At 71.8% G+C, this 55,630-nt stretch carries 60 protein-coding genes and 2 pseudogenes (1 of these 62 only partly in view); 13 read left to right on the forward strand and 49 right to left on the reverse strand.

From position 1 onward, the window contains the following. Positions 1–168: 168 nt before the first annotated feature. Genes AB0F91_RS10540 through fmt form a run of 3 tightly spaced genes read right to left on the reverse strand, consistent with a single transcriptional unit; the run spans position 169 to position 3,016 of the window. The gene (locus tag AB0F91_RS10540; RefSeq protein ID WP_360596614.1) at positions 169–672 is read right to left on the reverse strand and encodes a flavoprotein; all 504 of its coding nucleotides are present in this window, start codon (positions 670–672) and stop codon (positions 169–171) included. Further along, the gene (locus tag AB0F91_RS10545; protein ID WP_360596616.1) at positions 669–2,093 is read right to left on the reverse strand and encodes a transcription antitermination factor NusB; all 1,425 of its coding nucleotides are present in this window, start codon (positions 2,091–2,093) and stop codon (positions 669–671) included. The genes AB0F91_RS10540 and AB0F91_RS10545 overlap by 4 nt, the downstream gene beginning before the upstream one ends. Further along, entirely contained in the window at positions 2,090–3,016 is a 927-nt protein-coding gene (fmt, locus tag AB0F91_RS10550; protein WP_360596618.1) for a methionyl-tRNA formyltransferase, read from the reverse strand. The genes AB0F91_RS10545 and fmt overlap by 4 nt, the downstream gene beginning before the upstream one ends. A gap of 95 nt (positions 3,017–3,111) precedes the next feature. Between fmt and AB0F91_RS10555 the strand changes: the two genes are divergently transcribed. Beyond that, positions 3,112–3,567, forward strand: a complete 456-nt coding sequence (locus tag AB0F91_RS10555; protein WP_360596620.1) for a GatB/YqeY domain-containing protein — start codon at positions 3,112–3,114, stop codon at positions 3,565–3,567. 149 nt (positions 3,568–3,716) lie between these two features. Here the strand turns inward: AB0F91_RS10555 and AB0F91_RS10560 are convergent, their stop codons facing one another. From AB0F91_RS10560 to AB0F91_RS10575, 4 genes are all read right to left on the reverse strand, one after another. Then, on the reverse strand, positions 3,717–3,938 hold the full coding sequence (locus tag AB0F91_RS10560) for a hypothetical protein (RefSeq protein ID WP_360596621.1): 222 nt from the start codon (positions 3,936–3,938) through the stop codon (positions 3,717–3,719). Beyond that, a complete protein-coding gene (locus tag AB0F91_RS10565; protein ID WP_360596622.1) occupies positions 3,935–4,264 on the reverse strand; it encodes a hypothetical protein in 330 nt (109 codons plus the stop codon). The genes AB0F91_RS10560 and AB0F91_RS10565 overlap by 4 nt, the downstream gene beginning before the upstream one ends. A gap of 83 nt (positions 4,265–4,347) precedes the next feature. Next, a complete protein-coding gene (locus tag AB0F91_RS10570) occupies positions 4,348–5,010 on the reverse strand; it encodes a Crp/Fnr family transcriptional regulator (RefSeq protein ID WP_360596623.1) in 663 nt (220 codons plus the stop codon). An 18-nt stretch (positions 5,011–5,028) separates the two neighbouring features. Further along, positions 5,029–5,658, reverse strand: a complete 630-nt coding sequence (locus tag AB0F91_RS10575) for a hypothetical protein (protein ID WP_360596625.1) — start codon at positions 5,656–5,658, stop codon at positions 5,029–5,031. A gap of 253 nt (positions 5,659–5,911) precedes the next feature. Between AB0F91_RS10575 and AB0F91_RS10580 the strand changes: the two genes are divergently transcribed. Beyond that, complete coding sequence (locus AB0F91_RS10580) at positions 5,912–6,976, forward strand: helix-turn-helix domain-containing protein (protein WP_360596627.1); 1,065 nt, start codon at positions 5,912–5,914, stop codon at positions 6,974–6,976. A gap of 1 nt (position 6,977) precedes the next feature. After that, the gene (locus AB0F91_RS10585) at positions 6,978–8,105 is read left to right on the forward strand and encodes a hypothetical protein (RefSeq protein ID WP_360596628.1); all 1,128 of its coding nucleotides are present in this window, start codon (positions 6,978–6,980) and stop codon (positions 8,103–8,105) included. A 1-nt stretch (position 8,106) separates the two neighbouring features. On the opposite strand, the gene AB0F91_RS10590 is transcribed toward AB0F91_RS10585, so the two are convergent. From AB0F91_RS10590 to pyrR, 14 genes are all read right to left on the reverse strand, one after another. Continuing rightward, complete coding sequence (locus tag AB0F91_RS10590) at positions 8,107–8,661, reverse strand: GNAT family N-acetyltransferase (RefSeq protein WP_360596630.1); 555 nt, start codon at positions 8,659–8,661, stop codon at positions 8,107–8,109. Positions 8,662–8,930: 269 nt separating this feature from the next. Further along, on the reverse strand, positions 8,931–11,069 hold the full coding sequence (locus AB0F91_RS10595) for a primosomal protein N' (protein WP_360596631.1): 2,139 nt from the start codon (positions 11,067–11,069) through the stop codon (positions 8,931–8,933). Between the two features lie 117 nt (positions 11,070–11,186). Then, positions 11,187–12,389 (reverse strand): methionine adenosyltransferase, encoded by a 1,203-nt coding sequence (gene metK / locus AB0F91_RS10600; protein ID WP_360596632.1) that lies wholly within the window; start codon positions 12,387–12,389, stop codon positions 11,187–11,189. A gap of 82 nt (positions 12,390–12,471) precedes the next feature. Then, entirely contained in the window at positions 12,472–13,710 is a 1,239-nt protein-coding gene (gene coaBC, locus AB0F91_RS10605; protein ID WP_360596634.1) for a bifunctional phosphopantothenoylcysteine decarboxylase/phosphopantothenate--cysteine ligase CoaBC, read from the reverse strand. Beyond that, positions 13,703–13,954, reverse strand: a complete 252-nt coding sequence (gene rpoZ, locus AB0F91_RS10610) for a DNA-directed RNA polymerase subunit omega (protein ID WP_220247522.1) — start codon at positions 13,952–13,954, stop codon at positions 13,703–13,705. The genes coaBC and rpoZ overlap by 8 nt, the downstream gene beginning before the upstream one ends. Before the next feature lie 23 nt (positions 13,955–13,977). Continuing rightward, on the reverse strand, positions 13,978–14,640 hold the full coding sequence (gmk, locus tag AB0F91_RS10615) for a guanylate kinase (RefSeq protein ID WP_360596636.1): 663 nt from the start codon (positions 14,638–14,640) through the stop codon (positions 13,978–13,980). Then, positions 14,637–14,954 (reverse strand): integration host factor, actinobacterial type, encoded by a 318-nt coding sequence (gene mihF / locus AB0F91_RS10620; protein ID WP_003096398.1) that lies wholly within the window; start codon positions 14,952–14,954, stop codon positions 14,637–14,639. Before mihF ends, gmk begins: the two co-directional genes overlap by 4 nt. A gap of 107 nt (positions 14,955–15,061) precedes the next feature. Further along, a complete protein-coding gene (gene pyrF / locus AB0F91_RS10625) occupies positions 15,062–15,907 on the reverse strand; it encodes an orotidine-5'-phosphate decarboxylase (RefSeq protein WP_360596638.1) in 846 nt (281 codons plus the stop codon). Beyond that, on the reverse strand, positions 15,904–19,218 hold the full coding sequence (carB, locus tag AB0F91_RS10630; RefSeq protein WP_360596640.1) for a carbamoyl-phosphate synthase large subunit: 3,315 nt from the start codon (positions 19,216–19,218) through the stop codon (positions 15,904–15,906). The genes pyrF and carB overlap by 4 nt, the downstream gene beginning before the upstream one ends. Beyond that, positions 19,218–20,351 carry a glutamine-hydrolyzing carbamoyl-phosphate synthase small subunit gene (gene carA / locus AB0F91_RS10635; RefSeq protein WP_360596641.1) on the reverse strand — a complete coding sequence of 378 codons (1,134 nt, stop codon included), beginning with the start codon at positions 20,349–20,351 and terminating at the stop codon, positions 19,218–19,220. Before carA ends, carB begins: the two co-directional genes overlap by 1 nt. Further along, entirely contained in the window at positions 20,348–20,863 is a 516-nt protein-coding gene (locus tag AB0F91_RS10640; RefSeq protein ID WP_360596643.1) for a transporter, read from the reverse strand. The genes carA and AB0F91_RS10640 overlap by 4 nt, the downstream gene beginning before the upstream one ends. After that, on the reverse strand, positions 20,863–22,149 hold the full coding sequence (locus tag AB0F91_RS10645; RefSeq protein ID WP_360596644.1) for a dihydroorotase: 1,287 nt from the start codon (positions 22,147–22,149) through the stop codon (positions 20,863–20,865). Before AB0F91_RS10645 ends, AB0F91_RS10640 begins: the two co-directional genes overlap by 1 nt. Continuing rightward, positions 22,146–23,078 (reverse strand): aspartate carbamoyltransferase catalytic subunit, encoded by a 933-nt coding sequence (locus AB0F91_RS10650; protein ID WP_360596645.1) that lies wholly within the window; start codon positions 23,076–23,078, stop codon positions 22,146–22,148. The genes AB0F91_RS10645 and AB0F91_RS10650 overlap by 4 nt, the downstream gene beginning before the upstream one ends. Beyond that, entirely contained in the window at positions 23,075–23,695 is a 621-nt protein-coding gene (gene pyrR / locus AB0F91_RS10655; RefSeq protein WP_360596646.1) for a bifunctional pyr operon transcriptional regulator/uracil phosphoribosyltransferase PyrR, read from the reverse strand. The genes AB0F91_RS10650 and pyrR overlap by 4 nt, the downstream gene beginning before the upstream one ends. Positions 23,696–23,955: 260 nt before the next feature. On the opposite strand from pyrR, the gene AB0F91_RS10660 reads away from it, so the two are divergent. Continuing rightward, positions 23,956–24,444 (forward strand): helix-turn-helix domain-containing protein, encoded by a 489-nt coding sequence (locus AB0F91_RS10660; RefSeq protein WP_003096372.1) that lies wholly within the window; start codon positions 23,956–23,958, stop codon positions 24,442–24,444. Between the two features lie 390 nt (positions 24,445–24,834). Here the strand turns inward: AB0F91_RS10660 and nusB are convergent, their stop codons facing one another. Genes nusB through AB0F91_RS10675 form a run of 3 tightly spaced genes read right to left on the reverse strand, consistent with a single transcriptional unit; the run spans position 24,835 to position 26,998 of the window. After that, entirely contained in the window at positions 24,835–25,293 is a 459-nt protein-coding gene (gene nusB, locus AB0F91_RS10665) for a transcription antitermination factor NusB (protein ID WP_360596648.1), read from the reverse strand. Continuing rightward, positions 25,293–25,856, reverse strand: a complete 564-nt coding sequence (efp, locus tag AB0F91_RS10670) for an elongation factor P (RefSeq protein ID WP_360596650.1) — start codon at positions 25,854–25,856, stop codon at positions 25,293–25,295. Before efp ends, nusB begins: the two co-directional genes overlap by 1 nt. Positions 25,857–25,900: 44 nt before the next feature. Continuing rightward, positions 25,901–26,998, reverse strand: coding sequence for a Xaa-Pro peptidase family protein (locus AB0F91_RS10675; RefSeq protein WP_360596652.1), 1,098 nt, complete (start codon positions 26,996–26,998; stop codon positions 25,901–25,903). Positions 26,999–27,143: 145 nt separating this feature from the next. Between AB0F91_RS10675 and AB0F91_RS10680 the strand changes: the two genes are divergently transcribed. Continuing rightward, complete coding sequence (locus tag AB0F91_RS10680; protein ID WP_360596654.1) at positions 27,144–27,746, forward strand: B-4DMT family transporter; 603 nt, start codon at positions 27,144–27,146, stop codon at positions 27,744–27,746. Here the strand turns inward: AB0F91_RS10680 and AB0F91_RS10685 are convergent. From AB0F91_RS10685 to AB0F91_RS10730, 10 genes and pseudogenes are all read right to left on the reverse strand, one after another. Then, positions 27,670–29,199 (reverse strand): beta-xylosidase, encoded by a 1,530-nt coding sequence (locus AB0F91_RS10685; protein WP_360596655.1) that lies wholly within the window; start codon positions 29,197–29,199, stop codon positions 27,670–27,672. The genes AB0F91_RS10680 and AB0F91_RS10685 overlap by 77 nt on opposite strands. A gap of 21 nt (positions 29,200–29,220) precedes the next feature. Then, complete coding sequence (locus AB0F91_RS10690; protein ID WP_360596657.1) at positions 29,221–30,000, reverse strand: GNAT family N-acetyltransferase; 780 nt, start codon at positions 29,998–30,000, stop codon at positions 29,221–29,223. Positions 30,001–30,139: 139 nt separating this feature from the next. Continuing rightward, a complete protein-coding gene (aroQ, locus tag AB0F91_RS10695) occupies positions 30,140–30,571 on the reverse strand; it encodes a type II 3-dehydroquinate dehydratase (protein ID WP_360596658.1) in 432 nt (143 codons plus the stop codon). After that, positions 30,568–31,677: a 3-dehydroquinate synthase gene (gene aroB, locus AB0F91_RS10700; protein ID WP_360596660.1), complete on the reverse strand. Its 1,110-nt coding sequence runs from the start codon at positions 31,675–31,677 to the stop codon at positions 30,568–30,570. The genes aroQ and aroB overlap by 4 nt, the downstream gene beginning before the upstream one ends. A gap of 31 nt (positions 31,678–31,708) precedes the next feature. Continuing rightward, positions 31,709–32,233, reverse strand: coding sequence for a shikimate kinase (locus AB0F91_RS10705; RefSeq protein WP_360596661.1), 525 nt, complete (start codon positions 32,231–32,233; stop codon positions 31,709–31,711). Then, a complete protein-coding gene (aroC, locus tag AB0F91_RS10710) occupies positions 32,230–33,417 on the reverse strand; it encodes a chorismate synthase (RefSeq protein ID WP_360596663.1) in 1,188 nt (395 codons plus the stop codon). Before aroC ends, AB0F91_RS10705 begins: the two co-directional genes overlap by 4 nt. Before the next feature lie 45 nt (positions 33,418–33,462). Continuing rightward, positions 33,463–34,239, reverse strand: a complete 777-nt coding sequence (locus AB0F91_RS10715) for an A24 family peptidase (protein ID WP_360596664.1) — start codon at positions 34,237–34,239, stop codon at positions 33,463–33,465. A gap of 1,442 nt (positions 34,240–35,681) precedes the next feature. Next, a pseudogene (locus AB0F91_RS10720) lies at positions 35,682–35,837 on the reverse strand (zf-HC2 domain-containing protein); the annotation flags it as partial. Beyond that, positions 35,834–36,319, reverse strand: coding sequence for a sigma-70 family RNA polymerase sigma factor (locus AB0F91_RS10725; RefSeq protein ID WP_220247519.1), 486 nt, complete (start codon positions 36,317–36,319; stop codon positions 35,834–35,836). The pseudogene AB0F91_RS10720 and the gene AB0F91_RS10725, both read right to left, overlap by 4 nt. 42 nt (positions 36,320–36,361) lie before the next feature. Next, positions 36,362–36,766 (reverse strand): hypothetical protein, encoded by a 405-nt coding sequence (locus tag AB0F91_RS10730; RefSeq protein ID WP_360596666.1) that lies wholly within the window; start codon positions 36,764–36,766, stop codon positions 36,362–36,364. A gap of 123 nt (positions 36,767–36,889) precedes the next feature. Between AB0F91_RS10730 and AB0F91_RS10735 the strand changes: the two genes are divergently transcribed. After that, positions 36,890–37,327, forward strand: coding sequence for a Rieske (2Fe-2S) protein (locus AB0F91_RS10735; RefSeq protein ID WP_360596668.1), 438 nt, complete (start codon positions 36,890–36,892; stop codon positions 37,325–37,327). 96 nt (positions 37,328–37,423) lie between these two features. Here AB0F91_RS10735 and AB0F91_RS10740 read toward each other — a convergent pair whose 3' ends face one another. Further along, complete coding sequence (locus AB0F91_RS10740) at positions 37,424–37,879, reverse strand: PTS glucose transporter subunit IIA (protein WP_360596669.1); 456 nt, start codon at positions 37,877–37,879, stop codon at positions 37,424–37,426. Then, positions 37,876–38,259: a PTS glucose/sucrose transporter subunit IIB gene (locus AB0F91_RS10745; protein ID WP_360596670.1), complete on the reverse strand. Its 384-nt coding sequence runs from the start codon at positions 38,257–38,259 to the stop codon at positions 37,876–37,878. The genes AB0F91_RS10740 and AB0F91_RS10745 overlap by 4 nt, the downstream gene beginning before the upstream one ends. A gap of 93 nt (positions 38,260–38,352) precedes the next feature. Here AB0F91_RS10745 and AB0F91_RS10750 point away from each other — a divergent pair, with 93 nt between their 5' ends. From AB0F91_RS10750 to AB0F91_RS10765, 4 genes are all read left to right on the forward strand, one after another. After that, positions 38,353–39,171, forward strand: a complete 819-nt coding sequence (locus tag AB0F91_RS10750; RefSeq protein WP_360596672.1) for a GntR family transcriptional regulator — start codon at positions 38,353–38,355, stop codon at positions 39,169–39,171. Further along, entirely contained in the window at positions 39,168–40,406 is a 1,239-nt protein-coding gene (locus AB0F91_RS10755; protein WP_360596674.1) for a PTS transporter subunit EIIC, read from the forward strand. The genes AB0F91_RS10750 and AB0F91_RS10755 overlap by 4 nt, the downstream gene beginning before the upstream one ends. A gap of 33 nt (positions 40,407–40,439) precedes the next feature. After that, positions 40,440–40,709: an HPr family phosphocarrier protein gene (locus AB0F91_RS10760; protein ID WP_360596676.1), complete on the forward strand. Its 270-nt coding sequence runs from the start codon at positions 40,440–40,442 to the stop codon at positions 40,707–40,709. A gap of 199 nt (positions 40,710–40,908) precedes the next feature. Then, entirely contained in the window at positions 40,909–41,724 is an 816-nt protein-coding gene (locus tag AB0F91_RS10765; protein ID WP_360596677.1) for a serine hydrolase domain-containing protein, read from the forward strand. A 313-nt stretch (positions 41,725–42,037) separates the two neighbouring features. Here the strand turns inward: AB0F91_RS10765 and AB0F91_RS10770 are convergent, their stop codons facing one another. From AB0F91_RS10770 to AB0F91_RS10820, 11 genes are all read right to left on the reverse strand, one after another. After that, on the reverse strand, positions 42,038–42,979 hold the full coding sequence (locus AB0F91_RS10770; RefSeq protein ID WP_360596678.1) for a D-2-hydroxyacid dehydrogenase family protein: 942 nt from the start codon (positions 42,977–42,979) through the stop codon (positions 42,038–42,040). Positions 42,980–42,998: 19 nt separating this feature from the next. Further along, positions 42,999–43,637, reverse strand: a complete 639-nt coding sequence (locus AB0F91_RS10775; protein WP_360596679.1) for an HAD-IA family hydrolase — start codon at positions 43,635–43,637, stop codon at positions 42,999–43,001. Then, the gene (locus AB0F91_RS10780; RefSeq protein ID WP_360596680.1) at positions 43,634–44,911 is read right to left on the reverse strand and encodes a GrpB family protein; all 1,278 of its coding nucleotides are present in this window, start codon (positions 44,909–44,911) and stop codon (positions 43,634–43,636) included. Before AB0F91_RS10780 ends, AB0F91_RS10775 begins: the two co-directional genes overlap by 4 nt. Before the next feature lie 63 nt (positions 44,912–44,974). Beyond that, positions 44,975–45,853: a shikimate dehydrogenase gene (locus AB0F91_RS10785; RefSeq protein WP_360597085.1), complete on the reverse strand. Its 879-nt coding sequence runs from the start codon at positions 45,851–45,853 to the stop codon at positions 44,975–44,977. Next, positions 45,825–48,095 (reverse strand): endolytic transglycosylase MltG, encoded by a 2,271-nt coding sequence (gene mltG, locus AB0F91_RS10790; protein ID WP_360596682.1) that lies wholly within the window; start codon positions 48,093–48,095, stop codon positions 45,825–45,827. Before mltG ends, AB0F91_RS10785 begins: the two co-directional genes overlap by 29 nt. After that, positions 48,092–48,592: a Holliday junction resolvase RuvX gene (gene ruvX, locus AB0F91_RS10795; RefSeq protein ID WP_360596684.1), complete on the reverse strand. Its 501-nt coding sequence runs from the start codon at positions 48,590–48,592 to the stop codon at positions 48,092–48,094. The genes mltG and ruvX overlap by 4 nt, the downstream gene beginning before the upstream one ends. Next, positions 48,582–51,245, reverse strand: coding sequence for an alanine--tRNA ligase (gene alaS, locus AB0F91_RS10800; protein ID WP_360596685.1), 2,664 nt, complete (start codon positions 51,243–51,245; stop codon positions 48,582–48,584). Before alaS ends, ruvX begins: the two co-directional genes overlap by 11 nt. A gap of 108 nt (positions 51,246–51,353) precedes the next feature. Beyond that, entirely contained in the window at positions 51,354–51,659 is a 306-nt protein-coding gene (locus AB0F91_RS10805) for a hypothetical protein (protein ID WP_360596687.1), read from the reverse strand. Beyond that, positions 51,656–52,051, reverse strand: coding sequence for a DUF948 domain-containing protein (locus AB0F91_RS10810; protein WP_220238436.1), 396 nt, complete (start codon positions 52,049–52,051; stop codon positions 51,656–51,658). Before AB0F91_RS10810 ends, AB0F91_RS10805 begins: the two co-directional genes overlap by 4 nt. Before the next feature lie 180 nt (positions 52,052–52,231). Next, a complete protein-coding gene (locus AB0F91_RS10815) occupies positions 52,232–53,089 on the reverse strand; it encodes an NAD(P)-dependent oxidoreductase (protein ID WP_360596688.1) in 858 nt (285 codons plus the stop codon). A gap of 49 nt (positions 53,090–53,138) precedes the next feature. Beyond that, entirely contained in the window at positions 53,139–53,696 is a 558-nt protein-coding gene (locus tag AB0F91_RS10820) for a cupin (protein ID WP_360596690.1), read from the reverse strand. Positions 53,697–53,934: 238 nt separating this feature from the next. Between AB0F91_RS10820 and AB0F91_RS10825 the strand changes: the two are divergent. Then, positions 53,935–54,405 (forward strand): annotated as a pseudogene (locus tag AB0F91_RS10825) (ATP-binding cassette domain-containing protein); the annotation flags it as partial. Between the two features lie 57 nt (positions 54,406–54,462). After that, positions 54,463–54,588 carry a hypothetical protein gene (locus tag AB0F91_RS10830; protein WP_360596692.1) on the forward strand — a complete coding sequence of 42 codons (126 nt, stop codon included), beginning with the start codon at positions 54,463–54,465 and terminating at the stop codon, positions 54,586–54,588. A gap of 101 nt (positions 54,589–54,689) precedes the next feature. Here the strand turns inward: AB0F91_RS10830 and AB0F91_RS10835 are convergent, their stop codons facing one another. Next, a complete protein-coding gene (locus AB0F91_RS10835; protein WP_360596694.1) occupies positions 54,690–55,103 on the reverse strand; it encodes a hypothetical protein in 414 nt (137 codons plus the stop codon). Positions 55,104–55,111: 8 nt separating this feature from the next. On the opposite strand from AB0F91_RS10835, the gene AB0F91_RS10840 reads away from it, so the two are divergent. Beyond that, positions 55,112–55,264: a hypothetical protein gene (locus AB0F91_RS10840; RefSeq protein ID WP_360596696.1), complete on the forward strand. Its 153-nt coding sequence runs from the start codon at positions 55,112–55,114 to the stop codon at positions 55,262–55,264. Between the two features lie 53 nt (positions 55,265–55,317). Here AB0F91_RS10840 and AB0F91_RS10845 read toward each other — a convergent pair whose 3' ends face one another. Further along, positions 55,318–55,630, reverse strand: partial view of a replication-associated recombination protein A gene (locus AB0F91_RS10845; protein ID WP_285968890.1) — the final stretch only. It continues 1,079 nt past the right edge of the window; only the last 313 of its 1,392 coding nucleotides appear in the window; the start codon falls outside the window, past its right edge; it ends in the stop codon at positions 55,318–55,320.

Genomic DNA, 55,630 nt, shown 5'->3' on the forward strand with positions numbered 1-55,630 from the left:
CAAAAATCAATTTTTTTTTCCGCTCGTTCACGGCCCATCGGCCCCTGCTCTAAAACCCCCCCCCCCAACCCCCCATTGGGGGGGTTGGGTGCGCTCAACGCACCGAACGCCGCATTGGGTGCGCTCAACGCAACCAATGCCACAGTGGGGTGCGGGCGGAAGGCGGGGTCATGCACCGGGCAGCAGGTCCAGGACTTCCGACCAAGGCCGCCGGGGATCCAGCCGGTGGAGGCGGACGCCCGCCGACTTCAGCGTGTCCAGGTGCCGCTGCCAAGCCGGGTGGTGCACCCGCGTGTCCTGGATCTGGTACGCCACCACGATCGTGATCCCGGGCGCGCCGAGGACGTCGCCGAGCAGGGTCAGGGCCTGGTTGTCGGCGATGCCCAGGGCGAGCTTGGCCAGGGAGTTGGCCGATGCGGGGGCGAAGAGGAACACCGACGGGTCCGGGTGCGGACGCGGCTCGCCGGGCAGGCGCGACCTGCTGCGCACCGGCACGTCGGTGGTGGCGGCCAGCTCGGTCAGCCCGCCCGTCGCCTCCAGCCAGCGGTGGGCGACGGGCGTCAGCGTGACCGCGAGCCGCCAGCCGCGGGTGGCGGCGGGGCGGGCGAGCTCGGCGGTGAACCGGGTGTCCAGCCCACCGCACGAGCTCGCGACCAGGCCGAGATACCTCACGGTTTGCGCAGGGTGGCGCAGAACATCGCGTCGGTGCCGTGACGGTGGGGCCACAGCTGCACGTACGGGCCGTCGCCGAGCTGCGGCACGCCCGGGAAGAACTCGCGCGCGTCGAGGACCTCCGTCTTGGTGCGGCGGGCGATCTCGCCCACCACGCCCTCGGTTTCGGCGAGGTGCGGCGAGCACACGACGTAGGTGACCACACCGCCCGGCCGGACCAGGTCCAGCGCGGCCGTGAGCAGCTCGGCCTGCAGCTTCGTCAGGTCGGAGACGTCGCTGGGCTTGCGGCGCCAACGTGCTTCCGGCCGCCGCCGCAGGGCGCCGAGGCCGCTACACGGCGCGTCGACGAGCACACGGTCGAAGCCCGGCTCCAGCCCGGACTCGCGACCGTCGGCGACGTGCACCGTGACGGGCAGGCCGCGCGTGGCGTTCTCCACGAGCTTGGCGCGGTGCGGGGCCTTTTCGACGGCGTCCACCCGGGCGCCGCTGATCGCCGCGAGCGCGCCGAGCAACGCGGCCTTGCCGCCGGGACCGGCGCAGAGGTCGAGCCAGCGTTCGTCGGACCCTTCGAGCGGCACCTTCGTGGCCGCGATCGCGCACAGCTGGCTGCCCTCGTCCTGCACGGCGGCGAGGCGTTCGCGCACCGGCTCGGCGTCGGCCGGGTCGCCGGCGCCGGCTGGCAGCCGCACACCGTAGGGCGAGTACGGGGCGACGTCGCCGCCCGTGATCGCGGCCAGCTCGTCGGCGCTGATCTCACCGGGGCGCGCGACCAGGTGTACCTCGGGACGGGCGTCGTCGGCTTCGAGCGCCGCCTTGAGCTCCGCGCCCTTGTCGCCCAGCGCTTCCGCGAAGGAGCGCGCGACCCACCGCGGGTGCGCCGTGCGCATCGCGTACGCGCCGATCGGGTCGGTCGCCTCGTCGGGCGCCAGCTCGTCGAGCCAGGTCTGCTCGTCCTTTGCGGACACCGAACGCAGGATCGCGTTGGCGAACCCCGTTGCCCACGAACCGGCTTCGGCGCGTACGAGGTCCACAGTGGACCCGACGGCCGCGTGCTCCGGAATGCGCGTGCGCAGCAGCTGGTAGACGCCGAGGCGCAGCGCGTCGAGCACCACCGGATCCGTCTTCTCGATCGGCCGCTCGGCGCAGGCGCCGATCACGGCGTCGAGCAGGCCCTGGGCCCGCGAAGCGCCGTACGTGAGCTCGGTGGCCAGCGCCGCGTCGCGGCCGGTGATGCGCCGTTCGCGAAGCAGCTGCGGCAGCACGAGGTTCGCGTACGCGTCCTTCTCGCGCACCGCGCGCAGCACGTCGAACGCGACCTGGCGGGCCGGATCGACCTCCGGCGGACGGCGCGGTCCCTCTTTGCGCGGAGCCGGCCGGCCCCGCTGCGGCCTCGACGGCCGCCGTTCCCCACGCTCGTTCACCGCAGGCGCTCTCCCTCTTCGATCCGTGTACCGCGCGCCCAGTCGGTGGCCGCCATCCGTTTCTTGCCCGATGCCTGGACCTCGCCCAGCCGCACCGGTTTCGTCGCCGTGCCCACGAGCACGCGCTTGCGCTCGACCACGAGCTCGCCCGGCGGCGGGCCCGGTTCGTCGACGACCGTGACGGGCCCCAGCTTGAAGCGCTCGCCGCGGAACTCCGCCCACGCGCCCGGCTCCGGCGTCACCGCGCGGATCTGCCGGTCGACGGCCGCGGCCGGGTCCGCGAACGATACGCGAGCGTCTTCGACCGTCACCTTCGGCGCGTAGGTCATGCCTTCGGCGGACTGCTCGACGGCCCGCAGCGTGCCGTCCTCGATGCCGTCCATGGTGGACAGCAGCAGGTGCGCACCTGACTCGGCGAGCCGGCCCAGCAGGGCGCCCGCCGTGTCCGCCGGGCCGATCTTCTCGGTGACGACGCCGAAGACGGGCCCGGCGTCGAGCTCCTTGACGATGCGGAACGTGCTGGCACCGGTGATTTCGTCACCCGCGCGGATCGCCGACTGCACCGGCGCGGCGCCGCGCCACGCGGGCAGCAGCGAGAAGTGCAGGTTCACCCAGCCGTGGACCGGGATGTCGAGCGCCGACTGGGGCAGCAGCGCCCCGTACGCGACGACGGGGCACGCGTCGGGCGCCAGCTCCGTGAGGCGCGCGAGGAACGCGGGGTCCCCCGCACGCGTGGGCGTGAGCACCTCGATGCCGTGCTCGTCGGCGAGCGCCCCGACGGGCGAGCGCACGACGTGGCGACCGCGCCCCGCCTGGGCGTCGGGCCGCGTCACCACCGCGACGACCTCGTGGCGGCCGGATTCGAGCAGAGCACGCAGCGAGGGCACCGCGGGTTCGGGGGTGCCGGCGAAAACGAGCCTCATCACCGCACCTCCGGAAGCGATTCGTACTGGTTGGACATCACGGTCGAGTCTAGAAGACCCGCGCGTCGCCGCGGCGGTGGTGCCAGGATCGGGGGATGACCACGCTCAAGCAGACCCTCCACGACGACCTCACCACCGCCATCAAGGCGCGCGACCAGCTCCGCTCCGCGACCCTGCGGCTCACGCTGTCGGCCATCGGCTACGAGGAAACCGCGGGCGACACCCACCGCGAGCTCTCCGACGACGAGGTGCGGAAGATCATCACCCGCGAGGTGAAAAAGCGCCGCGACGCCGCCGAAGCGTTCGCGGGCGCCGGCCGCGCCGAATCGGCCGACCGTGAACGCGCCGAGGCGGAGATCCTCACGGGCTACCTGCCGGCGCAGCTCTCGGACGAGGAGCTGGCGGCCTTGGTGACGGACGCCGTGGCCGGCACCGGCGCGTCCGGGATGGCGGGGATGGGCGCGGTGATGAAGGCGGTGCAGCCGAAGGTCGCGGGGCGCGCGGAGGGTGGCCGGGTCGCGGCGGAGGTGAAGAAGCAGCTGGCCGGCTGAGCGGCTGCCACCAGCGCAAGCTCTGCGCGTCGGCGAACTGGTCGAGCGGATTGCTTCGCCGAAAAGAGAAAACCCGGTGCCCGCCGCGTGCGGGACCGGGTTCCCGGCCGCCCGGGAATCATGGTGTGGCAAGGAGAAGTGAAAGCGGCCTACTGAAGCGCGAGCACGACCAGCGTCGTCAGTCCGCCGAGGCCGCCGACCGCCATGACGACGCCGGCGAGCGCGGCGGCCGACGCGGCGGTCTTCACGACGAAGCCGACGATCCGCCGCACGATTCGCACCGCGACGACGAACACCACGAGGGCGATCACCAGCACGACCGTCGACGGGTCGGGGCCGCTCTCGGTGGCGGCAGCCGCCAGGGCGTTCATCGACGGCCTCGCCCGGTGCCGATCCGTTCGGCCGGCGGGATTTCGCGCGCGGCGTCGCGCCAGGCCTCGAACTCGCGGCGGGTTTCGAGGGCGCGGCGGCGTTCGGAGCCCAGGCGCCAGGCCCAGCGCCAGCCGACGGCGAGCGAGACGACCGAGCCGAGCACGAGCACTAGAACCGCTTGTGCGACAAGGCCGCTGAAGTCGGCCACGCTCAGGAGCACGAGCAGCGCCCACACCTGCGTCACGGTGAACGGAATCACCAACGCGGCCGCGTAGACCCCGCGGCGCCAGCGAATCGGTTGCGGGGCGGGAAGAAACGGGTCCATGGCTGCCTCCGTCGTGAATGTGTGCTACCAGGATTCCGCTGTGCCGCAGGGAAATCTGTGTCTGCAGACACGTTCGGGCAAGGTCAGCGGGCGAGCCGGCCCAGCTCCGCGAACCGGTGGATCACGACTTGGCCGCGCGCGGTGCTGAGCACGCCGAGCCGGCGCAGTTCCCGCGTCACCCGGGCCCACGATTCGCGCGAAACCGCCGCGGTGGTCGCGAGTTCGGCCTGCGTGCCGGGGATCGCGATGACGATGTCGTCGCCCCGGCGCACCCCGTGCTGCACGGCCAGCTGCATCAGTTGCGCCGCGACGCGCCGGGTGACCGTGCCGCCGCCGACGTCGAGCCGCTGCCGCCCGATGTCGCGCAGCCGATCGGCCAAGACCTGCAGCAACGCCCAGGAGATCGCCGCTTCGCGCCGGCACAGCGCGGCGAACCGGGCGGCGGGCACGACGAGCGCGTCGAGATCGTCCAGCGCCGCCACGGTCGCCGAGCGCGGGCCGCCGTCGATGGCACCGAGCTCGCCGACCACGTCGCCCGCGCCGCGCACGGCGATCACGACCTCGCGGCCGTCGGAAGTCGCGTTGGTGATCCGGACGTGGCCGGAGAGCAGGAGCACGACCATCGCGGCGCGGTCTCCTTCGCGGCACACCACGTCTCCCCGGCGGTAGCTGCGGCGGACCGCCAGCTCCGCCACCTTGCCGCGGTCGGCCTCGCCCAGCGCCGGCCAGAATCCGGTCGTCTCCACGGGTCACCTCCCGGCTCGTCAGGCGGTGAGCCCCGTCCTGGGGCTGCCGGCCCCGGCCCACTCGGCGGTGCGGAGCCAGCCCCGCATCCGCCGGCCGCCCACCCGCACGTGGAACGCGTCGGTGAACGCGGCGCGGTCGATGCCGTCGTAGTCGTGGCGGACCACCGACCAGTGGATGGCCTCGGAGACGGCCAGTGCGAGCGGCGCCCCGGTGGTGCGCAACCGGCGCCGCAGCTCGGCGGCGTCGAGCAGCCGGCAGGCGAGGTCGACGTCCTCGCCGTAGGGGCCGTGCAGGTCGTAGTGCACCTCGCCGGCGTGGATCGCCACCCGGAGCAGGAAGGCCGCGTCGGGTCTCTCGACGTTGTGCCGCGCGAGAAGCTCCGCCAGGGCGGGCACCACCTCGGCGAGCAGCACCGTCTTCGGCGCCTCGTCGACCGGCCGGACCAGGCACAACGCGCCATCGCCGCGGTCCACGAACGGGTCCCGGAACCCCGCCGCGATCCCGCCGGCGCGGAACGCCTCGTCGAGCAGGTCGAACAGAATCGCGCGAAGCCGGGCCCGAGCGGGGTTGGTCCGGGTGGTCGACCCCTCGATGTCGACCACCACGATCGCTCGATGCAGTGGCACGTGCAGAACGGTGGTGTCCATGGCCGACCCCCTGTTCAGATAATTCCTGAATTCCAGTAGACTTCCATAGATCGAACTATAAAGGCTGCGACTGAACCTGAACAGGGCCGTAGGCTTAAGTTCTCCCTAAGAGTTTCGCCGATCCACGAACTGAACCACCCCTTAAATACCCGCCGGACGCGGCCCGGTGAGCCTCCCAAGCCGATCCAGTACTCTCCTTTGTACAATCTTCGTCACTCGCGTTCCAGTGGACTTCACTGAAAGGTCTGAAGTCGTGTCCCAGCCGAGCCCCGCCCTCGCCGGGCGCCTCCGCGCGCTGCGGAAGGAGACCTGGCCCGGGGTGCAGATCACCCAACGCCAGCTCGCCGACGTGTTCGGGGTGAGCAACACGCTGCTCTCGTCGTGGGAGAACACCAGCAACCCGGTGTCGCCCCCCATGCTTCGGCTCGACGCGTACGCGACGTTCTTCGCCACCCGCCGGTCGATCGAGGGGCCGTCCTTCCGTCTGCTCGCGGCCGAGCAGCTCACCGAGGACGAGCAGCGCGGGCGCGAGGACCTGTTGGCCGAGCTCACCGAGCTGCGCGGCGGCTCCCACGAGGCGACGGGCCCGGCCGAGTTCGCGCCGGGCAACGTCTGGCGGTTCCCGCCGAACGAAGACGTCGTGATCGTCGACGCGCAGCTGCCCGAAGACATGCGGATCGGCTACGCGGACCCCGCCAGCCCCGACTACTCCCGGCTCTTCAGCTACGCCGATCCCGACGCGCTGATCGAGCTGTACGGCCACATCCGGGCCTGCAACCCCACCAGCAACGTCTCCTTCCGCACCGCGAACCCGCGCGTCCCCCTGCGCCCCAAGGACTACACGGCACACCTCGTGCTGCTCGGCGGCGTCGACTTCAACCCGCAGACCCGCGAGCTGCTCAACCTGATCGACGCACCGGTGCGGCAGATCGGCCGCGGCGGTCCGGGCGAGGACGTGCCGGGCAGCTTCGAGGTGACCCACCCGGACGGCACGACCGAACGCTTCAACGCCCAGACGTCAGACGGCGACACCCTCGTCGCCGACGTCGCGCTCTTCTACCACGGAGTCAATCCGCTCAACCGCAAACGCACCGTCACCGTGTGCAACGGGATGTACGGCCGGGGAACCCTCGGAGCCGTGCGAGCGCTGACCGACCCGCGTTTCCGCGATCGCAACCAGGCCCACCTGGACGCGCGATTCGCCCACGCGGACTCCTTCAGCATCATCAGCCGCGTGCCCATCTTCAACAACCAGGGGCTCACCCCCGACTGGACGCTGGCGGAGCACCGGCTGCACGAATGGCCAGAAACGAGCTGAGATGACCACTGCCGTCGGAGCGCCGGCGCAGCACACCACCCACCGGCGCCTGCTGGCCGAGGTCGGTGCCGGGAGGACTCCCCAGGCCGAGCTGGACGCGATCGTCGTGCCCAACGGCCGCGACGAGCACGCGCTGGACCACACCTGGACCATCGCACGGGAGCTCGCCGCGCCGGTGCTGCTGCTCTGCAGCCAGAAGGCGAGCGCCGAACGGGTCGTGCCGGCGGCGAAACAGGCCGGGGTGCGGGCCTTCGCGATCGACACCGACGGTCTCCCCGCGGGCGTCCTGCCCCGATTCGCCGCGTCTCAGCTGTTGCGGGAGCACAAGCTGCTCCGCGGCGCCGACACCAGCCTCAAACGCAACCTGGGCCTGCTCGTCGCCGGCCTCGCGGGCTGGCAGCGCGTGCTGTTCCTCGACGACGACATCACGCTGCCCCGGCCGGCCGACCTGCGCGAGGCCGCAGGCCTGCTCGGCGACCACGCGGCCGTCGGCCTGACGAACACCGGCATGCCGGACAACTCCGTGGTGTGCCACGCCTACCGCGAGTCCGGCGGGCGGCAGGACACGTTCGTCGGCGGCGGTGCGCTGGTCGTGGGCGAGCGGTGTTTCGACTCGTTCTTCCCGGACCTCTACAACGAGGACTGGTTCTTCCTGCTGGGTGACAGCGGGCTGCGGACGACCGCGCTCACCGGGAGCGCGCACCAGGCGGAGTACGACCCGTACAACCAGATCCGGGCCGAGTCCGAGGAGCTGGGCGACACGCTCGCCGAAGGCGTCTACGGCCTGCTCGACCAGGGCCTTGGCCTCGAAGCCGCGACGGAGAGCTACTGGGCGAGGTTCCTCGAGGTCCGCCGGAACTTCATCCGCACAGCGCTGCTCCAGGTTTCCGAAGCGGCCGGGCTGGATTTCATCCGCCGCGACAACATGACCGAAGCGCTGCGTACTGCCTTGCGCCGCAACGAGGACATGATCACGCCGAAGCTGTGCGCGGACTACCTGCGAGCGTGGCAGGAAGACCGGGTGACGTGGTGCGCGCACGTGGCCGGCCTTCACGACCAGCACGTGACCGACGGCGTGGACGCGGCCTTCCGAACCCTCGGCATCGCCGAGCTGGTGCAGCAGAGCTGACTCAGAGCGCCTTCACCAGCACGTGGCACAGCTCGGCTTCGGACACGATGCGGCCGTCCGGGAGGAAGTGCTCGGCGTAGCAGACGACCGTGCCGTGCCCCCAGTCCCGATAGTCCAGGCGGCGGTACAGCCGGGCCGCGTCCGCGTTGTCCGTGCGCACGGCCAACGCGGCGCGCCGGTGCCCAAGGCTCGCGAGCCGACCCTCGGCCGCGCCGACCAGCGCCCGGCCGACGCCGCGGTTGCGCGCCACCGGCAGGACTTCCAGATGCGTCAGGAGCGGGACGCCCGGCAGCCGGCTGCGGATCGGCGGCTCCTCGGCGTCCTCGAGCCACAGGTACAGGTCCCCGACCGGCCGATCCGCCCACCACGCGGTGAACAGGACACCCAGCCCCTGGGATTGGCGCCCGAGCCGGTCGGAGAAGTACTCCGCCGCGCCGAGCGCGGTGCTCAGCGCCTTGACGTCGGTGGGTTCGGCGGCCCGGATCGTCGCCTCGGCCGCGGGTTCCCCTTCGCCGGACGGGCAGCCGTCGGCGTCGCGCGGATCGGTCCTGAACATCGCGCCTCCAGCGTAGGGGGACCCGGCGGAAGCGCGCAGCCAGCGAAAGGAGCAGTCCCGGCGCGCGCACGGAGCAGCACCGCGGGCGTGCTTCATCCGACCGGCCCTCCCCGACCGCCTTCACATGCCCGATCAAGACCGAAACGAAACGGGTCCGGCCGGGCATTGGTCCGCACAACACTCGCGAACCCGAGCTTTCGGCCGTCGTCCGGGGCCTTCACGACGCTCCGAGGGAAAGGACTGAACCACCGCCTCCGGCTCGAACGGCGTCAGATCAGCTCCAGCGGATCCAGCTGAATCCGCACCGGCTCGGCCGCCTTGCGGGCGTCCCGGCGGGCCGCCGCGTCGTGGAGCAAAGCGGCCAGCGTCTTGCCCTCCGGACGCGCAACGCGGACCAGAGCGCGTTCGCGGGAGGCGTTGCCGTCGGCGTCGAAGTCGCCCACGGGGACGGGGCCGAGGACTTCGCCGGTGTCGGGCAGGGGCAGGTCGTCGAGAACGGAGGCGACGGCGTCGGGCGTGCCTTCGACGCTGGCCATGCGCATGGCGGGCGGGAAGCCCAGCTCGCGGCGCTGGCCGAGCTCCAGGCCGGCGTGCCAGGCGGGGTCCCAGCGGACCAGTGCCTGGACCACGGACAGACCCGCCTCGGCGCCCACCACGATCCTGCCGCCCGAGGCGGCCGGGCGCACCAACGCGCCGGCGGCCATCCAGCGACGCAGGGTTTCCTCGGCGGCGCGCAGGTCCTGGCGGCCGAGCAGGGCCCAGCCGTCGAGGAGCAGCGCGGCGCCGTAGCCGCCTTCGGCGACCGGTTCGGCGCCGGGGGTGCAGACCACCAGCGCGGGGCGGCCCGGCACCGTCGCCAGCACCTCGGCCGCACCTGAAGTACGCACCGGAACGCCGGGGAAGGCCCGGCCGAGCTCCTCCGCCGTCCGCTTCGCGCCCACGATCACCGCGCGCAGCCGCACCGAACCGCAAGCCTGGCAACGGAACGCGGTCTCCGGCACGCCACACCAACGGCACGCGGGCGGCTTCGGCGCCCCGTCGACCGAACCGCCGGGCAGCGCCAGCGGACCGGCGCAACGGCGGCAGTGCGCGGGTGTGCGGCAGTTGCCACAGGCCAAGCCCGGCACGTAGCCGCGCCGCGGGACCTGGACCAGCGCCGGGAGGCCGGCCGCGAACGCCTGGCGCGCCGCCTCGAAGGCCACCGCGGGCAGGCGGGCGACGCGAGCAGCCTCGTCGCGGGCAACGTCGAAGTCCTCCCCCACGGGCGTCACGCGCGGGGCGGCCGCGCGCAGCTCGGCGCGGTCGGCCAGCACGGCCTGCGCCCAGCCCGACTCCACGAGCAGCTGCGCCTCCGCCGTCCGCGCGAAACCGCCGACCAGCAGCGACGACTTCGTGGCGTGCGCGCGGTCCATCAGCACGTCGCGCACGTGCGGGTAGGGCGCGTGCGGATCGAGGTGCAGGTCGTCGCCGTCGTCCCACACCACGAACAGGCCCGGGTCCGCCACGGGCGCGAACATTGCCGCGCGCGTGCCCACCACGACCCGCACCCCGCCCCGCAGCACGGCGAGCCAGCGCCGGTACCGCTCCGCGGGCCCGAGCCCGGCGATCAGCGCCACCACGACGTCCTCGCCCATCAGCGCCACGCAGGCCGTGTGCACCCGCGCGAGGTCGCGATGATCCGGCACGACGAGGACCGCACCCCGGCCGCACGACGCCGCCACCGCCGCGGCTTCCGCGAGCCGGCGCGGCCAGTCCTCGCCCGGCAGGGCCTGCCACACCGCGTTGGCCGGCTTGGCGTCGGCCACGGCGTCCAGGAACGCCGGGCCCCACTGGTACCGCGACCACGCCGACACGTCCGGCACGTCCGGCACGGGGGCCGGTTCCGGAGCGGGCTCGGCCTCCGCTTTGGCGTGCCGCGGCGGCAAAGCCAAGCGCAGTACGTCGGACAGGGTGCCGCCGTAGCGGTCGGCCACCGACCGGCACACCGCGTGCAGCGAAGGCGGCAACACGGGCTCACTCGACGTGACGCGCTCCAGGTACGCCAGCTTACGCTCGTACTCCGTGGTGTCCGTGCGCTCCACGAGGTAGCCATCCACGAGCTGGCCCGCGAACCGCACGCGCACGCGGCAGCCCGGCACCGCGGCCTCGTGCAGCTTGTCGGGCACCTGGTAGTCGAACGTCCGGTCCAGGTGCGCCAGCGGAATGTCCACCACGATCTTCGCTATGGGCAGCTCGGGTGCCGGCTGCTGCGCCCCCTTGCGCGGCCCGGCTTTCCGGACCGCCGCGGCCTTCCCGGCGGCTTTCCCGGCAGCCGGCTTCCCCGCGCGCGGCGACGACGCCATCGGCTCCGAGGCGGAGCGCGAAGGCTCCGGGAGGTCCCACAGCGGGGCGGGTTCGGAGCTGCTCACCCGGTGATCTCTACCAGACCGCCCCGACGGTCCCGCCGCCAGAACGCCGTGAAGGGCACCCCGGGGGAAGCGGATTCCCTCGGAATGCCCTTCACGAACAACAGAACGGCCGGAAACTCAGGCGCCCGCGAGCGAACGCAGCGCGTCGGCGCGTGCGGTGCTCTCCCACGGCAGGTCGAGGTCCGTTCGGCCGAAGTGGCCGTACGCGGCGGTCGGCGCGTAGATCGGACGCAGCAGGTCGAGGTCGCGGATGATCGCGGCCGGACGGAGGTCGAAGACCTCGCTGATCGCGTCCTGGATCTTCGTCGGGTCCACCGTCTCGGTTCCGAACGTCTCCACGAACAGGCCCACCGGCGCGGCCTTGCCGATCGCGTAGGCCACCTGCACCTCGACGCGCCCGGCCAGCCCGGCGGCGACCACGTTCTTCGCCACCCAGCGCATCGCGTACGCCGCGGAGCGGTCGACCTTGGACGGATCCTTGCCCGAGAAGGCGCCACCACCGTGGCGGGCCATGCCGCCGTAGGTGTCGACGATGATCTTGCGGCCGGTCAGGCCGGCGTCGCCCATCGGGCCGCCGATCACGAAACGGCCGGTCGGGTTGACGAGCAGGCGCGTGCCGGAGGTGTCGAGACCCAGCTCGGCCAGCTCAGGCTCCACCACATGCTGCTTCACGTCGACGCCGAGCATCTGCTCCAGGTCGATGCCGTCGGCGTGCTGCGTGGACACGACCACCGTGTCGAGACGCACGGGCTGCTCACCGGCGTACTCGATGGTGACCTGGGTCTTGCCGTCCGGGCGCAGGTACGGCAGCACGCCGTCCTTGCGGACCGCGGTCAGCCGGCGCGACAGGCGGTGGGCCAGCGCGATCGGCAGCGGCATCAGCTCGGGGGTGTCCGAGCAGGCGTAGCCGAACATCAGGCCCTGGTCGCCGGCGCCCTGGCGGTTGATCTCGTCCTCGTCGGACTCCACGCGCGACTCGTACGCGGTGTCGACACCCTGCGCGATGTCCGGCGACTGGGAGCCGATCGCCACGTTGACGCCGCACGAGTTCCCGTCGAAGCCCTTGGCCGACGAGTCGTAGCCGATCCGCAGGATCACGTCCCGCACGATGGTCGGGATGTCGGCGTAGGCCTCGGTGGTCACCTCACCGGCCACGTGGACCTGGCCCGTGGTGATGAGGGTCTCCACGGCGACCCGGCTGCGCGGGTCCTTGGTGAGCAGGCCGTCGAGGATCGAGTCGCTGATGGCGTCACAGATCTTGTCGGGATGGCCCTCGGTCACCGATTCCGACGTGAACAGCCTTTTGGTGGACGCAGTCACGACCCTCGTCACTTCCCTCGGTTTCGGCTCGGTACCCGCGAACTTAGGTACCCCTTACACGGCCCTACATTACCCAGAAGGCCTAGTGCTGGAGTCGACGTTCGCGCAAGCTTGTTACAGCGTCCCACACTGTGGCCGCGAGCCGCGCCTTCGCGCCGAGCGGGATCGCCTGCTCGGTGCCGTCGGCGGCCAGCAGCCAGCCGGAGTTGTCCTCCGTGCCGAACGCCTTGCCGTCGCCCACCGCGTTGACCACCAGCAGGTCGGCGCCCTTGCGGCGCAGCTTCGTGCGCGCGTGGTCGAGCACGCTGCCGTGCTCGTCGCCCGTCTCGGCGGCGAACCCGACCACCGTCTGGCCCTCGCGACGGCCTTGGACCAGCTCGGCGAGGATGTCGGCGTTGCGGTCGAGGGTGATCACGGGGTCGGGCGAGTCGTCGGACTTCTTGATCTTGTGGTCGGCCCGCGTGGCCGGCCGGAAGTCGGCGACGGCGGCGGCCATCACGACCACGTCGGCGTCGGCGGCGGCCGCGTGTACGGCCTTGCGCAGCTCCTCCGCGCTCGACACGCGCTCCACGTGCGCGCCGGCGGGCTGGGGCAGCTCCACGGTGTGGGCAGCGATCAACGTCACGTCGGCACCACGCTGGGCGGCCACGCGCGCGAGCGCGAAACCCTGCTTGCCCGACGAGCGGTTGCCCAAGTAGCGCACAGGGTCCAGCGGCTCGCGCGTACCGCCCGCGGAGACGACCACGCGCAGGCCCTCGAGGTCGCGCGGCAACGCGCGGGGCTCGTCGAGCAGCAGGCGGGCCAGGTCCACGATCTCGGCCGGGTCGGCCAGCCGGCCCTTGCCGGTGTCGACGCCGGTGAGGCGACCGGCGGCGGGCTCGGTCACGACCATGCCGCGCGACCGCAGCAGCGCGACGTTGTCCTGCGTGGCCCGGTGCTCCCACATCTCCGTGTGCATCGCCGGGAAGAAGGCGACCGGGCACCGGGCGGTGAGCAGGGTCGTGGTGAGGAGGTCGTCGGCGATGCCGTGCGCGGCCTTGGCCAGCAGGTTGGCGGTCGCCGGGACGATCAGCACGAGGTCGGCTTCCTTGCCGACGCGCACGTGCTGCACCTCGGGCACCTCCGTGAACACCCCGGTGTGCACCGGGTGGCCCGAGAGGGCCTCGAAGGTGGCCGCGCCGACGAAGTTCAGCGCGGCGTCGGTGGGCACCACGCGGACGTCGTGCCCGGACTCGGTGAGGCCTCGCAGAACCTCACAGGCCTTGTAGGCGGCGATGCCGCCGCCCACGCCCAGGACGACCCTGGGCTTGGTGTCACTCACCCTCGGTGTGCTCGAGCAGGCCACCGTGGATCTCGCGCAGCGCGATCGAGAGCGGCTTCTCGCGGGGGCCCGGCTCCACGAGGGGGCCGACGTACTCCAGCAGACCCTCGCCCAGCTGGGCGTAGTAGTCGTTGATCTGACGCGCGCGCTTGGCCGAGTAGATCACCAGCGCGTACTTCGAGGAGACCTTTTCGAGCAGGTCGTCGATCGGCGGGTTGGTGATGCCCTCGAGCTCTTCCAGCATCGCCTGTTGAACAGCCACTCGTGCTACTCCGTATCGTCCAGGATATCGGCGGCAGAGGAATCGCCACCGGTAATCAAGTCTAGCAACCGCGCGGCGGCGGTCCTCACGTCGGCGTTCACGAGCCGGACGTCGAACTCGCCCGCGGCCGCCAGTTCGCGTTCCGCCTCGGCGAGCCGGGCCTGCACCGCGGCCTCGGACTCGGTGCCGCGTCCGGTGAGCCTGCCGACCAGCTCGTCCCACGACGGCGGCATCAGCATCACCAGCCGGGCCTCCGGCATGGCCGCCCGGACCTGCCGCGCGCCCTGCAGCTCGATCTCGAGCACGGCGGGCCGCCCGGCCGCCAGTGCCCGCTCCACGGGCTCGCGCGGCGTGCCGTAGCAGTTGCCCGCGAACTCCGCCCACTCCAGCAGCTGCCCGTCGGCGACCATCCGATCGAACTCGGCCCGCTCCACGAAGTGGTAGTGGCTCCCGTCGACCTCTCCGGGCCTCGGCTTCCGCGTCGTGACCGAGACGCTGAAGTAGATGTCCGGTTCGAGCTTGCGCAGCTCCCCCACCACGCTCGACTTCCCGACCCCGGAAGGCCCCGAGACGACGGTGAGCCGGTGGCGGGAGGTGTCCCCCGCCACCGGCTCACCGTCGCGGTCGGTGCCCCGGATCACCGGGTAGTCCTGACCGACGCCGCTCACTCTCCGCTGAACTCGGCCAGCAGCGCCTTGCGCTGCCGGTCGCCGAGCCCGCGGAGCCTGCGGCTGGGTGCGATCTCCAGTCGTTCCATGGTCTGCTGAGCACGAACCTTGCCGACGCCGGGGAGAGCCTCGAGCAGGGCCGAAACCTTCATCTTGCCGAGGACTTCGTTCTCCTCGGCCTGCTTCAGCACGTCGACCAGAGTGGTACCGCCCCGCTTCAGCCGCTCCTTCAGCTCAGCACGGATGCGGCGGGCGGCGGCGGCCTTCTCCAGCGCCGCAGCACGCTGTTCCTCTGTCAGCTGGGGAAGTGCCACGTTTTCCTCCGGTAGTTCTCAAATCTGGGTGGGTGACGCGACGGTACCCACCCTTGAGCAGGCGCCACAATGCGGGGGTGGCTGGTGGAGGCCGATTCCGGGGCCTGCTATTGGTCTTTTCCGGCTGTGTGACGCAGCAGCTCGGCGACCCGCACGACCTCGCGGCGCATGGCCTCGGGGTCCGGCCCGTGCCGCAGCAGGTCACGCGAAGACGCCGGCAGCAGGCCCGGCAGACCGGATCCGAACACTGCCCGTAAGTCCGCCACAGTTGCCCCCTGGGCGCCGAAACCGGGTGCCAGCACCGGTCCGTTGAGCCGCGAAAGATCCAGCTCGCCGGGGGTGATCGTGGCCCCGACCACCACGCCGACGTCGCCATAGGGCTCAGCTCCCGCGTTGTGGTCCGCCGCCGCGTCCACCACGCTCTGTGCCACCGTGCGGCCGTCCGCCAGCCGCGCGCTCTGCAGCGCGTGGGCCTCCGGGTTCGACGTGCGCGCGAGCACGAACAAACCGTTGCCCGCCGCCGTCGCGGCCGCCACGGCGGGATCGAGCGCGCCGAAACCCAGGTACGGCGAAACCGTGGCCGCGTCGGCCGTGAACGCGGCCTTGTCGGCCACGTAGGCGGCCGTGTAGGCCGCCATCGTGGAGCCGATGTCGCCGCGCTTCACGTCCAGCAGCACGAGCGCACCGGCGTCGTGGGCCGCGTCCACGACGCGTTCGAGCACCGCCACGCCGGGCGGGCCGAACGCCTCGAAGAACGCCGACTGCGGCTTCACGATCGCCGTGGTGGCCGCCAGGATCTCCGTGGCGCCCAGCGCAAACCGTTCCAGACCACTCGCGTCCAGAGGCAGGCCCCAGGACTCGATCAGGCCGGGATGCGGGTCGATGCCGGCGCACAGCGGCCCGCGTTCCGCGACCGCCTTCGCCAGCCGGGCCCCGAACCGCTGCGCGCTCACGACGTGGCCTTCAGCGCCGCCTGGAGGCTCTGGAGGCTGCGCACCCCGATGTCACCCCGGATGAGCGCTTCGATGCCGTGCACGGCGGCCGCCGCGCCCTGCACGGTGGTGATGCAGGGAATGTCGCGCGACACCGCCGCGGTCCGGATCTCGTAGCCGTCGATGCGCGGGCCGCTGTTGCCGTACGGCGTGTTGATCACCATCTCCACCCCGCCCGCCAGGATCACGTCCACGATGTTGGGCTCGGCCGCCGTGGAGCCCTCGTAGTGCTTGCGCACGACCGTGCAGTCGACCCCGTTGCGCCGCAACACTTCTGCGGTGCCGGAGGTCGCCAGGATCTCGAACCCGAGGTCCGCCAGCCGCTTCACGGGGAAGACCATCGAGCGCTTGTCGCGGTTGGCCACCGAGACGAATACGCGCCCCGACGTCGGCAGCGAGCCGTACGCACCGCTCTGCGACTTCGCGAACGCCTTCCCGAAGGACACGTCCACGCCCATCACCTCGCCCGTGGACTTCATCTCCGGGCCCAGTAAGGAATCCACGCCGTGGCCCTCCGGCGTGCGGAACCGGTGGAACGGCAGCACGGCCTCCTTGACCGCCACCGGCGAGTCGGCCGGCATCCGGCCGCCGTCGCCCTCGGCGGGCAGCACGCCCGACGCGCGCAGGTCCTTGATCGTCGAGCCGGTCATCACCAAGGCCGCCGCCTTCGCGAGCGGCACCGCGGTGGCCTTCGAGACGAACGGCACCGTGCGCGAGGCACGCGGGTTGGCTTCCAGCACGTACAGCACGTCGTCCTTGAGCGCGTACTGCACGTTCAGCAGGCCGCGCACGCCGACACCGCGGGCGATCGCTTCCGTGGAGCGGCGCACCTCTTCGAGGTCGGTCGCACCGAGCGTGATCGGCGGCAGCGCGCACGACGAGTCACCGGAGTGGATGCCGGCTTCCTCGATGTGCTCCATCACGCCGCCGAGGTAGAGCTCCTCGCCGTCGAACAGGGCGTCGACGTCGATCTCGATCGCGTCGTCGAGGAAGCGGTCGACGAGCACCGGGTGCTCGGGCGTGACCTCGGTGGCGCGGCGGATGTAGCCGGCGAGGGACTCCTCGTCGTAGACGATCTCCATGCCGCGCCCGCCGAGCACGTAGGACGGGCGCACGAGCACCGGGTAGCCGATCTCGTCGGCGATCCGCTTGGCCCCCTCGAACGACGTCGCCGTGCCGTACTTCGGCGCGGGCAGCCCGGCGTCGCCGAGCACCTCGCCGAACGCGCCGCGGTCCTCGGCCAGGTTGATGGCCTCCGGCGGCGTGCCGACCACCGGCACACCGGCGTCGGCCAGGCGCTTCGCCAGCCCCAGCGGGGTCTGGCCGCCGAGCTGCACGATCACGCCCGCGACGGTGCCGGACTGCTGCTCCGCGTGCACGACCTCGAGCACGTCCTCGAAGGACAGCGGCTCGAAGTACAGCCGGTCGGAGGTGTCGTAGTCGGTGGAGACGGTCTCCGGGTTGCAGTTGACCATCACGGCCTCGAACCCGGCCTCGCGCAGCGCGATCGCGGCGTGCACGCAGGAGTAGTCGAACTCGATGCCCTGCCCGATCCGGTTCGGGCCGGAACCGAGGATGAGCACCTTCGGCTTGTCACCCTGCGCCACGACCTCCGACTGTGCCGCGGGGTCGGTCTCGTAGGCCGAGTAGTGGTACGGCGTGTCCGCCTTGAACTCGGCCGCGCACGTGTCCACGGTCTTGAACACCGGCCGCACACCGAGGCGGTGGCGTAGCGAGCGCACGCCGTCCTCCCCCGCCAGTTCGGGGCGCAGCGCGGCGATCTGGCGGTCGGACAGGCCCGTGCGCTTGGCGCGGCGCAGCAGCTCGCCGTCGAGCACCGGCGCGTCGCGCACCTCGGCCCCGACCTCGCCGATCAGCGCGATCTGGTCCACGAACCACGGGTCGATGCCGCTGGCCTCGTGGACCTGCTCGACGGTGGCGCCCAGGCGCAGCGCCCGCTCCACCTCGTACAGCCGGCCCTCGTGCGGCACGCGCAGCGAGTCCAAAGTGGACTCCATGGTCGCGCCCTCGGGATCCGGCAGGGTCCAGAACCCGGTCGCCTTCGTCTCGATGGACCGCATGGCCTTGCCGAGCGCCTCGGGGAAGCTGCGGCCGAATGACATGGCCTCGCCGACACTCTTCATCGTGGTCGTGAGCGTCGGGTCCGCGCCCGGGAACTTCTCGAAGGCGAAGCGCGGGATCTTCACCACGACGTAGTCCAGCGTCGGCTCGAAGGCCGCCGGGGTCTCGCCGGTGATGTCGTTCTGGATCTCGTCGAGCGTGTAGCCGATGGCGAGCTTCGCGGCGATCTTGGCGATCGGGAAACCGGTGGCCTTCGACGCGAGCGCCGACGAGCGGGACACGCGCGGGTTCATCTCGATCACGACCATGCGCCCGTCGTCCGGGTTGATCGCGAACTGGATGTTGCAGCCGCCGGTGTCCACGCCGACCTCGCGCAGCACGGCGATGCCCACGTCGCGCATCACCTGGTACTCGCGGTCGGTGAGCGTCATCGTGGGCGCGACGGTGACGGAGTCGCCCGTGTGGACACCCATCGCGTCGACGTTCTCGATCGAGCAGACGACCACGACGTTGTCGTGCTTGTCGCGCATCAGCTCGAGCTCGTACTCCTTCCAGCCGAGCACGCTCTCCTCGATGAGCACCTCGGTGACCGGCGACTCGCTCAGGCCGGTGGACGCCAGCCGCTCCAGCTCCTCGGGCGTGTAGGCCAGGCCGGAACCCAGGCCGCCCATGGTGAACGACGGCCGGATCACGACCGGCAGGCCGAGCTCGGCGACGGTGGCGCGCACGTCCTCCATCGTGTTGCAGACGCGGCTGCGCGGGACCTCGGCGCCGATCGTGCGCACGATGTCCTTGAACTTCTGCCGGTCCTCGCCGCGCTGGATGGCGTCGATGTCGGCGCCGATCAGCTCGACACCGTACTTCTCGAGCACGCCGCGCTCGTGCAGCGCGACCGCGCAGTTGAGCGCGGTCTGGCCACCCAGCGTGGCCAGCAGCGCGTCGGGGCGCTCCTGCGCGATGACCTTCTCCACGAAGTCCGGCGTCACCGGCTCGATGTAGGTGGCGTCGGCGAACTCGGGGTCGGTCATGATGGTGGCCGGGTTCGAGTTCACCAGGCTCACGCGCAGGCCCTCGGCCCGCAGCACCCGGCAGGCCTGCGTGCCCGAGTAGTCGAACTCGGCCGCCTGCCCGATCACGATCGGCCCGGAGCCGATCACCAGCACGTGCTGGATGTCCGTCCTCTTCGGCATCAGGCCTTCTTCTCCATCAGGGTCACGAACTCGTCGAACAGGGGCGCCGCGTCGTGCGGTCCGGCCGCGGCTTCGGGGTGGTACTGCACCGAGAACGCCGGCACGTCGAAGGCGCGCACGCCCTCGACGGTGTCGTCGTTGGGGCAGTAGTGGCTGATCTGCGCGGCGCCGTAGGGCGACTCGAACCGCTGGCCCGGCTCGCCTTCGAGCGCGAAGCCGTGGTTCTGCGCCGTGATCGCGACGCGGCCGGTGGCCACGTCGATCACCGGGATGTTGATGCCGCGGTGGCCGTAGCGCATCTTGTACGTACCCAGCCCCAGTGCTCGGCCGAGGATCTGGTTGCCGAAGCAGATGCCGAACAGCGGGATCTCGCGCTCCAGCACGGCCTTCGTCAGCGCGGTGGCGTGCGTGGTGGTCGCGGGGTCGCCCGGGCCGTTGGAGAGGAAGACGCCGTCGGCCTCGACCGCGAGCAGCTCCTCGACCGTGGTCGCGGCGGGCAGCACGTGGACCTCGATGCCGCGCTGCGTCATCAGGCGCGGGGTGTTGGACTTGATGCCCAGGTCGAGCGCGGCCACGCGGAAGCGCCGTTCGCCCTGCGCCTCGACGACATAGGGCTTGTCGGTGGAGACCTCGCCCGCGAGGTCGGCGCCCTTCATCTGCGGGCTCGCCAGGACCTCGGCCACCATCTGCTCGTCGCTGCCCAACGCGTCGCCGGAGAACACGCCGGCGCGCATCGCGCCCTGCTCGCGCAGGTGCCGCGTGAGCGTGCGCGTGTCGACCTCGGAGATGCCGACGATGCCCTGACGGGCCAGCTCCTCGTCGAGGCCGCGCTTGGCGCGCCAGTTGGACGGCGTGCGGGCCGGGTCGCGCACCACGTAGCCCGAGACCCAGATGCGGGCCGACTCGTCGTCCTCGTCGTTCCAGCCGGTGTTGCCGATCTGCGGTGCGGTCTGCACCACGATCTGCCGGTGGTAGGACGGGTCGGTCAGCGTCTCCTGGTAGCCGGTCATGCCGGTGCAGAACACCGCCTCGCCGAGCGTCCGCCCGCGCGCGCCGTAGGCCGCGCCGCGGAAGACCCGGCCGTCCTCCAGAACCAGGGCGGCGGGGACGCGAGTGCCGTTCGCGGTGCTCACTGGGCACCTCCCTTGATGTCGTGATCCGAGTTGTCGGGGGAAAGCTGGTCGATCCACTGTGGATAGTCGTCGAGCTCGTCGCCGCGGAAGCCGGTGTCGAGATCGACGTCACCCAGCCGCCAGGTGACGACGAGCAGCGCGTCGGTGCCCATCACCTTCCCGGCGATCTTCGAGTCGCGGCGGATCCCGGTGACCGCCTCGCGCGGGATCCAGAAGTCGGGGGCGCCGCCGCGTTCCACCGCGATGCCGCCGGGGTGCAGGCGCCAGACCGCGCCGGTGCGCAGCCCCGCGCCCCGCGTCACGACCCGCTCCTGCCAGTTTCCGGCGGTGGTGGTGCTGACGTAGAGCCCGGTCGACTCCAGCAGGATCTCACCGGGATCCCCGGGAATTCCCGGGAACGGCGGCACCTGCGCGCTCTGCGAGCGCGACTTGCGCCGCCAGCCCACCCACATGCCCCACAGGCACAGGAGGAAGAAGACGACGATCCCCAGGGTGAGGAGGAACCGGTCCATCAGCAGATCTTCCCTTCGCGCGCGGTGATCCGCCCGCGCAGCACGGTGGCCGCCACCACGGCGGGCAGCCGCATTCCCTCGTACGGGGTGTTCGCGGAGATGCTGGCGAGCTCCACGCCGCGCACCGTCCACTCCGCGCCGGGGTCCACGAGGGTCAGGTTGGCGGGCTCGCCGACCTCGAGCGGGCGGCCCTGGTCGGGCAGGTTGCCGATCGCGGCGGGCCGCTCGCTCATCACGCGGGCGATGCCGCGCCAGTCGAGCAGGCCCGGCTCCACCATCGCGCGGACGACGACCGAGAGCGCGGTCTGCAAGCCGAGCATGCCCGGCCGCGCGGCGCTCCACTCGGTGTCCTTGTCCTGCACGGCGTGGGGCGCGTGGTCGGTGGCGACGCAGTCGATCACGCCTTCGGCCAGCGCCGCGCGCAGCTTCTCGACGTCGCCGCCGGTGCGCAGCGGCGGGTTCACCTTGTTCACCGGGTCGTAGGTGGCGAGGCGCTCGTCGGTGAGCAGCAGGTGGTGCGGGGTGACCTCGGCTGACACCTTGGTGCCGCGGTCCTTCGCCCACCGCAGGACGTCGACCGTGCCCGAAGTGGACACGTGGCAGACGTGCAGGCGGGCCTTGGCGTGCAGCGCGAGCAGGCAGTCGCGCGCGACGATCGACTCCTCGGCCGAAGCCGGCCAGCCCGGGTAGCCCAGGCGTGCGGAGTTCTCGCCCTCGTTGGCCTGTGCGCCGACCGTGAGCCGCGGCTCCTCGGCGTGCTGGGCGATCACGGCGTCGAGCGCGGTCGAGTACTCCAGCGCGCGGCGCATCAGCAGCGGGTCGGCCACGCACACGCCGTCGTCGGAGAACACGCGCACGGCGGCGGTGCCCTTGGCCATCGTGCCGAGCTCGGCGAGCTTCTCGCCCTTGAGCCCCACCGTGACGGCGCCGACCGGGTGCACGTCGACCAGCGCGACCTCCTGCCCGCGCCGCCACACGTGGTCGGTCACGAGCGCGTTGTCGGCCACCGGGTCGGTGTTGGCCATGGCGAACACGGCCGTGTAGCCGCCCAGCGCCGCGGCGGCCGAGCCGGTCTCGATCGTCTCGGTGTCCTCACGGCCGGGCTCGCGCAGGTGGGTGTGCAGGTCGACGAAACCGGGCAGCAGCACCTGGCCCCCGGCGTCGAGGACCTCGGCGGCTTCGGGCACGGAGACCTCCCCGATGGCCGTGATCACGCCGTCCTCGATCAGGACGTCGACCGGTTCACCCTCCCCGTACGGGCGGGCGCCCTTGATCACCAAGCTCACGCTGCGGCTCCTTCGCTGGCCAAGAGGTGGTAGAGGACCGCCATGCGCACGTGGACGCCGTTGCGGACCTGTTCGGTGATGGCCGACGCCGGGGAATCGGCGACCGCCGACGCGATCTCCATCCCGCGCAGCATCGGGCCGGGGTGCAGCACCACGGCGTGGTCGGGCAGCAGCCGCTGGCGCCGCTCGGACAGGCCGTAGGAGATCGAGTACTCGCGCGACGACGGGAAGAAGCCCCCGTGCATCCGTTCCGCCTGCACCCGAAGCATCATCACGGCGTCGACGGCCACCAGTTCGGCGTCGAGGTCGTGCGAGATCGTGACCGGCAGCGTCTCCACGCCGACCGGCAGCAGCGTCGGCGGCGCGACGAGCACCACCTCCGCGCCGAGGGTGCTCAGCAGGTGGATGTTGGACCGGGCGACGCGGCTGTGCAGCACGTCGCCGACGATCGCCACCCGGCGGTCCTTCAGCGACCCGAGCCGCTCGCGCAGGGTCGCCGCGTCGAGCAGCGCCTGCGTGGGGTGCTCGTGGGTGCCGTCGCCCGCGTTGACCACCGCCGTGCCGGCCTCGGCGAGCCAGCCCGACAGCCGGTGCGCGGCACCCGAGGCGGGGTGCCGGACGATCACGCAGTCGGCGCCCGCGGCGGCGAGCGTGAGCGCGGTGTCCCGCAGCGACTCGCCCTTGTTCACCGAGGAGCTCGACGCCGAGACGTTGATCACGTCGGCGCTCATCCACTTCCCGGCGATCTCGAACGACACGCGCGTACGGGTGGAGTTCTCGTAGAACAGGGTGATCACCGTGCGGCCGCGCAGCGTCGGCAGCTTGCGGACCTCCCGGCCGAGCAGCGTGTGCTTCAGCTCGTCGGCGGTGTCGAGGACGGCCGTGGCGGTGTCGGCGTCCAGACCGTCGGTGGCGAGCAGGTGCTTCACCGGGACTCTCCTTCCGGCGCGCGGAGCAGGACCGCGTCACGCCCGTCCGTTTCGGACAGCAGCACGGACACGCCCTCGGCCCGCGCGGTGGGCACGTTCTTGCCGACGTAGTCGGCGCGGATCGGCAGCTCGCGGTGGCCGCGGTCGACGAGCACGGCCAGCTGCACGGCGCGCGGGCGGCCGTGGTCGCGCAGGGCGTCGAGGGCGGCGCGGATGGTGCGGCCGGAGAACAGCACGTCGTCGACCAGGATCACCACCCGGTCGTCGATGCCGCCGGGCGGCAGCTGCGTCTGCTCGAGCGCGCGCGGCGGCCGGCGGCGCAGGTCGTCGCGGTACAGGGTGACGTCGAGCGCCCCCGTCGGGGGGACGACGCGTGAGAACTCGCCGATCTTCCCGGCGAGCCGGGTGGCCAGCGGAGTACCGCGGGTGGGAATGCCCAGCAACACCGGCGGGGCTTGATCACCGGGTGAGCCGGGGTCACCGGAAGCACCCGCACCGAGTGCGGTCTTCTCGATGACCTGATGGGCCATCCGGGCGATGGTGCGCGCGACATCGCCGGCCGAAAGAAGCTCGCGCTCCCCGGCCGGTTCCGCCGCGCCACGCGGACGTGACGACAAGGCGGACCTCCTTCCCCGCCTCTCTGGACGGGTCCTTAAAGGACGTCGACTCCCCGCTCGTGCGGGAAATCGCACCGACAGTAGCAGGGCAGGTCAATCAGCCTTCCGGGTGGTGTGCCCACGTCCGCGACCAGGTACGGAGACCTTCTGCTTGACCTGGTGACAACTATGCGTAACCATTACTCTGAGTATTCGACTCGAGGAGTCCCCTGACCGGTCACCCCGACCGGCGTGGGGGTGAGGAAACGGAGAACCACCAGATGGGCGATTACGCCAAGGCGCTCGGGGCCAAGCTCCGCGGGATCCGCCAGCAGCAGGGCCTCTCCCTGCACGGGGTCGAGCAGAAGTCGGGCGGCCGCTGGAAGGCCGTCGTCGTCGGCTCGTACGAGCGTGGCGACCGCGCCGTCACCGTCCAGAAGCTGGCCGAACTGGCCGACTTCTACGGTGTACCGGTGGTCGAACTGCTGCCGGAGGGCCGTGTGCCCTCGGGTGCCGAACCCGCCACGAAGATCGTGATCAACCTCGAGCGGCTCCAGCAGCTGCCCGCGGAGAAGGTCGGCCCGCTCGCGCGGTACGCGGCCACGATCCAGAGCCAGCGCGGCGACTACAACGGCAAGGTGCTCTCCATCCGCACCGAGGACCTGCGCTCGCTCGCGATCATCTACGACATGACCCCCGGTGAGCTCACCGAACAGCTCATCGACTGGGGCGTCCTGCCGCCCGAGGCTCGTCCGTCCAAAGAAGACTGATGGGCGGCGGTTGCCCGACGTGGTGGGTGTTTTCGGCGGGGCACCGGAAACACCCACCGAGCTTCGGACACCGCCGGACCGGCTGCGGACGGTGATCAACATCGCCCCGGCCGTCCCCTCGCACCCGCGCCCGCCGTTCCGGCGCGTGACCCGTTTGGGCTAGCGCTTCCGGGTTGCCGTGACGGTGAACCCGGTTCACCGGGCGATGCCCGGGCAGGGCCGAGCGCGGCCCCGCGCCGGCTGGAGAAACGCGCGGTGTGACGAAGACCTCTTCCGGACCCCACTCGTGAGGCTTCCTGGGGGCACCAGCACAACGCCGAAGGCCGCGGCTCCTTCACGGAGCCGCGGCCTTCGGCGGTTTTCGGCTGTTTGGACGCTGCCGTCAGCGGGTCAGAGCACGGCCCGCAGGCGGTCGGCGATCGTCCCGATGCGCCCGAGCACGCCGTTGACGAAGCGCGGCGAGTCGTCGGTCGAGAGCTCTTTCGCCAGGCCCACGGCCTCGTCGATCGCGACGGGGTCGGGCACGTCGGAGGACCAGAGCATCTCGTAGACTCCCACGCGCAGCACCGCCAGGTCGACCGGCGGCATGCGGTCCAGCGTCCAGCCCTGCGAGTGCTCGGCCAGCAGCTCGTCCACCTGCTCGCGGTGGGTCGTGACGCCCTCCACAACGGTGATCGTGTAGTCGGCGACGGGGTCGACGTCGGTGGACCCGACCCGGTCGGCCAGCAGCGTGACCGGGTCGGTGCCGCGTTGCGCAGCTTCGTACAGCATCTCGACGGCACGCCGGCGGGCCTGCCGCCTGCTGATCGCACCGCCGCGGTTCGGGTGCGGCTTCTGTTTGTCCGCCATCAGCCGGAGACGCGGCCGAGGTACCGGCCGTCACGCGTGTCGACCTTGATCTTCTCGCCGGTCGAGACGAACAGCGGGACCTGGATCTCCGCGCCGGTCTCCAGCGTCGCCGGCTTGGTGCCGCCGGTGGAGCGGTCGCCCTGCAGGCCCGGGTCGGTGTGCTGGATGAGGATCTCGACCGACGTCGGGAGCTCGACGTACAGCGGCTCGTTCTCGTGCACCGCGACCTGGACCTCGGTGTTCTCGAGCATGTAGTTGGCGTTGTCCGACACGACCTCGGCCGGGACCGTGATCTGGTCGTAGGTGTCGCCGTCCATGAACACGAAGTCCTGGCCGTCCTTGTACAGGTAGGTCATGTTCCGGCGGTCCACGGTGGCCGTTTCGACCTTCGTGCCGGCGTTGAAGGTCTTGTCGACGACCTTCCCCGTCAGCACGTGCTTGAGCGTGGTGCGCACGAACGCACCGCCCTTGCCCGGCTTGACGTGCTGGAACGCGGTGACGGTCCAGAGCTGGCCCTCGAGGTTGAGGACGAGCCCGTTCTTCAGGTCGTTGGTGGTGGCCACGAGCTTTCGGTCTCCTGTGTCGATCTCTTCGTCCGCGGCCCGTCTCAGACGGCCACGAGGTCCTTGGTGCTCAGGGTGAGGAGTTCGGGCCCGGAGTCCCGCACGACGAGCGTGTCCTCGATGCGCACGCCACCGCGCCCCGCGAGGTAGACGCCGGGCTCGACGGTGACCGCCATACCGGCGGACAGTGTACCGACGCCCGTGGTAGCGAGGCTGGGCGCCTCGTGCACCTCGAGCCCGACGCCGTGGCCGAGGCCGTGCGCGAACTCCTCCGCGCGGCCCGCGGCGGCGATCACGGAGCGCGCCGCGGCGTCCACTTCGGACACGTCGGCGCCCGGGAACACGGCCGCGGTACCGGCCGCCTGGGCGCGGTGGACCAGGTCATAGAGCTCGCGCTGCCAGTCGGCGGCCTTGCCGAGCACGACCGTGCGGGTCATGTCGGAGTGGTAGCCGTCGACCGTCGCGCCGAAGTCCATCTTCACGAAGTCGCCTTCGCGCAGCTCCGCGCCGGTGGGCTGGTGGTGCGGGATCGCCGAGTTGGGCCCGGCGGCCACGATCGTGGCGAACGACGGCTCCGACGAACCGTGCTCCAGCATGCGGTTCTCGAGGTCGCGTGCCACTTCCAGCTCGGTGCGCCCGGCGCGCAGGCCGCCGGCCGCCAGCAGGTCGGCGAGCGCGCGGTCGGCCGCCGCGCAGGCCGAGCGCAGGGCCGCGACCTCGACCTCGTCCTTCACCGCACGCAGCTGCTCGACCAACCCGGGCGTGCGGACCAGCGTCACCTTGTCGAAGCGCACCTTGAGCGCCTCATGGTCTTCGACGCTCACGTGCTGGCTCTCGAACCCGGTGCGCCCGTAGGTCGACTGGGCATGGGCCGCGAAGTCGGCGAGCACGCGGGCGCTGGCGCGGCCCGTCACGCGTTCGAGGTCGGGCACCTCGGACGCCGACTGGGTCGTGTAGCGGCCGTCGGTGCAGAAGACGGTCTTTGCCTCGCCGCCGCCATGCACGAGCAGCGCGGCGTTCGACCCGGTGAACCCGGTGAGGTAGCGGATGTTGAGCAGGTCGGTGACCAGCAGCGCGTCGACCCCGGAGTCGGTGATCAGGGACCGCAGCGCGCCGCGACGGTGAGCGTGGGTTTCAGGCACCCGGCCAGCTTAGCCACGCCCCCTCCGCCGCCCCGGGCACGCGCTCGGCCCGCGCCCCCATGCGGCGTTGGTTGCGTCCAACGCAACGAACGCCGCATCGGGGCGGACCACGCGGCGTTCACCCGGTGGCACCTACACTCCGTCCATGCTGGGTGCCTGGTTGACTCGCGGGCTGGTCATGGCCGTCGTCCACGCCGCCGCCATGACGCTGCTCGCCAAGTGGTCCGTGTTCCACCCGACCGACCAGACGGTGATCACGTCCGTCACCCTCGCCGTACTGGTGGGCGTCGCGGCGCTGTGGAGCGCGGTCGACGGCTGGCGCGACAAGCCGGACCGCGGCCGCGCCTGGTTCATCGCCTCGCTGGTCGCCGGCGTCGTCTCCGGCATCCTTTACGTGATCGGGCGCGCGGTGTTCGTCGACCAGACCGGGACCTCGGAGCTGGGCGCGGCGCTCACCGGCGGCGCGGCGTTCTCGGCGCTGCTGGTGCTGGTGCCGGCCGGGCTGGGGCTGTTCGTCGGCTCGCGCGTGCGCCGGCCCGCACCCGAGGACGCGGAGCCGGTGCCCGAGGAGGACGACGACGACGGTTCGGGCAGCCAGTCGGGTCAGCTGGAGCTGCCGGAACCCGAGGCCGCCGAGCCGGCCGGCGCGCCGCGGCCGAAGCCGTCGCCCGTCAGCCGCCCAGCGGGAGCCCGGGCGCGTAGGCGTCCCACTGTCGCGGGTCGATCTCCGTCACCTCGGCCCCGTTGAGGTCCACGGTCGTGGTGTCGGGCAGGCCGTAGAGCTCGTTGCCCAGCACCACGCCGTACCCGTGGCCGTACGAGTGGACCACGGTCGTGCCGGACTTCAGCGTCGTCTTCACGGGCAGCCCGGCGACAGGCGCGAGCGGCCGGTCCACGACCTCCCCGGCCAAGGCGGCGGCGACGGAGCGGCGGTCGACGCAGATGCGCACGCCGCGGCGGAACAGGTCCATCCGGCGATCCGGGGACGGCATCGCGACGCCGTCGAAGGTCGTGGTCACGCGGTCAGGGCTTGAACAGCCGCCGGCGCCCTGCACGTCGAGGCCGAAGTGCCTCAGGCCCGTCGGCGCGCCCGCGGAGCCGATCGCGGTCGCGCGCACGACGTCGAACGAGACGGTGTCGCACGGGTCGGTGACCGACGTCGGCGCGTGGCCGTCCGGGCGGCGGACGAGGCCGGGTCCTTCCTTCCAGGCGCCGGGAATCACCAGCGGCGTGTAGGGCTGGAGCGTGAAGTCCTTGTCCCAGAAGGTGAGTGTGGTGCCGTCCGCGGTCTCGTGGGCGATCACGAACGCGTCGAGCGCGCCGACCCACTCGAGGTCGGCACTGAACCCGTCGACCACCGAGCGATCACGAGGTGCCGAGGTGCCGGACACGGACGTGAAACCCTTGTCCCCCAACGCTTCCACGCCGCTGCCGAACGCCGGGTCGTGGGAGCGGATCACGAACTGGCCGGCACCGTTCCAGCCGGCGGCGCGGCCGGTGGTGTCGGTGAACATGAGGTAGTACCAGCCGTCGAGGAATACGACCGAGGGCTGGCCGGCGCCGTAGACGTTGTCGCGGTGCACGTCGTGCGAAGGCCCGAGGATCGGGCGCCCGCCCGCCGCGCGGGTCCAGTGGATTCCGTCGGGACTCGTCGCGAGGCCGACGGCGTTGCCGAGCGCGTGGTCGCCCGCCGCGCCGGTGTAGTACAGGTAGTAGGTGCCGCCGACGCGCAGCACGGACGGGTCGCACGTGTGCACGCCGTCGAACGCGCCGGGCGAGCCGGACAGGACCGCGATCGGCGCGCCACCACCGGGTCCGGTGAAGGGACCGTCGGCCGAAGGCGCCTCGGCGTAGAGGATGTCGTCTCCGGGCGGGACCGCGCTGCCGTACTGGCTGCACCACCACAGGCGGGTCTTGCCGTTTTCGACCATCGCCGTGGGGCCGTAGTTGTAGACCGCGTCGGCGGCGCCGGCGGCGACCACTCCGTTGCTCTGGCGGGCTTTCGCGGTCTCCAGGGGGACGTTCGCCACGCGCGGGGGCTTCGCCGGAGCCGGCTTGCCGCCCGCGATGCCGCCGTGGCCGGGTCCGTCAGCCTGGGTCTGCGCGTAGCTGTCGCTGCAGCCCGCCACCACGACCCCCGACAACGCCAGGGCGAACAGGGCTCGCGCGGGTCGCCGAACCCCGCCACGAAACGGGTGCATGATGGCCGAGTCTAACCAGTCCTAACCCGGTCGGGTGAACGCGTCCCCGACTCGCGGGTGTTCGAGGGCAACGAGCTCGACCTCGAAGCCGTCGTCGTTCTCCAGGTAGGCCGCGGAGTGCCGTTTCCCGCACGCGTAGGGGAAACGGTCCGCGAACAGCGGCCGCCAGCCGTGACCGCCGGCCGCGAGCTCGTCGACCTCCGCGCGCGTGGCGACGTGCAGGGCGAGGTGGTTGAGCCCGGGGCGCAGGCGTTCGTGCGATCCGCCCGCCATCGCGGGCGAGGCCTCCACCACCAGGTACGTGGGGCCGAGGCGCCAGCTGACGCCGTCGGGCCAGCGCGGGAACTCGCGCCACCCGAGGCGGCCCAGCAGCCAGCCCCAGCTGCGTTCGGCGCGCGCGAGGCCGGGCGCCCAGAGCTCGATGTGGTGGGGCCGGCCGTGCGCGGTGGGCAGCGCCACGAGCACGCGGTGCACGTCGCCGTAGTGCACGCCGGAGCCGACGTCGAGGAAGCCGAGCCGGCGGGTGATCGCGAGGCTGGCCGCGTTGTCCTCGTGGACGAGCGCCCACACGGCAGGCAGGCCGAGCGTGGTCAGTCCGTAGTCCACGAGCGCGCGGCCGGCTTCGGCGGCAAAGCCCTTTCCCGCATGCTTCGCGGCGATGAAGTAGCCCAGCTCGGCGACGGCGCCGGGCAGCTCGGACGACGGGCGCAGATGGGCGACGCCGATGACTTCGCCCTCGTGCTCGACCACCCAGTGGCCCTGGCCTTCGGGTCCGTCGTAGGCGAGCCGGCGCGCCACCATGGCGCGGGCCTGGTCGGATCGGAGAAGTCGGCGGCGAAGAACCGGCTCATCTCCGGGTCGGCGAACACCGCCACCACGGCCTCGGTGTGGGCCTCGGTCAGGCTCCGCAGCCGGAGCCGGTCGGTGGTGAGCTACGGGGTCACTTCACGTTCGCTGCCACCCAGTGCAGCGCGAGACCGTAGCCGTCGACGCCGAGGCCTGCGATCACGCCGGTGGCGATGTCGGAGAGCACGCTGTGGTGGCGGAACTGCTCGCGCTTGTGGACGTTGCTGATGTGCAGCTCGATCAGCGGCGCGGACAGCTGCGCGGCGGCGTCGCGCACCGCGATCGAGTAGTGCGTCCAGGCGCCGGCGTTGAGCACGACCGGGTGACCGCCGTCGGCGGCCTCGTGGAGCCAGCCGACGAGCTCGCCCTCGTGGTCGGTCTGGCGCACCTCGACGGCGAGTCCGAGCTCGGAGCCCGTCTTCACGCAGAGGGCGGCGAGGTCGTCGTGGGTCGTCGATCCGTAGGTTGCGGGCTCGCGTTTGCCGAGGCGGCCGAGGTTGGGGCCGTTGAAGACGAAGACCTTCACAGCAGCACGCTCCCGCCGCTCTTGGGGGCGTCGGCCGCGATCGCCGAGTAGGCGGCGGCCAGCAGCGCCGGGTCCGGACCTTCGAGGCGGCCGGGCTTGGCGAGCGCGTCGAGGACCACGAACCGGAGCACGCCGGAGCGGGTCTTCTTGTCGCCCTTCATGCTCTCCATGAGCTGGCCGAGCGCGTCGGCGTCGTAAGTGGTCGGCAAGCCGATCAGCTTCAGCACGGACGCGTGGCGCGCGGCGGTCTCGTCGTCGAGGCGCCCGGCGAGGCGGGCGAGCTCGGCGGCGAACACCAGGCCCACGCTCACGGCCGCGCCGTGGCGCCAGCGGTAGCGCTCGCGGCGCTCGATGGCGTGGCCGAGGGTGTGGCCGTAGTTGAGGATCTCGCGCAGGTCGGACTCGCGCAGGTCGGCGGCGACGACGTCGGCCTTCACCTGGATCGAGCGGCGGACCAGCTCGGCCAGCACGTCTCCGGACGGGTCGAGGGCGGCTTCGGGATCCTGTTCGATCAGCTCGAGGATGCGCGGGTCGGCGATGAAGCCCGTCTTCACGACCTCGGCCATGCCGGCCACGAGTTCGTTGCGGGGCAGGGTTTCCAGCGTCGCGAGGTCGACGAGCACGGCGCTCGGCTCGTGGAACACGCCCACGAGGTTCTTGCCGGCCTCGGTGTTGATGCCCGTCTTGCCGCCGACGGCCGCGTCGACCATGCCGAGCAGCGTGGTCGGCACGTTGACCAACCGCACGCCGCGCATCCAGGTGGCGGCGACGAAGCCGGCCAGGTCCGTCACGGCGCCGCCGCCGAGGCCCACGACCACGCCGCGGCGGTCGAGCCCGATCCGCCCGAGGACCTCCCAGCAGAAGCTGGCGACGGAGAAGGCCTTGCCGTCCTCCGCGTCCGGGATCTCCACGCGGTGCGCGTCGAGGCCCGCTTCGGCGAGCTCCTCGCGCACGGCCTCGGCCGTGGCGGTGAGCGTGGGCGGGTGGATCAGCGCGATTTTCGACGCGTCGGCGAGCTGCGCGGTGAGCTCGGCGAGCAGGCCGCGGCCCACGAGCACGTCGTACGGGTGCGCGGTCGCGACGCGGATCCGGACGGGTTGGGACACGGTTTCCTCACTACTCCTGGTTTTGCCGGTCTTACCGCTCGCGGGCCTCGGCGGGCTCGATCGCGGCGACCGCGGCGGCCACGACCTCGGCGGGTGACCGGTGGTCGGTCTCGATCTCGACGGTCGCCACCTCCCGGTAGACCGGCAGGCGCGCGTCGAGCAGCGATTTGAACGTGGCGCGCGGGTTCACGCCCGCCAGCAGCGGACGCGCACTCGACAGGCCGGTGCGCTGCACGCCGGCGGCGAGGCCGACGTTCAGGAACACCACCGTGTGCTTCGCCAGCAACGCCCGCGTCTCCGGCGTCAGCGGAGCGCCGCCGCCGAGGGAGAGGACGCCGTCGTGCTCGTCGAGCGCCGTGGCGACGGCCTGCGCTTCGAGCGCGCGGAACGCCGACTCGCCGTCCTCGGCGAAGATGTCGGAGATCGCGCGGCCGGCGCGCTCGACGATGTCGTCGTCGGTGTCGCGGAACGCCACCCCGAGCGCCTCGGCGAGCAGCGGGCCCACCGTGCTCTTGCCCGAGCCCGGCGGTCCCACGACCACGGCGCGCGGGCTCACCAGCGCTCCTCGAGCGCCTTCAGGTAGCCCTCGGCGTTGCGCCTGCTCTCGGCCAGCGAGTCGCCGCCGAACTTCTCCAGCGCGGCGTCGGCCAGCACCAGCGCCACCACGGACTCGAGCACGACACCCGCCCGCGGCACGGCGCACACGTCCGAACGCTGGTGGATCGCGACGGCCGGCTCGCCGGTGCGCACGTCCACCGTGGACAGCGCCTTCGGGACGGTCGAGATCGGCTTCATCGCCACGCGCACGCGCAGGGGCTCGCCGTTGGTGATGCCGCCTTCGAGGCCACCCGCGCGGTTGGAGCGGCGCGTGACACCGACCGGGCCGGTGCCGCGGTCGATCTCGTCGTGGGCCTGGCTGCCCCAGCGCCGCGCGGTGGTGAAGCCATCGCCGACCTCCACGCCCTTCATGGCCTGCACGCCCATGAGCGCGCCCGCGAGGCGCGCGTCGAGGCGGCGGTCCCAGTGCACGTGGGAGCCGAGGCCCGGCGGCAGCCCGTAGGCGAGCACCTCGATCACGCCGCCGACGGTGTCGCCCGCCTTCCGCACGGCGTCGACCTCGGCGACCATCGCCTCGGTGCCCTCGGCCGAGAACGCCCGCACGGGGCTCTCGTCGATCGCGGCCAGGTCACCCGGCTGCGGCAGCGGCCCGTCGGGCGCGTCGGCGCCGCCGATCGACACGACGTGGCTCAGCACCTCCACACCCAGCAGCTGGCGCAGGAAGTTGCGCGCCACCGTGCCCAGCGCCGTGCGCGACGCCGTCTCGCGGGCGCTCGCGCGCTCGAGCACGGGACGGGCCTCGTCGAAGCCGTACTTCTGCATGCCGGGCAGATCGGCGTGCCCGGGGCGCGGCCGCGTGAGCGGCTCGTTGCGCGCCAGGCCGGCGAGCACCTCGGGGTCCACGGGGTCGGCCGCCATGACCTGCTCCCACTTGGGCCACTCGGCGTTCTCGATCTGCACCGCGATGGGGCCGCCCTGCGAGATCCCGTGGCGGACGCCGCCCAGGAACTGCACGTGGTCGGTCTCGAACCCCATGCGTGGGCTGCGACCGAACCCGAGGCGGCGCCGCGCCAGCTGCGCGGTGAGGTCTCCGGTGGTCACCTCCACACCAGCGGGCAGGCCCTCGAGCACAGCGGCGAGGGCGGGTCCGTGCGATTCTCCTGCGGTGATCCAGCGCAACACCTGACAATCCTGTCACGCGTTGCGGGGCGCCTGACCAGCAGCCCCTCAGCTCGGCACCATCCCCGAACCCACCCCGGGAAAGACGGCGCACATCCAGGCCGCGACCACCAACGCCGGTCCGTGGGGCACACCACACCGAATCGCCCGTTGGGGGCAAGGCCCGTCCCTGGCTTGTCGGGGGAATGTCCCCGTGGTGGCCGGTGCCGGGCGGGACGCGCCGTTCGGAGAGCCTTGTGACGCCGGATACCCGCTCGGCGGTTCGGCACGGCGCGCCCGCCTGGCGATAGCCGGAACCTGCGCTCCGACGGCGGCCACGGCACTCAGCCCGGCCGCCGCGATCGCCGCGACCGCCACCGACGCCCATCCCAGCGCACCCAGCACCGCACCCAGCACGCCGGCGAGCTTCACGTCTCCCGCCCCGAGCCGCGCCGGCTCGACCCGGTGGACGACGAGGTGGACACCACCGAACACGAGCACCCCCGCCGCCGCGCCCGCGAGCAGCGTCACGCCGCCTCCGCCGATGGCCGCAACGGTCAGCGCGGTCGCCATGAGGGGATACGCCGGCAACGTCACCACGTCCGGCAACCTCCGATGCCGGACATCCGCCAGGCACAGCGGCACCCCGACCACCGTGAGCACCCACGGCACCGGCCACCACCACTCCGCCCAGCGCCCCTCCCGCCACCGCCACACGACGACGAGCAGCGCAGCCACCACCACGGCGACCGCCACGACCGGCGACACGGGCGCACCGGCCCGCCTCAGCAACCACGCCAGGAGGGGCACCACCGCCCCGCCCACAACGACCATTCCCCAGGACATGCACCCACGTTCGCAGCGCCCGCCCGCCACGCCAAGCCGCGTCTGTCGCGAGTGGACCGCTCGCGCCGAGAACCGCCTCGATTCACCCGGCCGGGCAGCCCGAACCGGCTGCGCGGCAACCCACCACCGCCGGCTCAGGCCCCCCGGGGCGCTGGACACCACGCCTGGCCGGCGGTCGCGCGGCCACGAACACGCGCAGCTCGCCCGCGCCGGGAATCGCCGCCGTGAGCCTCCGCCCCCACCTCGACCGGCGGGTGAACCAGCCGCCCGAGGCCGCCGTGAACCAGCTCGGCCGGGAGTCGGACGAAGGCGCGCAACGACCCGAGCTGCCCCGCCTGCGGCCGCGAGATGACAACCCGAGCAGGCCGCCAGCCGCGGGCCGAGAGCCCGCCCGCTCAGGCACCCGGAGGGCGCCCCAAGCGCCCCAACGCGGCGTTCGGTGCACTCAACGCACCCCACGCGGCATTCGGTGCACACAACACACCCCACGCGGCATTCGGCGCGCCGGACGCAACCGACTCCACATTGGAGTGAACGGCGTCAGCGAGTCAGGGATAAACCAGGCGCATCAACGGTTTCCCCGTCCGTACGCTCCGGATCTCCAGCGAAGCGATCTCCTGGGACTTCATCGGTGTGCCCACCACGAGCTTGGCCGTGTTCTCCGGCAGGGCTTTCCACGTGGCGAGCTCGGTCTCGGTGCCGTCGCGGCCGAGGGCGATCAGGGAGTAGTCCCCGCCCTTGCCGCCGCGGTAGCTGCAGGACATTTCGACCTCGGTGCCCCACGACTGGGGATCGATGCGGGCCGCGGCCTGGATCGGGTACTCGCCGAGGGCCGACATGGCGAGCGCGGGCGGTGGCGCGGCGACAGCGGGCGCGGCGGGCGGCGGAGAGACGTCCGGCAGCGAAAGCGACACCGCCAGAGCCACTCCGGCCGCGACGGCCAGCGCGGCCACTCCCCCGGTCGCCCCGTTCCGGATCCGCCGGCGGCGCCGCACCTTCCGCATCAGCACCGGAAGCAGGTCGGGCGCCGGCAGCAGATCCGGCGTCGCCTGAGGGCCCGAGGCAGCAGGCACAGCCGGCAGGTCCGGCATCGGCGGGTCAGCCGGCAGATCGGGCCCCGGTACCGGATTCGAACCCGGCCTCGGCGGCACAGGCCACAGATCGGACCCCGACCGCGCGCCCGCCAGGTCTGGCAGGTCGGGCACTTCCGATCCCGCCACACCCGGCACAGACGAGCCCGGCCCAGGCGAACCCGCCGCCACATCCGGCCCGAGCATCGACCGCGTACCTGGCTCCGGCAACCCCGGACCCGGCCCCGGCACGTCGTGCACCGGCGAACCCGCACCCGGCACGATCACCAGATCGGGCACCGGCGCCAGGTCCGTCGGCGTCCCCTCACCGTTGCCGGGCCCGAAGGCTCCCCCCGGCGAATCGCCCCTGGTCTGCGCGAGCAACCCCGGGAGCCCGGCCAGCTCGCGAACCGCGGCGGCGCACCGGTCGCACTCCTGGAGGTGCTCCTCGAACGCCTGCCGGTCCTCCGGTGACAGCGCACCGAGCACGTACGCGGCGTCGTAGGTCGCGAACTCGTCGGCGGTCACTGCGTCACCCCCCGCTCTTCCAAAGCCAGGCGAAGCGCCCGCAGCGCGTAGTGCGTGCGGGACTTCACCGTCCCCTCGGCGATCCCCAGGCGGTGGGCGGCGTCGGCCACCGAGTACCCCTGGAAGTAGCACAGTTCGAGCACCTCGCGGTGGCGCACCGAGAGCTCGCCCAGCGCCTCGGCCACCAGCCATCCCTGCACGGCCCGCTCGGTGCCGTCGGCCACCGCTCGCTCGGGCGGAGCGTCGGTGACGACCTCCGAGCGCGAGGTCGCCGACCGCCACCCGTCGATGGCGATCCGGCGCGCGACCGTGAACAGCCACGCTCGGGCCGAACCCTGTGACTGGTCCAGCACGTCGGTGTGCCGCCACGCCCGCAGCAGCGTCTCCTGCACCACGTCCTCCGCGTGGTTCCGGTTACCGCCCGTCAGGTGCAGGGCATAGGACCACAGCGCGGCCGCGTGTTCCTCGTGCAGCGCGCGCATCAGCTGGTCCTCGACGTCGCTCCTCCCCACGGCAGGCCTCGGTCAGCGCCCGGCCGGCACCGCGTGCCCGCCCGACGACTGCCGCGCGCGCACCTCCTGCACCAGCAGCACCAGGCCGCAGATCACGCACAGGGCCTCGGTGACCACGCCCCAGTACTCGAACTGGCTGTTGAACTGGTCGTGCTCGCCGAAGAAGCCCACCGTCAGCGACAGGAGGTACGCCAGCAGCGTCAGCCCGCCGAAGCCGAACGTGAAGAACGGCGGCACCCAGTGCCGCCACGTCAGCAGTGCCACCGCGATCACGATGCCGGCGATCCCGTTGACCAAAAACAGCGGCCCGACCACAGCGTCGTCGGAGTAACCGCTGCCGAAGTACAGGTAGAGGTGCACCGCGGCGGACCCCACGAGCCCGATCGCGCCCAGCCCTCGCATCCAATTGGCCAACATGGCTCTCTCCTTCTTCACACCCGTTCAGAATCCCTCTCCCCCACTACACGGACGCAGCGCCCTTCCGGTTCACCGAACACCCGATGCGGTGAACCGGTTGGGCCGGTGCTTCGTTACGAAGGCATGACTGCCGAACTGCACACCCGCCGCTCCGTTCTCACCACCGGGGCCGCCGTCGCCGGCGTCGCCGTGGGCACCGTCGCCCTCGCCGCCTGTGGCGCCGGCTCGGACTCGGGCTCCTCAGGCGGCGACGTCCCCAAGCCCGGCGGGAAGGTGATCGCGGTGGCCGACGTGCCCGTCGGCCAGGCGAAGTCCGCCAAGACTCCCGACGGCCAGGACGTGATCGTGGCCCAGCCGACCGCCGGAACCGTGAACTGCTTCAGCGCCATCTGCACCCACCAGGGCTGCACCGTGAACCCGCCGCAGGGCGCCGAGATCCACTGCCCCTGCCACGGTTCGGTGTACGACTCGCTCACGGGCGCGGTGAAGAACGGTCCGGCCGAGAAGCCGCTGCCGAAGATCAACGTGAAGATCGACAACGGAGAAGTCGTCACCGCCTGACGACGTAACCCACCCAACACACGCGAAGGGCCCCTTGTGGACGAGCACGGTCCACAAGGGGCCCTTCGGCGTCGAAGGCGCGACGCCCGGAAAGCCTCAGCCGTTCCAGCTGAACAGCGGGTCGCCCGCCGCGACGGTGCGCCCGGGCTCGAGGCCCGCGAGCACGTCGGCCTGGGCGTCGAGCCCGACCACGGGCACGATCGGCGAGTAGCCGGCGGCCGCCACGGCCTCGGGGTCCCAGCCGATCACCGGCTGGCCGGCGCGCACCGACTCGCCCTTGACCACGTGGAGGGTGAAGCCCTCACCCTTCTCCTTCACCGTGTCGATGCCGAGGTGCACGAGCACGGCGCGCCCGTCCTCGGTCGCCACCACGAAGGCGTGCGGGTGCAGGGTCACGACGGTGCCGTCGACCGGCGCGACGGCGTCGGAGCGGCCGCCGCTCGGCTTCACGGCGATGCCGGGGCCGACCATCGCCTCGGCGAACACCGGGTCGGGCACCTCGGTGATCGCGACGACCTCGCCCGCGACGGGGCTCAGGATCTCGAGGCTCACATCAGGTCCTCGATGTCGCTGGCGATCGTGTCCGCCTCGGGGCCGACGATCACCTGCACCGCGGAGCCCATCTTCACCACACCCATCGCGCCTGCGGCCTTGAGTGCCGCCTCGTCGACGAGGCTGGTGTCCTCCAGTTCGCAGCGAAGGCGCGTGATGCAGCCTTCGATCTCGACGACGTTGTCCACGCCGCCGAGCGCCGCGAGAATCTTTTCAGGCCTGTCATCCGCCATCGCGGCCTCCTCGTTTCCCGTTGGTTCCCCACGTGAGCCAGTGCGCTCCACCAGTACTACGCCGTTCGTCGGCATGCACGTCGCCGCAGGCCACGAACGCATAACGGTGGTTGACACCCGCTCGCGAAGCGGAGCATCCTGCCCCATCGGAATTATTGGTCTAGACCGGAACGTACCAATCTTCCGGCGAAGACGCGAGCATCGGTCGCCCGGTGCGACGACAGAAGGAGGGTGACACCGATGAGCGCGGCCGCGCACGTCCCGCCGCCCGACGGCGTCGACCGGGTGGACCGGGTGGACCGGGTGATCAACGGGCCCACGCCCAAGCACGCCCAGCTGCGCGAGATCCTGCGCCGGTCCGTGGAGCGCGAGCTCCCGCCCGGTTCGCCGATCCCGTCGGAGCGGGAACTCGCCCAGCGCTACGGTGTCTCGCGTCTCACGGTCCGCTCGGCGATCGGCAAGCTCGTCGAAGAGGGTCTGCTGGCCCGGGTGCGCGGCAAGGGCACGTTCACCGCCGCGCGCCGCATGGAGTTGCAGCTCTACCTGATGTCCTTCACCGACGACATGCGCCGGCGCGGGCTCACCCCCACCACGGAGGTGGTGTCCACATCGTTCGAGGTCCCGCCGGTGACCTCGGCGCACGCACTCGGTCTCCCCGAGGGCGTGGCGGCCCACCGGCTCGTGCGCCTGCGGCGCGCGGACGGCGTGCCGCTGGCCGTGGAACGCGGCTGGTACCACGCGGGCCGCACGCCCGGACTGCTCGACCTCGACCTCACCCGTTCCCTGTACGCCCAGCTGGCCGAGGCCTACGACCTGCGGCCCGACCAGGCATACCAGACGGTGTGGGCCGAGTCCGCGGATCGCGAGACGGCGCGCCTGCTCGGCATGCGCACCGGCACTCCGCTTCTCGTCTTCCGCCGGGTCTCCAGCGCAGGCGGAGAGCCGGTGGAGGACATGACGTCCTGGTACCGGGGAGACCACTACCAGGTGACCATGCAGTTGGACCGGAACACCCCGGATTCCGGCCACGAACCCCACTACGGAGGTACCCGACGATGAGCGCCACCACCACAGAGGGGGCGAAGGGCAAGAAGAGCGGCGGCGGGCTCGCCGGGCTGCAGCGCTTCGGTCGCAGCCTGATGCTCCCCATCGCCGTCTTGCCGGCTGCCGGTCTTCTCAACCGGCTGGGCCAGGACGACGTGTTCGGCAAGACCGGCCTCGGCTGGGACAAGGTCGCGGCCGTGATCGGTGCGGCGGGCGGTGGCCTGTTCGACTGGCTGCCCCTGCTGTTCGCCATCGGTATCGCGGTCGGCTTCGCGCGCAAGGGCGACGGTTCCACCGCCGTCGCCGCGGTCGTCGGCTGGGTCGTGTTCAACAAGGTGATCCAGGCCATCGCGCCGATCAGCAGCCAGGAGGGCTACAAGCCCGGCTGGGACGGGGCGCCGATCCACTGGCCCTACAGCGTCCTGACCGGTGTGATCAGCGGTATCGTCGCCGCCCTGCTGTGGCAGCGCTACTACCGGATCAAGCTGCCGAGCTGGCTCGCCTTCTTCGGCGGCCGCCGGTTCGTGCCGATCATCACCGCGTTCTCGATGATCATCCTCGGCGTGATCTTCGGCCTGGTCTTCAAGTACGTCGACCACGGCATCAACTCGATCGGCCAGGCCGTCGTCGGCTCGCCGGTGATCGGTGGCGGCATCTACGGCGTGCTCAACCGCCTGCTCATCCCGATCGGTCTGCACCAGCTGCTGAACGTGCCGGTGTGGTTCATCTTCGGCGGCGGCGACCTCAACAACTTCTTCACCCACGTGCAGGGGTCCGGCTCGTTCATGACCGGCTTCTTCCCGATCTTCATGTTCGCCCTGCCCGCCGCGGCGCTGGCGATCTGGCAGACCGCGAAGCCGGGCCAGAAGAAGATCGTGGGCTCGATCATGATCTCCGCGGCGCTCACCTCGTTCATCACGGGTGTCACCGAGCCGATCGAGTTCGCGTTCATGTTCGTCGCGTGGCCGCTCTACATCTTCCACGCGATCATGACCGGTGTGTCGCTGGCCGTCTGCAACGCGCTGGGCATCCACCTCGGCTTCTCGTTCTCGGGCGGGGCGATCGACTTCGCCCTGAACTCGTCGCTGGACACCGCGCACAAGGCGTGGCTGCTGATCCCGATCGGCTTGGTCTTCGCCGTCATCTACTACGTGGTGTTCCGGTTCGTGATCACGAAGTGGAACATGCGCACCCCGGGCCGCGAGGACGACACGATCGAGGCCGACCTCGACCGCACGGCCGCGAAGTAAGCTCGACCACAAGGAAAACGAGAGAGGACGACCATGCCGGAGAAACGAGTCACCGTGGCCAGCAAGGTGGGCCTGCACGCCAGGCCGGCCGCGCTGGTCGCCAAGGCGGCCGCGGCGCAACCCGTCGCGGTGAGCATCGCCAAGGCCGGCGGCGACCCGGTGGCCGCCGGCAGCGTGCTCAACCTGATGACGCTCGCCGCCGCGTTCGGCGACGAGGTGGTCATCAGCGCCGAGGGCGAGGGCGCCGACGCCGCGATCGAAGCGGTGGCGGATCTCGTCGCCACGGATCTCGACGCTCAGTAGGTACCGCTCCAGGGGCAGCCGCGGGGGCCGTCCGGCGCCGGGAAATCCGGTGCCGGGTGGCCCCTTCGCGCGTTTCCGGGGCCGCTTGCCGATCCGGCCGAGAGAAGGCGGACACCCAACCGGAAGTCACCGCCCGTGCCAACGGTTTCCGCCGTGACTGTGGTCGGGTCGGCAACAAGCAGCACAGTAAGGTGGGGACATGGAGAGCCTGCGCCTGATCGACGAGTGGCCGGTGGACAACGCCGCGGCCGGGGTGGTTTCCGCCGACGGCGAGGTGCGCGACCGCCACGGTGATTCCGCTCGAGTGTTCCGCCTGGCGTCGGTGACCAAGCTGCTCACCGCGTACACCGCGCACATCGCACTCGAGGAGGGCGTCGTCGAGCTGGACACGCCCGCCGGCCCCGAGGGCTCGACCGTGCGGCACCTGCTCGCCCACACCTCCGGCCTCGCCTTCGACGCCCACAAGGAGATGGCCCCGCCCGGCACCCGCCGCCTGTACTCCAACGCCGGCTTCGAAGTCCTGGCCGACACCCTCACCGAGCACTCCGGCATCGCCTTCGCCGACTACCAGCGCGAAGCCCTGCTCGACCCGCTCGGCATGACCGCCACCGTCCTGGACGGCTCCCCCGCCTCCGGCGCCTCGTCCACTGTGGACGATCTGGCGCGCTTCGCCGCCGAACTGCAGTCCCCGAAGCTCCTCGCGCCCGCCACGCTCGCCGTCGCCACCGACGTCGCCTTCCCCGGCCTCAACGGCGTCCTCCCCGGCTTCGGCTACCAGAAACCCAACGACTGGGGTCTCGGTTTCGAACTGCGCGACCACAAGTCCCCGCACTGGACCGGCTCCGCGAGCTCCCCGCGCACCTTCGGCCACTTCGGCCAGTCCGGCACCTTCCTCTGGGTGGACCCCGAAGCAGGCCACGCCTGCGTCGCCCTGGCGGACCGCTCCTTCGGCCCCTGGGCCGCCGAGGCCTGGCCCCCCTTCACCGACGCCGTCCTGGCCGAGCTGAAGGGCTGACGCACACCGCCCCAACGCCACACCCGACGCACCCAATGTGGCGTTCGGTGCGCTCAACGCACCCAACGCCACATTGGGGCGCTTTACCCCACCCCCCAAAGGCGACGAACCCACACAACCAGACCCAGCACCCAGCCCCGCCCCGGCACCCCGATCCGAAGCCTCCTTACGGCCGGCGACCGTGTGTCAAGGCACGCTTTCCCGCCTTGATACACGGTCACCGGCCGTAACACACTCCAGCTTCGGGGTGCTCATCCAGGCAACACGCTCCCGCGAGAACCGCGAAAAACCCGTTAAGAACCCCGCGAACCCCTCACTCCATCACCCGAATCGGCTCCCCAGCCTGAAAAGCCGCAATATCCTCCACCGCATCCCGATAGAAGATCTCGTACGTCTCCCGGCTCACATATCCGACATGCGGCGTCAAAATCACATTGTCGAGACCACGAATCGGATGATCAGCCGGCAACGGCTCCACGTCATACACATCCAACGCCGCCGCCGCAATCCGCCGCGAACGCAACGCGTCCAACAACGCCGCCTCTTCGACAACCGGCCCACGAGATGTGTTGACCAACAAAGCGCTGGGCTTCATACGTGCGAATTCCGCCGCCCCGACCAGCCCACGACTGCGCTCCGACAGCACCACATGCACCGACAGAACATCACTACGCTCGAACAGCTCTTCCTTCGACACCGCAGCAACCCCGTGCTCCGCAGCTTTCTCAGCCGTCAGATTCGGACTCCACGCGATCGTCTCCATCCCGAACGCCTGCCCGATCCGCGCCGACGCACTCCCCAACCGTCCCAGCCCGAGCAGACCCAGCGTCTTCCCGCTCAACACGGTCCCGACCCCGACCTGCCACCCACCCTCCTGCATCGACCGCACATCCGCCGGCAGGTTCCGCGCCGCGGCCAGGATCAACGCCCACGTGTGCTCCAACGTCGGCGGCCCGAGGTACCCCGTGGTCGACACCACAATCCCATTCCGCTTCGCCGCCGCTCCATCGATCGCCGCGTTACGCCGCCCAGTACTCACCAACAGGCGCAAATCCGGCAACCGATCCAAAACCTCCGCCGGAAACCGCGTGCGCTCACGCATCGCCACAGCGACGTCGAAACCCGCCAGCTTCCGGACGACATCGTCGGGACCGGTGAAGGCCTCCGTGAAGACCTCGATGTCGGCACCGAGGGAGTCCCAGTCGGCGTAGGTGAGCGCGACGTTCTGGTAGTCGTCGAGGATCGCGATCTTCATGCGCCCCACCGTAGTCCGCTCACGCGCGCAGAACAGCGTCCACCCGCAAGCCGGCGCCGGTCCAGCGGACCCCGGCCAGGTCCTGGACCACGGGCGTGGCGGGCGAGTCCAGCGCGCCGCGGCCCACACCCACCACGGCGGCAGGCCCGGCCGCCACCGCGGCGGCCAGGCCGTTGCCGCTGTCCTCGAAGATCGCGCACTGACCGATTGGCACCCCGACCCACCGCGCCCCGAGCAGGTAGCCCTGGGGGTCCGGTTTGCCGCGCGACACGTCGGCGGCGGTCACGACCGCGGGCGCGATCGGCAAGCCCGCGGCGGCGAGCCGTGCTTCGAGCAACGGCCGCGACGCCGACGTGACCACGGCCCAGTTCCCCGCCAGGCTCGCGAGCAGCTCGGCCGCGCCGGGGATCGCGACGGTGGTGCCGGCATCGCCGATCTCCAGCTCGTCAATGCGGCGCAGGCCTTCGTCGGTCTGGTCCTCGGGCAGGTGCATCCGCACCGTCTCCGAGGACCGGCGGCCGTGCACACCGTCGAGCACGACGGCCGGGTCCAGCCCGTGCTCTCGCGCCCACCGCGTCCACGACCGCTCGCCCGAAGCCGTGGAGTCCACGAGCACCCCGTCGACATCGAACAGCACCGCACGGCATTCCAGGATCATGCTTCTCCTGCCACACAACGGAAGTACAGGAACCGCGGCTTCGTCCGCAGTCCCTGCGCGATCCGCGGGTCGGCCTCGTCGGCCTCGGCCACGGGCATCGGTTCCACCAGCCGGTCGACGGTGAACCCCGCGTCGCGCACCGCGTCGAACGTCCGGCTGAGTGGCCGGCGGTAGTACTGCACCACCTGACGGTAGGAACCGAGCAGGAACTCGTCGTCGAGCAGCTCGGTCTCGAAGTAGTTCTCGCGCTCGAACCAGTGCCAGTCCTCACCGGGGTGGTGCACGGAGAACACGAGCTGTCCACCCGCGCGCAACACGCGGTGGAACTCGCGCAACGTCGGCCCGAAGTCCTCCAGGTAGTGGAGGACAAGAGACGCGGTGACGACGTCGATCGAACCGTCCGCAAGGGACAGTGGCTTCGCGATGTCGGCGACCTTGAACTTCGCCAGGTCACCGAACTCCTTGCGCGCCAAGGAGATCAGGCCTTCACTCACGTCGACACCCAGCACGTCGGCACCCCGGCCGGCGAGCAGCGCGCTCAAGTGACCTGCCGCGCACCCGGCGTCGAGCACGCGTTTGCCCGCCACCTCACCGGCCAGCTCCACGATCGCCGGGCGGTCGTACAGCGCGTTCGCCACGCTTTTCGCCGCATGCTCGGCATACGCCTCGCTGAACCCCTCGTACTGGGCGGTTTCGAGCCGCGCCGCGCGGGCGCGGCCGACGATCTCGTCGATGACCTCGCTCTTGGCGTCCGCGTAGTGCTGGATGTACGTCCAGGTTTTCGCAGCCAGTGTGCGCTTCTTCGCAAGATACGTGGCCAGTTCCTTAGGATGTGTGCGCATCCGATCACGGAAGAGCAGGTATCGCTCGGTCTGGCCGTTGCCCGGCGAATGAACGTGGAGGTTGACCCTCGGGCCGGTCCCGGAGAAGCACCGGTGCTTCTCCCACTCCGGTTCACGGATCACGAGCCGGTAGCCCGTGGCTTCGAGGACCGGCACATAGGCGTCTTCGTCGTCGGAGTCCGGGACTTCCAGCAGGATGTCGATGACCGGCTTGGCCGCGAGACCGGGGACCGAAGTGGACCCGACGTGTTCGAGCAGCACCACCTTCTCCCCCAGTGCGGTGCGAATTCGCTCAGCTTCGCGTTCGAACAACACCGGCCACTGTGGGTCGTACTCGGCGAGCGTCACCGTGGTGTCGAGCCGCGGCGGCTCGTCGACCCACGAGTCCCGGATCTCCTCGTCGCTGCGCGACTGTTGACTGGTTTCCGACATGCGTCCCCCTGGACTCGGCAAACGGGCAGTCGGCCAGAATAACAACGCGGCGCGCGGCCCGCCTCAGGAAATCGGCAGCGGCAGGATGTCCCCTGTCGCCGCGCGCAGGGCGGCCCGCATCTCCTCACGCGGCGCGGGCCGCCCCGTGAAGTGCTCCGCCTGACCGAAGGCCTGGTGCAGCAACATGTCCAGCCCCGTCGCGAGCCGGCCACCCCGTGCGGCGACGGCTTCGGCCAATGGCGTCGGCCACGGGTGGTAGATCACGTCCAGCACGCTGGGCACCCCCGCGAGCGCGGAGACCTGAGCCAGCACCGCCTCCGGCGGCACGGTGTTCACCAGCACGGCCGTGCGCGCCGCCAGCGCCGGAAAGTCCACTTCGGACCACCGGAGCACCTCGACGTCGAGGCCGGCGCTCTTCGCCGCGTCGAGCGTCTCGCCCGCCCGCGCCGGCTCCCGCACCACGAGACTCGCGGACGCCACACCCAGCGCGGCGAGCCCGACCACGGCGGCCGCTGCCGTCCCGCCGGCACCGAGCACCACCGCCCGGTCATCGGGCGAGGGCGTGTAGCCGCCCGCCGCCCGCAACGCCCCCGTGACGCCGTCGACGTCGGTGCAGTCGGCGAGCCAGCCGCCCTCGACGCGCACCAGGGTGTTCGCTGCACCGACCGCCGCGGCGCGCGGCGTGACCTCGACCGCGTGGTCGAGCGCCCGGCGCTTGCCCGGCATCGTCACCGACAGGCCGACCCACTCGGGGCCGAGCCCGTCGACGAACCCGGGCAGCTCGTCGGCCCCGGTCTCCACGCGCTCGTACGTCCAGCCTGTGAGCCCGAGCGCGTCGAACGCCGCGCGGTGTAGCACCGGCGAAAGCGAGTGCTCGATCGGCTTGCCCAGGACCGCGGCCTTGCGCGGCCCGTCAGAAGACGCCACGTTGCTGCGCCAGATCACGGTTCTTGTTGTGCTCGGTCAGCGTCGAGGCGAAGCAGGAGTGCCCGTCCTTCTCGCACTTCACGAAGTAGAGCTCGTCGCCGTCCGGCGGGTCGACCGCGGCCTTGATCGCCGCGACACTGGGCACCCCGATCGGAGTCGGCGGGAGACCGTAGTTCAGGTACGTGTTGTACGGCCCCGGGGCTTCCCGATCTGCCTTGTTCGTGAGCAGGGTCGGTTTGTCGACCACGTAGTTCACGGTCGAGTCGAAGCCGAGTTTCATCCGCTGGTCGAGCCGGTTGTAGATGACCCGCGCGATCTTGGGGAAGTCGGGGGTGATCGCCTCGCGCTCGATGAGCGACGCGACGATCAGCGTCTGGTACGGCGTCTGCTTGGGCCCGGTGCTCTGGGCGCTCAAGCCCGCGGCCTGGATGGCCTCGGCCGACTGCTTCACGAGGCTGGTGATCAGCTCCGAGGCGGTCCAGCCCGGTTTGACGTCGTAGAGCCCGGGCGCGATGAGCCCTTCGAGGCGTTTGTCCTTGCTCAGGGCCTTCTGCGCACCGTCCACCGCCCAGTCGGGCACGCCGAGCGTCTTGAGGTCGGCGTCGGCGACGGTCTTGCGCAGCGCATCGGTGGAGACGCAGGTGTTCTTGCCGTCGAGTTCGGCGCACGAGGCCTTGGAGATCAGCGAGTAGACGCCCGGTGTGACCGTGTTGCCGGGCTGCTTCACGTCGTCGAGCTGCGTGTACGGGCGGATCTCCAGCCGGCCGACGTGCGCGGCCGGTGAGGTGATCAGCGACACCGCGCTCTCGCCCGACATGTGCTGTTTGAGCAGGTAGTACCCCTGCTGGATCCGGCTCAGGGCGGTGTTCTCCGCGCCGGCCTTGACGAACGCCGTGGTGCTCGCGACGACGCCCGCGTCCACGAGCTTGCCGCCGATCGCCGACGTGGTGTCGCCGTCCTCGACCTGGATGAGTGCGCTGCCCTCGCCGGTGCCGTCGAAGTCGTTGTAGCCGAAGATCTTCTGGTAGCCGTAGTAGGCGCCACCGGCGAAGACGACGAGGACCAGCAGCGCCGCGACCCAGCCGAGCGCGCGCTTGCTTCGCTTGCGCTTCTTCTTCTTGGCGGACGCGGGTTCTTCGGCGTACTGCTCCTCGTCGTACTCGGCGTCGTCGTAGTCGCCGTACTCCTCGTCGTCGTACGCCTGGTCGTACTCGCCGTCTTCGCGGTACTCGTCTTCGTAGTCGTCGCCGAACAGGTCGTCGAGCTGCTCGCGCTCCTGCGGCGCGGAGTCCGGCACGGTCGGGATCACGTCGGTCGGGTGCTCCACCGGCTGCGGCCTGCGCCTCGGCGCCGGGCCCGGCCTGCCGAGCCGCGCATCCGGAGGCATCGAGCCATCGGCGGAACCGGTGAACCGCGGATCCGGCGGCATCGAACCGTCGACCGGACCCGCGAAGCGGGGGTCGCGAGGCAGGGAACCGTCAGGCGGGCCGGCGAAACGGGGGTCGGGCGGCAGGGAGGCGTCAGCCGGGCCGTTGAACCGCGGATCCGGCGGCATCGAACCGTCGACGGGACCCGCGAAACGCGGGTCGGGCGGCATGGAGCCGTCCACCGGGCCCGCGAAGCGGGGGTCCGGAGGCAGGGAGCCGTCCGGTGGGCCGGCAGGGCGGCGGACCGGACGCGAAGGACCGGGGTCGCCGGGCAGCGGCAGGTCGCCGGTGTCCGAGCGCGGACGGCGGCGCGGAGGTGCCGGAGGCACGTCGCCCGGCTCGGCCCGGCGACGGCGGCGCGGCGCACCGGGCGGCGGGCCCGGCGGCGGAGGCGGCAGTTCACCGGCACCACGCGGGTCGCCGGAAGGCTGAGCTAGATCGGCGCCGCGCGGGCCGGAAGGCTGCGGCAGATCGTCTCGGCGAGGGTCACCCGGCGGCTGCGGGAGGTCGGGCGGCACGTCGGCGGGCTCGCGACGGCGACGGCGGCCGGTGGCGGGCGGAGGGTCCGGTGGAGCGGGCGGAGGGGTCTGCGGAGGCGGCGGCGCCTCGTCCGAGGCCTCGCGCCGGCGACGGCGGCCGCCGCTCGGTGGGGGCGGCGGGGCCTCGTCGTACGGGTCGGGGGCGGCGTGCTGGGAACGCGGCGGCAGCTCGTGGGCGCCGGGCGGGGGCGGCGTGCGGCGGGCGCGCCGGGGGCCGCCCGGCGGCGGGGTGCCGGGATCACGCAACCGTCGTCGGCCGCCTTGCTCCTCGGGACCGCGAGGCTCGGTCATGACTCGCCTTTCCGGGCGCGCTGCGCGGCGGCGGCGTCGAGCCAGGCCTGCAGGATCTCGACGGCGGCGGCCTGGTCGACCACCGCCCGCTGCTTGCGTCCCTTGACCCCCCGCTGGGAAAGCATTCGGGACGCCGTGACCGTCGTCAACCGTTCGTCGGCGAGGCGCACCGGCACGTCGCCGACCCGCGTGACCAGCTTGTCGGCGTACTCCACCGCGATCTGGGCGGCGGGTCCGGTTCGGTTCGCCAGTGTCTTCGGCAAGCCCACGATCACCTCGACCACCTCGTGTTCGGTGACGAGTTCGGCAAGCTTGTCCAGATCGCTGTCGTCCTTCGCATCACGGGAGAGGGTAACGAGCGGGCTCGCGAGGATGGGGGCGGGATCGCTCAGCGCCACCCCCACCCGGACAGACCCAACATCGATCCCGAGCCGCCTGCCGCGGCCCGGATCGGACTCACCGGGCCGATCCGGGCCGCGCCGGGAGCTAGCGGCCAACGCTCGCGACCGCTGCGCGCAGCGCCTCGACGGCCTGCTGCGCGCCGGCCGGGTTGCTGCCGCCGCCCTGCGCCATGTCGGGCTTGCCGCCGCCGCGGCCGCCGATGGCCTCGGCGAACGACGGCACGAGCTTGCCCGCCGCGAGGCCGAGGTCGCGCGCCGCGGCCGTGGTCGCCACTACGAACGCCACCTTGTCGCCCGACGGCGCGAACAGCGCCACCACGCCGGGCCGGTCGCCCAGCCGGCCGCGGACGTCGGACGCGAGCGCCCGCAGCCCGTTGCCGTCGACGTCCGGCACGACCTCCGCGACCACCGACACGCCGCCGACGTCCTGCGCCTTGTCGGCGAGCGCGCCCGCCGAGCCGAGCACCTGCTGCGTGCGCAGCTGATCGATCTCCTTCTCCGCGTTCTTCAGCCTCGTCAGCACGTCCTCGATGCGCGAGGGCAGCTGGTCGGTGGGCACCTTGAAGGTGTTCGCCAGCTGCGACACGAGCAGCTGCTCCTTGCGCACGTGCTTCAGCGCGTCCGGGCCCACCAGCGCCTCAACGCGGTGCACACCCGACCCGATCGACGAGTCGCCCACGAGCTTCACCAGGCCCAGCTGACCGATGCGCTCCACATGCGTGCCACCGCACAGCTCGCGCGAGTAGTCGCCCATGTCGACCACGCGCACGTCGTTGCCGTACTTTTCGCCGAACAGCGCGACCGCGCCCAGCTCGAGCGCCTTGTCCTTCGTGGTGATGTAGCTCTGCACCTCGACGTCGGTCTGGAGGTAGTCGTTCACCTCTTCCTCGACCTCGGTGAGGATGTCGGCCGACACCGAGGCGGGCGTGGTGAAGTCGAACCGCATCCGGCCCGGCGAGTTGAGCGAACCGGCCTGCGCCGCGCGCTTGCCGTACGCCCCGCGCACGGCCGCGTGCACCAGGTGCGTCGCCGAGTGCGACCGTTCGATCGACAGGCGCCGGGCCGCGTCGACCGAGCCGGTGAGCTCGGTGCCGATGCCGACCTCGCCGTCGGTGACCTCCACGCGGTGCACGAACAGGCCCGGCACGATCTTCTGCACGTCGAGCACGTTCAGCTTCACGCCGTCGCCGAGCAGCACGCCGATGTCGGCGACCTGGCCACCGCTCTCCGCGTAGAAGGGGGTGCGGTCGAGCACCAGCTCCGCCTTGTGCCCCGCGGCGACGCTGCGCACCGGCTGCCCGTCCTCGAGCAGGCCGACGACCTTCGCGGACGCCTGCAGCTCGGTGTAGCCGAGGAACTCGGTCTCGCCGTTCTGCTCCAGCAGCTTGCGGTACTCCGACAGGTCCCCGTGGCCGTGCTTGCGCTGCGCCGCGTCGGCCTTCGCCCGGGTGCGCTGCTCCTCCATGAGCGTGCGGAAGCCGTCCTCGTCGACGGTCAGGCCCTGCTCGGCCGCCATCTCGAGCGTGAGGTCGATCGGGAAGCCGTAGGTGTCGTGCAGCTGGAACGCCTTGTCACCGGCGAGCACGTCGCCGCCGGAGTTCTTCGTCTCGGCCGCCGCGAGGTCGAAGATGCGCGAACCGCTGGTGAGGGTGGCGAGGAACGCCTCCTCCTCCACGCGCACGACCTCGGAGATGCGGTCGAAGTCCGTGACCAGGTTCGCGTACGTCGGGCCCATGGTGTCGCGCACGACCTCGGCGAACGCCTGCAGCACCGGCTCCTGCACGCCCAGCAGGCGCGTGGAGCGGACGATGCGGCGCAGCAGCCGGCGCAGCACGTAGCCGCGGCCGTCGTTGCCCGGGGTGACGCCGTCGCCGATCAGCAGCACACCGGTGCGGGCGTGGTCGGCGATCACGCGGAAGCGGACGTCGTCGACGTGGTTGGCGCCGTAGCGGCGGCCAGAGAACTCCTCGGCGCGGCCGATCACCGGGCGGACGAGGTCGGTCTCGTAGACGTTCTCGACGCCCTGCAGGATCGTCGCGACGCGCTCGACGCCCATGCCGGTGTCGATGTTCTTGGCCGGCAGGTCACCGAGGATCGGGAAGTTCTTCTTGCCCGCGCCCTCGCCCCGGATGTTCTGCATGAACACCAGGTTCCAGATCTCGATGTAGCGGTCCTCGTCCGCGACGGGCCCGCCCTCACGGCCGTAGTCGGGGCCGCGGTCGTAGTAGATCTCGGAGCTGGGTCCGCACGGGCCCGGGATGCCCATGGACCAGAAGTTGTCCTCCATGCCGCGCTGCTGGATGCGCTCGGACGGCAGGCCGGTGAGCTTGCGCCACAGCCCCGCCGCTTCGGCGTCGTCCTCGAACACGGTCGCCCAGATCCGGTCGGGGTCGAGCCCGTAGCCGCCCTCGGACTGCGGACCGGTGATCAGCTCCCACGCCGACTCGATCGCGCCTTCCTTGAAGTAGTCGCCGAACGAGAAGTTGCCGGCCATCTGGAAGAACGTGTTGTGCCGCGTGGTCTTGCCGACCTCGTCGATGTCCGGCGTGCGCACGCACTTCTGCACGCTGGTCGCGCGCGGGTACGGCGGCGGCACCTCACCGAGGAAATACGGCTTGAACTGCACCATGCCGGCGTTCACGAACAGCAGGTTCGGATCGTCGAGGATCAGCGAGGCGCTGGGCACGCGGGTGTGCCCCTTCGACTCGAAATGGCGCAGGAATCGGTCGGTGATCTCGTGTGTGTCCACGGGTGTGTCCTCGGGCTGGGGTCCGCGCACCGCTCGGCGCGAAGATCGGACCGGGAAAAAGGGGGAGGCGACGACGGCGGAAGGGCGCTGCTCGCGGGCGCGAGAAGCTCAGCCTTCCGCCCGGCGAGCTCGCCGCACGGGGCGCTGCGCGGCGGCGTGCCGGCCCGCGCCACCCTGCGGCGCGATGTAGCCGGTCCGTTCCTCGACCATGTCGTGCAGCTCCTGTTCCCGTTCGCTCATCCCGGCGCGCACCTCGGCGCCGAACGAACCGACGGCGCCGGCCAGCTCGCGCACGGCCTCGCCCAGGTTCGATGCTAACCCCGAGGGAGTGACCTGACGAGCCGTTTCCCCGGCCTTGCGGGTGAGCGCGACGCCGGCGAGCACGCCGACGCCGAGCCAGAACAGACGCTTCACTTCTTCCTCCGGCGAGCGGGGCGCTGGGCCTTCGCTTCCTGCTTCTTGCGGCGCGCGCGGATCGCCTTGCTGATCCCGTAGGACAGCGCGGCGGTCTTCACGAGCGGGCCGCCGAGGGTCGCGGTGAACACCGAGGACAGGGCCGACACGTTGCCCGTGACCGCCTGCGCGTTGGCGGTGATCCCGTCGACGCGCTCGAGCTGGGTGTTCACGTGCGTGATCGTCTCGTTGGCGCCCAGCAGGATCGGGTCGGTGTTCTCGTGGGCCTTGCGGATCGCGATCGTCGCCTCGTCCAGCGTGCGGCCGAGCTTGAGCAGCGGGATCGCCAGCAGCAAGACCAGCACCACGAATGCTCCTGCGGCGATCAGCGCGGCGATCTGCCCTGCCGACACGGGCCCTCCTCGGGGTTGCACGGGTCTTCGGTGCCAGTGAGGTTACCGCCTGGCCAGCCCTTCGGCGGTGTCGCCCCGTCGGTCGGTCACTCAGCGCAGCCGAACCGGTTCCGACCTGCGGTTGCGCCCCGCACACAGCCCTCCACCGGACCGGCCGGCGGAGGGCTGCGTGCGGGGCGATCAGTCGTCCTGTTTGGCCACGGCCCGGTACAGCACCGCCATGTCCTCCTCGCCGTGGCCGGCGTCGACGGCGGCCTGCAGGTGGGCCAGCGTCGCCGCGGCCCCGGCCACGTCGACGGCGTCGCCCGCGGCCTCCACCACGAGCCGCGCGTCCTTGGCGGCGAGCGTGGCGGGGAAGCTCGTCGGGTAGTCGCCCGAGAGCATGAGCGGGCCCTTCATGCGCGCGTAGCCGACGTCGAAGCCGGTTCCCTCCATCACGTCGAAGAACAGCTGCGGGTCGATGCCGAGGGCGCGGGCGAGCGCGAGGCTCTCGGCCGTGCCGTTGGTCAGCGCCAGCACCCACGCGTTCATCACGAGCTTGAGCCGCGTGGCGGTGCCCGGCTCGGTGCCGAGCCAGCGCGTGCGCGAGCCGACGGCGTCGAAGACCGGCGCGGCGATCTCGTGCACGTCGTCCGGACCGGCGGCCAGGACCTGCAGCTGCGCCTGCTCGGCGGGGACCTTCGTGCCCATCACCGGGCAGTCGACGAACACGGCACCCGCCTTCTCGGCGGCCTCGGCCAGCGTGGCGATCCACTCCGTGCCGACCGTGCTCATCTGCAGCCAGACCGTGCCGGGCTTCACTTCGGCGGCGGCGAAGACTTCGGCGACCGTGGGCCCGTCGGACAGCATCGTGACGAGCACGTCGGCGCCCGCCGCGGCTTCGGCCGGGGTGTCCGCGACCGTGGCGCCGTCGGCGGCCAGCGGTTCGGCCTTGCTGCGCGTGCGGTTCCACACGCGCAGCGAAACGCCGGCGCGGACGAGATTGGCGGCCATCGGGTGGCCCATGATTCCGGTGCCCAGGAAAGCGACAGTGGTCATGGCTCCATCGTGCCTGTCGGCGCCGCGGCCCGCAGGCAGGGCCCGTGGCTCAGCCCTGGTGACTCAGCGCGGGCCAAGTCGACGCTCGCCCCGCCACCAGCTGGTCGAAGCCGGGGAACTCGGTGGCGCGCAACGGCTCGGCCCACGGCGTCGCCGGGCCCGACGCCGGGTGGCGCACGCGGATGGTCACGTGGCCCGGGTTCGAGCCGCCGTCGTGCCAGTGGCGGGTGTGCGCCGGAATGCCGAGCAGGTCACCGGGCTCGCACAGCACGGCGTGGACCTGGCGGCCCACGTGCAGGTACCAGACGGCGGAGCCGGTCACGAAGAACCGGTCCTCGTCGCGTGGCAGGCTGCGTTCGGCCGCGCCGAAGTCGCCCGTCAGCACGTCGACGGCGTGGTAGCCCACGGCCGTGGTACGCGAGTCGATGCGGTCCTGGAAACGGGCGAGCACCTCGGACTCACCGGCACCGGGCATCGGCCCGTCCACCGGCCAGCGGCAGAACTCGACCCCGATGCGAGCGAGCTCGGCCGTGATCGTCCCCGGGTCCTCGGTCCGCAGCAGCACGTGTCCGGGCTGGTCGTCGGGCCACACCGTCAGCAGCGTCATCGCCACCCCCTCCGTCGCCGGGAATCAACCGACCTGACGGCCGGACATTCCCGCTCCCGCCGTTATACGGAAGAAAGTGGCGACGTTCACGGGAGTACCGCCGAGCGGGATCGAAGGGGGAACCAACACTGCCCTGGCAGGACAGGTGCTCACCCCCTTGCGGTGAAGTGCGCAAACGCAGCTGGACAGCGCGTGAATACCTGCCAGGTGCAGTCCCGGCCCGCGGCACGGCTGCCACCTGGCGACGATGTCCGACGCGCACCGCAGTGCGCTGCGGCGCAGGGACTTCGGCTTCGTCTTCCAGTTCGGTCAGCTGGTGCCCGAGCTGAGCTGCCTGGAGTACGTCAGCCTTCCGGTGCGGCGGGCGGGCCTGAGCCGGCGCGCGGCCGAGGTCATCGCGCGCAAGTGGCTGGACCGGCTGGAGGTCATGGACGTCGCGGCCAAGCGGCGGGCGACGTGTCCGGCGGCCAGGGCCAGCGGGTCACGGTGGCGCGGGCGCTCGCGAGGGGCGCGGGTGATCTTCGCGGACCAGCCGACGGGCGCGCTCGATCCGCTCAACGGCGAGCGGTGATGGCTTGGTGGTGTCCGCGCTGAGGAGACCGGGGCCGCGGTTGTGCTGGTCACGCACGAAGCGCGGGTCGCCGCGTACTCCGGCTTCGAGGTCGTGGCGCGCGACGGCCGGATCCGGGAACCGGAGCCGACCCGGTGACGGCCCTGTTCGACCTGCCTGTGCGCAACAACCGGCCCCGCGTATCTCGCTCTCGGCGTGCAGCCGGCGGTCGGCGGCGGCCGGACCTCGTGGATCCGCATGGCGCTCGGGATCGGGATCGCCGTGGCGGTGCTGCTGTTCACGTCGGTCGGCGCGTGCTGGGTGACCAGGACGCGCGGGTGAGCGCGGGGCTGCCCGACACCACGGTGGTCGCCGGAGCCGCAGCGCAGCCGGCCGGCGATCACGTTGCGCGCCCGCGATGCGGCTGCTCGCCGACACGAAGATCAGCATCGGCACGAGCAGCGCCCCGCCGCCGACGATCGCCACGACCACCAGTGTCGGATCCGTCGAGATCCACGGGGCACCGCTGCCGAACGCGTAGACGTCCATGCGCGCGGACCGATCCACGCGGCCGGTGTCAACGGGCCGGTGCCGCCGTGGAACGAGAGGTCGGCGGGGCCGCGCGGTCCCGCGTCGCCGACGGTGCCCACGATCTTCTGCCGGAACGACGACCGCGGCCCGGGATCCGCGGCGATCAGCTCGGCGAGCGCTGGGGAGACCATGAGCTGGCACCCGCCCGGCAGCCGCGTGATCCCCGGCGGCACCGGCGAGCTCAGTCCCGTGCCGCGCAGGTACCGGCCGCCGATGACACCGCCGCGGTACTCCGAGTCGTCACGAACGAGCTCGGTGGGGCGCACTGGCCGACGTGGGCGACTGGCAGGTCCGGCGGGTCGCGGCGGCCGAGACGCTGGTCGGCGTCACCACCGACCTCGGGCTCGGGCTCGGGCCACGGCCTGCGGGCAGCCGGCGCCGCGCGTCGACCTGCTGGCCGGAGCGCGTTCGCTCGTCGCGCTGGTGACCGGACTCGCGCCGCCCGCCCTGCGCACCGACTCCACCCGGACCGTGTGAGCCCTACTGCCGCTCGTCGCGGATGGTGCGGCGCAGGCGGGGCACGCGCTCGGCGAGCGGGCGTTCGCCGCCGCGCTGGGTGGGTTCGTAGTAGTCCCGGCCGACGAGTTCGTCCGGCGGGTACTGCTGGGCCAGGACGCCTTCCGGAACGTTGTGCGGGTAGCGGTAGCCCTGCGCGTTGCCGAGCTTCTTGGCGCCCGCGTAGTGGCCGTCGCGCAGGTGCGGGGGCACGGTGCCGGCCAGGCCGGCGCGCACGTCGGCCAGAGCGGCGTCGATGGCGGTGACCACGGCGTTGGACTTCGGCGCCGTGGCGAGG

The organism is Amycolatopsis sp. NPDC023774, assembly GCF_040639695.1.
GTDB lineage: Bacteria > Actinomycetota > Actinomycetes > Mycobacteriales > Pseudonocardiaceae > Amycolatopsis.

Coding starts and splice junctions, on each gene's coding strand:
- AB0F91_RS10585 (WP_360596628.1), top strand. CDS start 6,978: ATGACCACTGCCGTCGGAGCGCCGGCGCAGCACACCACCCACCGGCGC.
- AB0F91_RS10680 (WP_360596654.1), top strand. CDS start 27,144: ATGCTGGGTGCCTGGTTGACTCGCGGGCTGGTCATGGCCGTCGTCCAC.
- AB0F91_RS10560 (WP_360596621.1), bottom strand. CDS start 3,938: ATGAACGCCCTGGCGGCTGCCGCCACCGAGAGCGGCCCCGACCCGTCG.
- AB0F91_RS10730 (WP_360596666.1), bottom strand. CDS start 36,766: ATGTTGGCCAATTGGATGCGAGGGCTGGGCGCGATCGGGCTCGTGGGG.
- AB0F91_RS10565 (WP_360596622.1), bottom strand. CDS start 4,264: ATGGACCCGTTTCTTCCCGCCCCGCAACCGATTCGCTGGCGCCGCGGG.
- AB0F91_RS10760 (WP_360596676.1), top strand. CDS start 40,440: ATGCCGGAGAAACGAGTCACCGTGGCCAGCAAGGTGGGCCTGCACGCC.
- AB0F91_RS10590 (WP_360596630.1), bottom strand. CDS start 8,661: ATGTTCAGGACCGATCCGCGCGACGCCGACGGCTGCCCGTCCGGCGAA.
- AB0F91_RS10780 (WP_360596680.1), bottom strand. CDS start 44,911: ATGTCGGAAACCAGTCAACAGTCGCGCAGCGACGAGGAGATCCGGGAC.
- AB0F91_RS10725 (WP_220247519.1), bottom strand. CDS start 36,319: ATGCGCGCGCTGCACGAGGAACACGCGGCCGCGCTGTGGTCCTATGCC.
- AB0F91_RS10755 (WP_360596674.1), top strand. CDS start 39,168: ATGAGCGCCACCACCACAGAGGGGGCGAAGGGCAAGAAGAGCGGCGGC.
- AB0F91_RS10775 (WP_360596679.1), bottom strand. CDS start 43,637: ATGATCCTGGAATGCCGTGCGGTGCTGTTCGATGTCGACGGGGTGCTC.
- rpoZ (WP_220247522.1), bottom strand. CDS start 13,954: ATGCTGGAAGAGCTCGAGGGCATCACCAACCCGCCGATCGACGACCTG.
- AB0F91_RS10640 (WP_360596643.1), bottom strand. CDS start 20,863: ATGGACCGGTTCCTCCTCACCCTGGGGATCGTCGTCTTCTTCCTCCTG.
- AB0F91_RS10770 (WP_360596678.1), bottom strand. CDS start 42,979: ATGAAGATCGCGATCCTCGACGACTACCAGAACGTCGCGCTCACCTAC.
- AB0F91_RS10685 (WP_360596655.1), bottom strand. CDS start 29,199: ATGCACCCGTTTCGTGGCGGGGTTCGGCGACCCGCGCGAGCCCTGTTC.
- fmt (WP_360596618.1), bottom strand. CDS start 3,016: ATGAGGCTCGTTTTCGCCGGCACCCCCGAACCCGCGGTGCCCTCGCTG.
- AB0F91_RS10555 (WP_360596620.1), top strand. CDS start 3,112: ATGACCACGCTCAAGCAGACCCTCCACGACGACCTCACCACCGCCATC.
- AB0F91_RS10745 (WP_360596670.1), bottom strand. CDS start 38,259: ATGGGGCAGGATGCTCCGCTTCGCGAGCGGGTGTCAACCACCGTTATG.
- AB0F91_RS10690 (WP_360596657.1), bottom strand. CDS start 30,000: ATGGTGGCGCGCCGGCTCGCCTACGACGGACCCGAAGGCCAGGGCCAC.
- AB0F91_RS10750 (WP_360596672.1), top strand. CDS start 38,353: ATGAGCGCGGCCGCGCACGTCCCGCCGCCCGACGGCGTCGACCGGGTG.
- AB0F91_RS10575 (WP_360596625.1), bottom strand. CDS start 5,658: ATGGACACCACCGTTCTGCACGTGCCACTGCATCGAGCGATCGTGGTG.
- AB0F91_RS10735 (WP_360596668.1), top strand. CDS start 36,890: ATGACTGCCGAACTGCACACCCGCCGCTCCGTTCTCACCACCGGGGCC.
- AB0F91_RS10660 (WP_003096372.1), top strand. CDS start 23,956: ATGGGCGATTACGCCAAGGCGCTCGGGGCCAAGCTCCGCGGGATCCGC.
- AB0F91_RS10715 (WP_360596664.1), bottom strand. CDS start 34,239: ATGTCCTGGGGAATGGTCGTTGTGGGCGGGGCGGTGGTGCCCCTCCTG.
- carB (WP_360596640.1), bottom strand. CDS start 19,218: ATGCCGAAGAGGACGGACATCCAGCACGTGCTGGTGATCGGCTCCGGG.
- mltG (WP_360596682.1), bottom strand. CDS start 48,095: ATGACCGAGCCTCGCGGTCCCGAGGAGCAAGGCGGCCGACGACGGTTG.
- AB0F91_RS10815 (WP_360596688.1), bottom strand. CDS start 53,089: ATGACCACTGTCGCTTTCCTGGGCACCGGAATCATGGGCCACCCGATG.
- nusB (WP_360596648.1), bottom strand. CDS start 25,293: ATGGCGGACAAACAGAAGCCGCACCCGAACCGCGGCGGTGCGATCAGC.
- AB0F91_RS10765 (WP_360596677.1), top strand. CDS start 40,909: ATGGAGAGCCTGCGCCTGATCGACGAGTGGCCGGTGGACAACGCCGCG.
- AB0F91_RS10820 (WP_360596690.1), bottom strand. CDS start 53,696: ATGACGCTGCTGACGGTGTGGCCCGACGACCAGCCCGGACACGTGCTG.